This window comes from Halanaerobium saccharolyticum (assembly GCF_003259895.1).
GTDB lineage: Bacteria > Bacillota > Halanaerobiia > Halanaerobiales > Halanaerobiaceae > Halanaerobium > Halanaerobium saccharolyticum_A.
The window spans coordinates 16,348-72,880 of sequence record NZ_QLME01000013.1; the positions used below are offsets into that span (position 1 = coordinate 16,348).

The 56,533-nt window shown below is 36.2% G+C and carries 72 protein-coding genes and 1 other annotated feature; of the genes, 71 read left to right on the top strand and 1 reads right to left on the bottom strand.

The window, feature by feature from the left end; translation table 11 throughout:
• From tuf (C7958_RS09280) to C7958_RS15645, 56 genes are all read left to right on the top strand, one after another.
• A partial coding sequence (gene tuf, locus C7958_RS09280) for an elongation factor Tu (protein WP_111572402.1) occupies positions 1-1,125 on the top strand: 1,125 nt, incomplete at its 5' end.
• A 237-nt stretch (positions 1,126-1,362) separates the two neighbouring features.
• Entirely contained in the window at positions 1,363-1,512 is a 150-nt protein-coding gene (gene rpmG / locus C7958_RS09285) for a 50S ribosomal protein L33 (RefSeq protein ID WP_111572403.1), read from the top strand.
• A 36-nt stretch (positions 1,513-1,548) separates the two neighbouring features.
• A complete protein-coding gene (secE, locus tag C7958_RS09290; protein ID WP_111572404.1) occupies positions 1,549-1,752 on the top strand; it encodes a preprotein translocase subunit SecE in 204 nt (67 codons plus the stop codon).
• Positions 1,753-1,788: 36 nt separating this feature from the next.
• Complete coding sequence (gene nusG, locus C7958_RS09295; protein WP_111572405.1) at positions 1,789-2,358, top strand: transcription termination/antitermination protein NusG; 570 nt, start codon at positions 1,789-1,791, stop codon at positions 2,356-2,358.
• Positions 2,359-2,405: 47 nt separating this feature from the next.
• A complete protein-coding gene (gene rplK, locus C7958_RS09300) occupies positions 2,406-2,828 on the top strand; it encodes a 50S ribosomal protein L11 (RefSeq protein WP_111572406.1) in 423 nt (140 codons plus the stop codon).
• Positions 2,829-2,937: 109 nt separating this feature from the next.
• Positions 2,938-3,642 (top strand): 50S ribosomal protein L1, encoded by a 705-nt coding sequence (gene rplA, locus C7958_RS09305; protein WP_111572407.1) that lies wholly within the window; start codon positions 2,938-2,940, stop codon positions 3,640-3,642.
• Positions 3,643-3,684: 42 nt separating this feature from the next.
• Positions 3,685-3,816 (top strand) — a sequence feature (ribosomal protein L10 leader region).
• A 41-nt stretch (positions 3,817-3,857) separates the two neighbouring features.
• Positions 3,858-4,373 (top strand): 50S ribosomal protein L10, encoded by a 516-nt coding sequence (rplJ, locus tag C7958_RS09310; RefSeq protein ID WP_111572408.1) that lies wholly within the window; start codon positions 3,858-3,860, stop codon positions 4,371-4,373.
• Positions 4,374-4,395: 22 nt separating this feature from the next.
• Positions 4,396-4,761 carry a 50S ribosomal protein L7/L12 gene (gene rplL / locus C7958_RS09315; RefSeq protein WP_111572409.1) on the top strand — a complete coding sequence of 122 codons (366 nt, stop codon included), beginning with the start codon at positions 4,396-4,398 and terminating at the stop codon, positions 4,759-4,761.
• A 362-nt stretch (positions 4,762-5,123) separates the two neighbouring features.
• Entirely contained in the window at positions 5,124-8,378 is a 3,255-nt protein-coding gene (rpoB, locus tag C7958_RS09320) for a DNA-directed RNA polymerase subunit beta (protein WP_111572410.1), read from the top strand.
• A 26-nt stretch (positions 8,379-8,404) separates the two neighbouring features.
• Complete coding sequence (rpoC, locus tag C7958_RS09325) at positions 8,405-11,884, top strand: DNA-directed RNA polymerase subunit beta' (RefSeq protein ID WP_111572411.1); 3,480 nt, start codon at positions 8,405-8,407, stop codon at positions 11,882-11,884.
• A 215-nt stretch (positions 11,885-12,099) separates the two neighbouring features.
• Positions 12,100-12,342: a ribosomal L7Ae/L30e/S12e/Gadd45 family protein gene (locus C7958_RS09330; RefSeq protein ID WP_111572412.1), complete on the top strand. Its 243-nt coding sequence runs from the start codon at positions 12,100-12,102 to the stop codon at positions 12,340-12,342.
• 20 nt (positions 12,343-12,362) lie between these two features.
• Positions 12,363-12,734 (top strand): 30S ribosomal protein S12, encoded by a 372-nt coding sequence (gene rpsL / locus C7958_RS09335; RefSeq protein WP_005488205.1) that lies wholly within the window; start codon positions 12,363-12,365, stop codon positions 12,732-12,734.
• A 14-nt stretch (positions 12,735-12,748) separates the two neighbouring features.
• Positions 12,749-13,216, top strand: a complete 468-nt coding sequence (rpsG, locus tag C7958_RS09340; RefSeq protein WP_111572413.1) for a 30S ribosomal protein S7 — start codon at positions 12,749-12,751, stop codon at positions 13,214-13,216.
• 45 nt (positions 13,217-13,261) lie between these two features.
• On the top strand, positions 13,262-15,328 hold the full coding sequence (gene fusA / locus C7958_RS09345) for an elongation factor G (RefSeq protein ID WP_111572414.1): 2,067 nt from the start codon (positions 13,262-13,264) through the stop codon (positions 15,326-15,328).
• Positions 15,329-15,353: 25 nt separating this feature from the next.
• On the top strand, positions 15,354-16,547 hold the full coding sequence (gene tuf / locus C7958_RS09350; protein WP_111572415.1) for an elongation factor Tu: 1,194 nt from the start codon (positions 15,354-15,356) through the stop codon (positions 16,545-16,547).
• A gap of 83 nt (positions 16,548-16,630) precedes the next feature.
• Positions 16,631-16,942, top strand: a complete 312-nt coding sequence (gene rpsJ, locus C7958_RS09355; RefSeq protein ID WP_014553831.1) for a 30S ribosomal protein S10 — start codon at positions 16,631-16,633, stop codon at positions 16,940-16,942.
• Between the two features lie 21 nt (positions 16,943-16,963).
• On the top strand, positions 16,964-17,584 hold the full coding sequence (gene rplC / locus C7958_RS09360) for a 50S ribosomal protein L3 (RefSeq protein ID WP_111572416.1): 621 nt from the start codon (positions 16,964-16,966) through the stop codon (positions 17,582-17,584).
• A 25-nt stretch (positions 17,585-17,609) separates the two neighbouring features.
• Positions 17,610-18,239, top strand: a complete 630-nt coding sequence (gene rplD / locus C7958_RS09365) for a 50S ribosomal protein L4 (protein WP_111572417.1) — start codon at positions 17,610-17,612, stop codon at positions 18,237-18,239.
• Positions 18,236-18,526 carry a 50S ribosomal protein L23 gene (gene rplW / locus C7958_RS09370; protein WP_111572418.1) on the top strand — a complete coding sequence of 97 codons (291 nt, stop codon included), beginning with the start codon at positions 18,236-18,238 and terminating at the stop codon, positions 18,524-18,526. The genes rplD and rplW overlap by 4 nt, the downstream gene beginning before the upstream one ends.
• Before the next feature lie 28 nt (positions 18,527-18,554).
• Positions 18,555-19,391, top strand: a complete 837-nt coding sequence (rplB, locus tag C7958_RS09375; protein ID WP_111572419.1) for a 50S ribosomal protein L2 — start codon at positions 18,555-18,557, stop codon at positions 19,389-19,391.
• 18 nt (positions 19,392-19,409) lie between these two features.
• Positions 19,410-19,694, top strand: a complete 285-nt coding sequence (gene rpsS, locus C7958_RS09380; protein ID WP_111572420.1) for a 30S ribosomal protein S19 — start codon at positions 19,410-19,412, stop codon at positions 19,692-19,694.
• Between the two features lie 31 nt (positions 19,695-19,725).
• Positions 19,726-20,067, top strand: coding sequence for a 50S ribosomal protein L22 (gene rplV / locus C7958_RS09385; protein ID WP_111572421.1), 342 nt, complete (start codon positions 19,726-19,728; stop codon positions 20,065-20,067).
• Between the two features lie 3 nt (positions 20,068-20,070).
• The gene (gene rpsC, locus C7958_RS09390) at positions 20,071-20,715 is read left to right on the top strand and encodes a 30S ribosomal protein S3 (protein WP_111572422.1); all 645 of its coding nucleotides are present in this window, start codon (positions 20,071-20,073) and stop codon (positions 20,713-20,715) included.
• 29 nt (positions 20,716-20,744) lie between these two features.
• Positions 20,745-21,179 carry a 50S ribosomal protein L16 gene (gene rplP / locus C7958_RS09395; RefSeq protein WP_111572423.1) on the top strand — a complete coding sequence of 145 codons (435 nt, stop codon included), beginning with the start codon at positions 20,745-20,747 and terminating at the stop codon, positions 21,177-21,179.
• The gene (rpmC, locus tag C7958_RS09400) at positions 21,169-21,372 is read left to right on the top strand and encodes a 50S ribosomal protein L29 (protein ID WP_111572424.1); all 204 of its coding nucleotides are present in this window, start codon (positions 21,169-21,171) and stop codon (positions 21,370-21,372) included. Before rplP ends, rpmC begins: the two co-directional genes overlap by 11 nt.
• A gap of 22 nt (positions 21,373-21,394) precedes the next feature.
• Positions 21,395-21,649 (top strand): 30S ribosomal protein S17, encoded by a 255-nt coding sequence (gene rpsQ / locus C7958_RS09405; protein WP_111572425.1) that lies wholly within the window; start codon positions 21,395-21,397, stop codon positions 21,647-21,649.
• A 29-nt stretch (positions 21,650-21,678) separates the two neighbouring features.
• The gene (gene rplN, locus C7958_RS09410) at positions 21,679-22,047 is read left to right on the top strand and encodes a 50S ribosomal protein L14 (RefSeq protein ID WP_111572426.1); all 369 of its coding nucleotides are present in this window, start codon (positions 21,679-21,681) and stop codon (positions 22,045-22,047) included.
• 15 nt (positions 22,048-22,062) lie between these two features.
• Positions 22,063-22,377, top strand: a complete 315-nt coding sequence (gene rplX, locus C7958_RS09415; RefSeq protein WP_111572427.1) for a 50S ribosomal protein L24 — start codon at positions 22,063-22,065, stop codon at positions 22,375-22,377.
• A gap of 22 nt (positions 22,378-22,399) precedes the next feature.
• Positions 22,400-22,939 carry a 50S ribosomal protein L5 gene (gene rplE, locus C7958_RS09420; protein ID WP_111572428.1) on the top strand — a complete coding sequence of 180 codons (540 nt, stop codon included), beginning with the start codon at positions 22,400-22,402 and terminating at the stop codon, positions 22,937-22,939.
• A gap of 28 nt (positions 22,940-22,967) precedes the next feature.
• Positions 22,968-23,153, top strand: coding sequence for a type Z 30S ribosomal protein S14 (locus tag C7958_RS09425; RefSeq protein ID WP_005487017.1), 186 nt, complete (start codon positions 22,968-22,970; stop codon positions 23,151-23,153).
• Between the two features lie 20 nt (positions 23,154-23,173).
• Positions 23,174-23,572, top strand: coding sequence for a 30S ribosomal protein S8 (rpsH, locus tag C7958_RS09430; RefSeq protein WP_111572429.1), 399 nt, complete (start codon positions 23,174-23,176; stop codon positions 23,570-23,572).
• A 56-nt stretch (positions 23,573-23,628) separates the two neighbouring features.
• Positions 23,629-24,162: a 50S ribosomal protein L6 gene (gene rplF / locus C7958_RS09435; protein ID WP_111572430.1), complete on the top strand. Its 534-nt coding sequence runs from the start codon at positions 23,629-23,631 to the stop codon at positions 24,160-24,162.
• Between the two features lie 18 nt (positions 24,163-24,180).
• A complete protein-coding gene (gene rplR / locus C7958_RS09440) occupies positions 24,181-24,537 on the top strand; it encodes a 50S ribosomal protein L18 (RefSeq protein ID WP_111572431.1) in 357 nt (118 codons plus the stop codon).
• A 16-nt stretch (positions 24,538-24,553) separates the two neighbouring features.
• The gene (rpsE, locus tag C7958_RS09445; RefSeq protein WP_111572432.1) at positions 24,554-25,054 is read left to right on the top strand and encodes a 30S ribosomal protein S5; all 501 of its coding nucleotides are present in this window, start codon (positions 24,554-24,556) and stop codon (positions 25,052-25,054) included.
• A 19-nt stretch (positions 25,055-25,073) separates the two neighbouring features.
• The gene (rplO, locus tag C7958_RS09450; protein ID WP_111572433.1) at positions 25,074-25,517 is read left to right on the top strand and encodes a 50S ribosomal protein L15; all 444 of its coding nucleotides are present in this window, start codon (positions 25,074-25,076) and stop codon (positions 25,515-25,517) included.
• A gap of 1 nt (position 25,518) precedes the next feature.
• Entirely contained in the window at positions 25,519-26,787 is a 1,269-nt protein-coding gene (secY, locus tag C7958_RS09455; protein WP_111572434.1) for a preprotein translocase subunit SecY, read from the top strand.
• A gap of 15 nt (positions 26,788-26,802) precedes the next feature.
• Complete coding sequence (locus C7958_RS09460) at positions 26,803-27,453, top strand: adenylate kinase (protein WP_111572435.1); 651 nt, start codon at positions 26,803-26,805, stop codon at positions 27,451-27,453.
• Positions 27,453-28,202, top strand: coding sequence for a type I methionyl aminopeptidase (gene map, locus C7958_RS09465; protein WP_111572436.1), 750 nt, complete (start codon positions 27,453-27,455; stop codon positions 28,200-28,202). Before C7958_RS09460 ends, map begins: the two co-directional genes overlap by 1 nt.
• Positions 28,203-28,282: 80 nt before the next feature.
• Positions 28,283-28,567 (top strand): KOW domain-containing RNA-binding protein, encoded by a 285-nt coding sequence (locus tag C7958_RS09470; protein WP_111572437.1) that lies wholly within the window; start codon positions 28,283-28,285, stop codon positions 28,565-28,567.
• Positions 28,568-28,570: 3 nt separating this feature from the next.
• A complete protein-coding gene (gene infA / locus C7958_RS09475) occupies positions 28,571-28,795 on the top strand; it encodes a translation initiation factor IF-1 (RefSeq protein WP_005487029.1) in 225 nt (74 codons plus the stop codon).
• Between the two features lie 23 nt (positions 28,796-28,818).
• Positions 28,819-28,932, top strand: a complete 114-nt coding sequence (gene rpmJ, locus C7958_RS09480) for a 50S ribosomal protein L36 (protein ID WP_005487032.1) — start codon at positions 28,819-28,821, stop codon at positions 28,930-28,932.
• Positions 28,933-28,952: 20 nt separating this feature from the next.
• The gene (gene rpsM / locus C7958_RS09485; RefSeq protein WP_111572438.1) at positions 28,953-29,336 is read left to right on the top strand and encodes a 30S ribosomal protein S13; all 384 of its coding nucleotides are present in this window, start codon (positions 28,953-28,955) and stop codon (positions 29,334-29,336) included.
• A 19-nt stretch (positions 29,337-29,355) separates the two neighbouring features.
• Positions 29,356-29,751: a 30S ribosomal protein S11 gene (gene rpsK / locus C7958_RS09490; protein WP_111572439.1), complete on the top strand. Its 396-nt coding sequence runs from the start codon at positions 29,356-29,358 to the stop codon at positions 29,749-29,751.
• Between the two features lie 28 nt (positions 29,752-29,779).
• Positions 29,780-30,406 carry a 30S ribosomal protein S4 gene (gene rpsD / locus C7958_RS09495; protein ID WP_111572440.1) on the top strand — a complete coding sequence of 209 codons (627 nt, stop codon included), beginning with the start codon at positions 29,780-29,782 and terminating at the stop codon, positions 30,404-30,406.
• Positions 30,407-30,458: 52 nt separating this feature from the next.
• Positions 30,459-31,406 carry a DNA-directed RNA polymerase subunit alpha gene (locus C7958_RS09500; RefSeq protein WP_111572441.1) on the top strand — a complete coding sequence of 316 codons (948 nt, stop codon included), beginning with the start codon at positions 30,459-30,461 and terminating at the stop codon, positions 31,404-31,406.
• Between the two features lie 13 nt (positions 31,407-31,419).
• Positions 31,420-31,761, top strand: a complete 342-nt coding sequence (gene rplQ, locus C7958_RS09505; RefSeq protein WP_005487040.1) for a 50S ribosomal protein L17 — start codon at positions 31,420-31,422, stop codon at positions 31,759-31,761.
• Positions 31,762-31,781: 20 nt separating this feature from the next.
• Positions 31,782-32,603 (top strand): energy-coupling factor transporter ATPase, encoded by an 822-nt coding sequence (locus tag C7958_RS09510; RefSeq protein ID WP_111572442.1) that lies wholly within the window; start codon positions 31,782-31,784, stop codon positions 32,601-32,603.
• Positions 32,597-33,445 carry an energy-coupling factor transporter ATPase gene (locus C7958_RS09515; protein ID WP_111572443.1) on the top strand — a complete coding sequence of 283 codons (849 nt, stop codon included), beginning with the start codon at positions 32,597-32,599 and terminating at the stop codon, positions 33,443-33,445. The genes C7958_RS09510 and C7958_RS09515 overlap by 7 nt, the downstream gene beginning before the upstream one ends.
• 1 nt (position 33,446) lies before the next feature.
• Entirely contained in the window at positions 33,447-34,238 is a 792-nt protein-coding gene (locus tag C7958_RS09520) for an energy-coupling factor transporter transmembrane component T family protein (RefSeq protein ID WP_111572444.1), read from the top strand.
• Positions 34,239-34,250: 12 nt separating this feature from the next.
• Positions 34,251-34,997, top strand: coding sequence for a tRNA pseudouridine(38-40) synthase TruA (gene truA / locus C7958_RS09525; RefSeq protein WP_111572445.1), 747 nt, complete (start codon positions 34,251-34,253; stop codon positions 34,995-34,997).
• Between the two features lie 134 nt (positions 34,998-35,131).
• Positions 35,132-35,560 (top strand): 50S ribosomal protein L13, encoded by a 429-nt coding sequence (gene rplM, locus C7958_RS09530; RefSeq protein WP_111572446.1) that lies wholly within the window; start codon positions 35,132-35,134, stop codon positions 35,558-35,560.
• Between the two features lie 23 nt (positions 35,561-35,583).
• Positions 35,584-35,979 carry a 30S ribosomal protein S9 gene (gene rpsI / locus C7958_RS09535; RefSeq protein ID WP_073159789.1) on the top strand — a complete coding sequence of 132 codons (396 nt, stop codon included), beginning with the start codon at positions 35,584-35,586 and terminating at the stop codon, positions 35,977-35,979.
• 364 nt (positions 35,980-36,343) lie between these two features.
• Entirely contained in the window at positions 36,344-37,183 is an 840-nt protein-coding gene (gene amrB, locus C7958_RS09540; protein WP_111572447.1) for an AmmeMemoRadiSam system protein B, read from the top strand.
• Between the two features lie 29 nt (positions 37,184-37,212).
• Positions 37,213-37,740 (top strand): AmmeMemoRadiSam system protein A, encoded by a 528-nt coding sequence (gene amrA / locus C7958_RS09545; RefSeq protein ID WP_111572448.1) that lies wholly within the window; start codon positions 37,213-37,215, stop codon positions 37,738-37,740.
• Entirely contained in the window at positions 37,733-38,728 is a 996-nt protein-coding gene (gene amrS / locus C7958_RS09550) for an AmmeMemoRadiSam system radical SAM enzyme (RefSeq protein WP_111572449.1), read from the top strand. The genes amrA and amrS overlap by 8 nt, the downstream gene beginning before the upstream one ends.
• Positions 38,729-38,852: 124 nt before the next feature.
• Complete coding sequence (locus C7958_RS15645) at positions 38,853-39,014, top strand: hypothetical protein (protein ID WP_166668512.1); 162 nt, start codon at positions 38,853-38,855, stop codon at positions 39,012-39,014.
• A gap of 62 nt (positions 39,015-39,076) precedes the next feature.
• Here the strand turns inward: C7958_RS15645 and C7958_RS09555 are convergent, their stop codons facing one another.
• Positions 39,077-39,802, bottom strand: a complete 726-nt coding sequence (locus C7958_RS09555) for a hypothetical protein (protein ID WP_111572450.1) — start codon at positions 39,800-39,802, stop codon at positions 39,077-39,079.
• A gap of 124 nt (positions 39,803-39,926) precedes the next feature.
• Here C7958_RS09555 and cdaA point away from each other — a divergent pair, with 124 nt between their 5' ends.
• From cdaA to C7958_RS09625, 15 genes are all read left to right on the top strand, one after another.
• Entirely contained in the window at positions 39,927-40,712 is a 786-nt protein-coding gene (gene cdaA / locus C7958_RS09560) for a diadenylate cyclase CdaA (protein ID WP_258394138.1), read from the top strand.
• A complete protein-coding gene (locus C7958_RS09565; RefSeq protein ID WP_111572452.1) occupies positions 40,712-41,101 on the top strand; it encodes a hypothetical protein in 390 nt (129 codons plus the stop codon). Before cdaA ends, C7958_RS09565 begins: the two co-directional genes overlap by 1 nt.
• Positions 41,102-41,195: 94 nt before the next feature.
• Positions 41,196-42,548, top strand: a complete 1,353-nt coding sequence (gene glmM / locus C7958_RS09570; protein ID WP_111572453.1) for a phosphoglucosamine mutase — start codon at positions 41,196-41,198, stop codon at positions 42,546-42,548.
• 362 nt (positions 42,549-42,910) lie between these two features.
• On the top strand, positions 42,911-44,734 hold the full coding sequence (gene glmS / locus C7958_RS09575; RefSeq protein WP_111572454.1) for a glutamine--fructose-6-phosphate transaminase (isomerizing): 1,824 nt from the start codon (positions 42,911-42,913) through the stop codon (positions 44,732-44,734).
• Positions 44,735-44,981: 247 nt separating this feature from the next.
• The gene (locus C7958_RS09580; protein WP_111572455.1) at positions 44,982-46,370 is read left to right on the top strand and encodes a PTS mannitol transporter subunit IICB; all 1,389 of its coding nucleotides are present in this window, start codon (positions 44,982-44,984) and stop codon (positions 46,368-46,370) included.
• A 117-nt stretch (positions 46,371-46,487) separates the two neighbouring features.
• The gene (locus C7958_RS09585; protein WP_111572456.1) at positions 46,488-48,629 is read left to right on the top strand and encodes a BglG family transcription antiterminator; all 2,142 of its coding nucleotides are present in this window, start codon (positions 46,488-46,490) and stop codon (positions 48,627-48,629) included.
• Positions 48,630-48,683: 54 nt separating this feature from the next.
• Positions 48,684-49,139, top strand: coding sequence for a PTS sugar transporter subunit IIA (locus C7958_RS09590; RefSeq protein WP_111572457.1), 456 nt, complete (start codon positions 48,684-48,686; stop codon positions 49,137-49,139).
• Positions 49,140-49,167: 28 nt separating this feature from the next.
• The gene (locus C7958_RS09595) at positions 49,168-50,319 is read left to right on the top strand and encodes a mannitol-1-phosphate 5-dehydrogenase (RefSeq protein ID WP_111572458.1); all 1,152 of its coding nucleotides are present in this window, start codon (positions 49,168-49,170) and stop codon (positions 50,317-50,319) included.
• Positions 50,320-50,566: 247 nt separating this feature from the next.
• Positions 50,567-50,944 carry a holo-ACP synthase gene (gene acpS, locus C7958_RS09600; protein ID WP_111572459.1) on the top strand — a complete coding sequence of 126 codons (378 nt, stop codon included), beginning with the start codon at positions 50,567-50,569 and terminating at the stop codon, positions 50,942-50,944.
• A 4-nt stretch (positions 50,945-50,948) separates the two neighbouring features.
• Positions 50,949-52,553 (top strand): NAD(P)H-hydrate dehydratase, encoded by a 1,605-nt coding sequence (locus C7958_RS09605; protein WP_111572460.1) that lies wholly within the window; start codon positions 50,949-50,951, stop codon positions 52,551-52,553.
• 11 nt (positions 52,554-52,564) lie between these two features.
• A complete protein-coding gene (gene dcd, locus C7958_RS09610) occupies positions 52,565-53,107 on the top strand; it encodes a dCTP deaminase (protein ID WP_111572461.1) in 543 nt (180 codons plus the stop codon).
• 16 nt (positions 53,108-53,123) lie between these two features.
• A complete protein-coding gene (locus C7958_RS09615; protein WP_111572481.1) occupies positions 53,124-55,373 on the top strand; it encodes an IGHMBP2 family helicase in 2,250 nt (749 codons plus the stop codon).
• Between the two features lie 196 nt (positions 55,374-55,569).
• Complete coding sequence (locus C7958_RS15650) at positions 55,570-55,716, top strand: hypothetical protein (protein WP_166668511.1); 147 nt, start codon at positions 55,570-55,572, stop codon at positions 55,714-55,716.
• A gap of 95 nt (positions 55,717-55,811) precedes the next feature.
• On the top strand, positions 55,812-56,117 hold the full coding sequence (locus C7958_RS09620) for a CopG family transcriptional regulator (protein ID WP_258394139.1): 306 nt from the start codon (positions 55,812-55,814) through the stop codon (positions 56,115-56,117).
• Positions 56,098-56,448 carry a type II toxin-antitoxin system PemK/MazF family toxin gene (locus tag C7958_RS09625; RefSeq protein WP_111572463.1) on the top strand — a complete coding sequence of 117 codons (351 nt, stop codon included), beginning with the start codon at positions 56,098-56,100 and terminating at the stop codon, positions 56,446-56,448. The genes C7958_RS09620 and C7958_RS09625 overlap by 20 nt, the downstream gene beginning before the upstream one ends.
• Positions 56,449-56,533: the final 85 nt, after the last annotated feature.

Sequence of the window (56,533 nt, forward strand, 5' to 3'; positions counted from 1 at the left end):
GGAAAAACAACACTAACAGCAGCAATCACAAATGTGTTAGCAAACTATGGTGGAGCAGAAGTAAGAGCATTTGATACAATTGATAATGCCCCAGAAGAAAAAGAAAGAGGAATCACAATTGCGACATCTCACGTAGAGTATGAAACAGAGTCAAGACACTATGCTCACGTAGACTGTCCTGGACACGCTGACTATGTAAAGAATATGATTACAGGTGCAGCGCAGATGGATGGAGCAATCCTGGTAGTATCTGCAGCAGATGGACCAATGCCGCAGACAAGAGAACACATTCTTTTAGCAAGACAGGTTGGTGTACCATCAATCGTAGTCTTTTTAAACAAAGCAGATATGGTAGACGACGAAGAGTTAATCGAACTTGTAGAAATGGAAGTAAGAGAACTCTTAGACGAATACGAATTCCCAGGGGACGATATTCCGGTAATAGTAGGATCAGCCCTTAAAGCTGCCGAAAACGGAGATCCAGAAGGAGAATGGGGTAAAAAGATTATTGAGCTTATGGATGCAGTAGATAGCTATATTCCAGAGCCAGAAAGAGATACAGAAAAGCCATTCTTAATGCCTGTAGAGGATGTATTCTCAATAACAGGACGAGGAACAGTAGCAACAGGAAGAATCGAGAGAGGAACTCTACATCCATCAGATGAGGTAGAGGTTGTAGGAATCAAAGATACAACAACAACAGTAGTAACAGGAGTAGAAATGTTCCGTAAGATGTTAGACGAAGCAGTAGCAGGAGATAACATTGGAGCATTATTAAGAGGTGTAAAGAGAGAAGACATCGAAAGAGGTCAGGTACTGGCAAAGCCAGGAAGCATTACACCACACACAAAGTTCTACGCTGAGGTATATGTACTAAGTAAAGATGAGGGTGGAAGACACACACCATTCTTTGATGGATATAGACCACAATTTTACTTCCGTACAACAGACGTAACAGGAGACATCAGTTTACCAGAAGGAGTAGATATGGTAATGCCTGGAGATAACATTGAGATGACAGGAGAGTTAATTACTCCAATAGCTATGGAAGAAGGACTACGTTTTGCAATCCGTGAAGGTGGTCACACAGTAGGAGCTGGAGTTGTAACTGAAATTATTGAGTAATTAGCTGCTTAACATTCTAAGTTATTAAAACTTAAATTTAATTCCATAGGCATGTGCAGAATGAACTGCACATGCTTTTTTTCTAAAAAACATTGACATTGCACTTTAAATATGGTAAATTAATTAAGGTTAAGAATCAGAAAAAAATAAAGTAAATTAGAGAGGTAATTTAAGTTATGATCTCTTTAAATATAATTTTTCAAGCAGGAACTGTTTGATTGAGGAGGTGGATTTACGGTGAGAGATATTATTACACTTGAATGTACAGAATGCAAAAACCGCAATTATTCTACCAAAAAAAATAAAAAGAATACTCGTGATAGGCTGGAATTGAAAAAATATTGTAAGTTTTGCAAGGAGCACACCCTCCATCGTGAAACAAAGTAGAATCATTAATACTTTAGCTGAGGAAGTGATTTAAAGATGGCAAAAGAACTAGGGTTTTTTGGTAAAATATCTAAATTTTTAAAATCAGTAAAGTCTGAATTAAAGAAAGTAAACTGGCCAAACAAAGAAGAAATTACATCAAATACACTAGTTGTAATTGTAACTGTAATTGCTTTAATATCATTTATTGGTATCATAGATTTTGCGCTGGCTAATATAATTACTCCATTAATTTCGTAATTGAGGAGGTGAGGATTCTCTAGAGAATCCTTAAATATGAGTGAAGAAAGCAAGTTAAACGAAGAGTTAGAAAAAGGAAAAGAAGATATACCCTGGTATGTAGTTCATACATATTCGGGACATGAAAGAAAAGTTAAGGCAAATCTTGAAAAAAGAATAGCCAGTACAGGTATGGAAGACAGTATTTTTAGAATTCTAGTTCCAACTGAAGAAAAAATAGAAAAGAAAAAAGGGAAAGATGAAGTAGTTAAAAAGCGGATTTTCCCCGGTTATATCTTATTACAGATGGATATGAATGATAAATCATGGTATGTTGTTAAAAATACGCCTGGTGTAATAGGTTTCGTCAGTGGTGGGACTAAGCCCCTCCCTGTTGAAAAAGCTGAAGTCGATGCTATTTTGAGCAGCATGGGAGAAAAAGCTAAAAAAGTTTCTGTTGATTTTGAGGTTGGAGATCAGGTGACTGTAAAAGATGGTCCATTTGAAGATTTTGATGGAGTAATCAAAGAGATTCATCCGGAACAGGGTAAGGCAAAAATTCTTGTTTCGATGTTTGGGAGAGAAACTCCAGTTGAATTGTCATTTGATCAATTTGATAAACACTAGTGAAGATTTTTAAATAGATAATCATTTTGAAGAAAGGGGTGTTTTAAATGGCTAAACAGGTTATGACAGTTATTAAATTACAGATTCCTGGAGGACAGGCTAACCCTGCCCCACCAGTAGGTCCTGCACTGGGACAGCATGGTGTTAATATTATGGAGTTCTGTAAATCTTTTAATGCTAAAACTCAGGATAATCAGGGAACATTAATCCCGGTAGAAATTACAGTATATCAGGATCGTTCTTTTGATTTTATTACTAAAACTCCACCAGCTGCTGTATTATTAAAGCAGGCTGCAGGAATTGATACTGCTTCTGGAGAACCTAATATAGATAAGGTTGCTACAGTTAGCAAAGATGCTGTACAGAAGATTGCAGAAACTAAAATGCAGGATTTAAATGCTGGTAGTATGGAAGCTGCAATGAGTATGATCGAAGGTACTGCAAGAAGTATGGGAATTCTGGTAGAGTAAATTAAATAGACATAATTCTATTTGATTAGAAGCTTAAAAATAAGTGTTATTGATAGACGTAATTCAGTGGGAGGAAAGATTCCGCTAATACCACAAAGGAGGAATAATAATGGCAAAAAGCAGACGTTATGCAGAAACTGTAGAAAAATATGATCGGGAAAAATTATTTGATCCCAAAGAAGCTTTTGGATTAGTTAAAGAACTTGCAACTGCAAACTTTGATGAAACAATCGAGCTTTCAGCAAGACTGGGAGTAGATCCCAAACATGCTGATCAAAATATTAGAGGGACTGTTGTTTTACCGGAAGGTACAGGTCAGGAAGTTACTTTAATTGTATTTGCTAAAGGTGAAAAAGCCAAAGAAGCTGAGGAAGCCGGAGCAGATTTTGTCGGTGGTGAAGAACTGGCAGAAAAAATTGAGGGTGGCTGGTTAGATTTTGATTTAGCTATTGCTACACCTGATATGATGAGTGTTGTTGGCCGCCTGGGTAGAGTTTTAGGACCAAAGGGTTTAATGCCTAATCCTAAAGCGGGTACTGTAACTTTTGAATTAGAAAAGGCAGTAGCTGAGTTTAAAGCAGGTAAGCTGGAATATCGTGTTGATAAGACTGGTATTGTTCATTTACCAATTGGTAAAGCTTCTTTTACTAAAGAAGAGCTTTTGAACAATTATCATAAAATCATGGATACTCTTGCAAAAGAACGTCCAGCAGCATCTAAGGGTAAATTCTTTAGATCTTTAGCTATCTCACCAACAATGGGTCCTGGAGTTAAAGTTGATCCAGCAGCTACAATGGAATTTATTGGTCGCTAAAAAAAGTTTGACCTGTTAAGTTTTTTGTGTTATATTTATTTAGACAAGAAAATAACCTTACCGAAGACAGCAGGGGCGCAATGCTTAAATTTTCCTGCCGAGGGCAACTTTCTGCAAATGTAATTTTGCATTTATACCTCCTGACTGTCTACAGGAGGTTTTTTCAATTTAGAAAAGATTTATTGTGGAGCTCATATTTTGAGGGGGGTGAAAATGTGGCAAGACCAGAAAAAGAAGCGGTTGTTAAAGAACTTACTGGTAAATTTAGTAGTGCAAAATCACTTGTAATTACTGATTATCTGGGATTAAATGTTGCCGAAATGACAGAATTAAGAAGCAAGTTAAGAGATGCGGGAGTAGAATTTAAAGTTGTAAAAAATACTCTGGCTACTATTGCTGCTAATGATGTTGAAATGGAAGAAATGACAGAATATTTTTCAGGACCTACAGCTATTGCATTTGGTGAAGATGACGCTGTTTCTCCTGCAAAAATTTTAGTTGAATTTGCTAAAGATCATGAAGTTTTAGAAATTAAAGCTGGTCTTTTAAATGGTGAAATTATTAGTAAAGAGAAAGTGGAATCTCTGGCAGAAATTCCATCCAGAGAAGAATTACTTGCGAAAGCTTTTGCAAGTATGAAAGCACCCCTATCTGGATTGGTCAATGTACTGCAGGGTAATATTCGCGGCTTAGTACAGGTATTAAATCAAATCAAAGAAGAGAAAGCTTAAAAAAATAAGGAGGATTATTATAATGAATAAAGAGGAAATTATTAGTGCAATTGAGGAAATGAGTGTTTTAGAATTATCTGAACTGGTTGAAGAATTAGAAGAAAAGTTTGGTGTAAGTGCAGCTGCACCTGTTGCTGTAGCTGGTGGAGCAGCTGGTGGCGCTGAAGAAGAAGAAAAATCCGAATTTGATGTTTTCTTAGCTGAGGTTGGCGGCAAGAAAATTAAAGTTATCAAAGCCGTTCGTGAATTAACAGGTTTAGGTTTAAAAGAAGCTAAGGCTGTTGTTGATGACGCTCCTGGTAATGTTAAAGAAGCTCTAAGCAAAGAAGATGCAGAAGAAATGAAAGAAAAGTTAGAAGAAGCTGGAGCAACTGTAGAACTTAAGTAATCCAGTCTTAATATAGCAATTATGATAATAGTCCTGCTGTATAAATTTATATACAGTGGGACTATTTTTTCATCATAAAGTATGGAATTCTCTCTTTTATATACATTTATTGATTATTTTCATTATTTATATAAAAAAATACTTTTATGGTATAGTTTAGTTTTTAATATTATAAATTCTTGTATTAATCATGAAGGTAATGAGTAATGTAAAAAGATTGTAAATGAGAGAATTTCATTTAAAATCCTCTTGACAAGAGAATTTTCCTGTGCTATCATTATTAGATGTCTATAAGGTAAATAAGAATATGATTATTATGGGACAGTTTCAGCTAATTATTAGAATTTCCTGGGGGTGCAATGATGTCAACGGCAAGGGAAAGACGAAGTTTTAGTAAAATTGATGACGCGATGGACTTGCCAGATTTGATTTATACACAATTAAACTCTTATCAATGGTTTTTAGAAGAGGGATTGCATGAGGTTTTTAACGAAATTTCTCCAATCGAAGATTTTTCTGAAAATCTGGTACTAGAATTTGTAGATTATTATTTAGAAGATCCTGAATATACTGTGCAGGAATGCAGAGATAGAGATGACACTTATTCGGCTTCTTTGCAGGTTAAGGTACGTTTAATTAACAAAGAAACTGGTGAGGTCAAAGAGCAGGAAGTATTTATGGGTGATTTTCCACTAATGACTGATAAGGCGACATTTATTATTAATGGTGCCGAAAGAGTTGTTGTTAATCAGCTGGTTAGATCATCTGGTGTTTATTTTAGTGATGAAAGAACAAAAGATGGGCGCCGTTTAATTACAGGTAGTATTATACCTAATCGTGGTGCCTGGATAGAATTTGAATATGACAAAAAGAGAATAATATCTGTGAGAGTTGATAGAACAAGAAAGCTTCCATCAACTGTTTTGCTGCGCGCACTTGGTTTTGGTACAGATGCAGAAATCACTGATGAGTTTGGTGACTCAGAAGTACTGCATGATACTCTGGAAAGAGATAGTACAGAATCAAAAGAGGAAGCATTAATAGAATTATATAAGCGCCTTCGTCCGGGGGAACCACCGACAGTAGAAAGTGCTACTAATCTTTTAGATTCATTATTTTTTGATCATAAAAGATATGATATGGCAGCAGTTGGACGCTATAAATTAAATAAAAAGTTAGAGTTAGATGTTGATAAAGATCGTAAATATCTGCATATTGATGATATTGCAGCAACAGTAAAATATATGATTAAACTGGTTTATAATGATCCAGAAGCCTACATTGATGATATTGATCATCTGGGTAACCGCCGCTTGAAAACTGTAGGTGAATTATTACAGAATCAGTTTAGAATTGGACTTTCCAGAATGGAAAGAGTTGTTAGAGAGAGAATGACTATCCAGGATGTAGATGTAGTTACTCCACAGGCTTTAATTAATACGAGACCTGTTGTAGCTTCCATCCAGGAATTCTTTGGTAGTTCTCAGCTTTCTCAGTTTATGGATCAGACAAATCCAATGTCAGAGTTAACTCATAAAAGAAGATTATCTGCATTAGGACCTGGTGGTTTAAGTAGAGAAAGAGCTGGTTTTGATGTGCGTGATGTTCATCACTCTCATTATGGCCGTATCTGTCCTATTGAAACTCCAGAAGGACCAAATATTGGTCTGATTGGTACAATGGGAACTTATGCTAAAACAAATGAGTTTGGGTTTTTGATGACTCCTTATCGAAGGGTGGTTGACTCACAGGTTACAGACGATATTGATTATTTAACTGCTGATGAGGAAGATAAACATATAATTGCTCAGGCAAATGCTGAGATTGATGAAGAAGGTAACTTTACTAGTGAATTTGTAATTGCCCGTAAGAGAGGCGATATTCTGGAGGTTCATCCAGAAGATTTAGATTATATGGATGTATCAACCAAGCAGATGGTTGGTGTATCTGCAGCGATGATTCCTTTCTTAGAAAATGATGATGCTAACCGGGCTTTAATGGGAGCCAACATGCAGCGTCAGGCTGTTCCGCTGATGATAACTGATGCGCCAATGGTAGCTACCGGTATGGAATATAAGGCAGCTAAAGATTCCGGTGCAGTTATTGTTGCCGAAAAAGATGGTAAAGTTGTCAGTGTTACTTCTCAAAAGATAATGGTTAAAAATGATGACGGTTTAATTGACAGTTATAAACTAATGAAATATAAAAGATCCAATCAGGGTAGCTGTATGAATCAGAAGCCGATTGTTGCTAAAGGTGATGAGATTGAAGCAGGAGATATTATTGCTGATGGTCCTTCAACCGAGAAAGGCGAAATGGCTCTGGGTCGTAACTCTTTAATTGCTTTTATGCCCTGGGAAGGATATAACTATGAGGATGCTATTTTGATCAGTGAGAATCTGGTTAAAGAAGATGCATTCACAACAATTCATATAGAAGAACATGAAGCAGAGGCCAGAGATACAAAACTTGGTCCTGAAGAAATTACTCGTGATATTCCAAATGTAGGAGAAAGCTCACTCAAAAATCTGGATGAACGCGGAATTATTCGTGTTGGGGCAGAGGTTGAAGAAGGAGATATCTTAGTTGGTAAAGTGACTCCAAAGGGAGAAACTGAATTGTCAGCTGAAGAAAGACTCTTAAGAGCTATTTTTGGTGAAAAAGCACGAGAAGTAAGAGATACATCTCTTAAAGTTCCTCATGGAGAAGTAGGTATTGTAGTAGATGTTAAAGTCTTTTCTCGAGAACAGGGAGATGACCTGAAGCCCGGCGTTAACCGTCTGGTTAGAGTTTATGTTGCTACTAAAAGAAAGATTTCCGTTGGAGATAAGCTTGCCGGTCGTCATGGTAATAAAGGTGTTATTTCCAGAATTTTACCGGAAGAAGATATGCCTTTCTTACCTAATGGTGAACCTGTAGAGGTTGTACTTAATCCACTGGGTGTACCATCACGGATGAACATCGGACAGGTATTGGAGACTCACCTTGGTATGGCTGCCAGAGCACTGGGGATTTATACAGAAACACCAGTCTTTAATGGTGCTTTAGAGGAAGAAGTTGAAGATGTACTGGAAGAAGCAGGACTTAACAGAGATGGTAAAACAGTTCTTTATGATGGTAGAACTGGAGAGAGATTTGAAGAAAGAGTTACGGTTGGAGTTATGTATATTTTAAAACTTCACCATTTGGTTGATGATAAATTGCATGCTCGTTCAACAGGGCCTTATTCTCTTGTTACACAGCAGCCGCTGGGAGGTAAAGCTCAGTTTGGTGGCCAGCGATTTGGTGAGATGGAAGTTTGGGCACTCGAGGCTTATGGTGCTGCTTACACCTTACAGGAAATGCTGACAGTTAAATCTGATGATGTTGTAGGAAGAGTTAAAGCCTATGAAGCTATAGTTAAAGGTGAAAATGTTCCTGATCCTGGTATTCCAGAATCATTTAAAGTATTGATTAAAGAGATGCAGAGTCTTGGACTTGATGCAAGAATCTTTACTTCTGATGAAGAGGAATTACAGGTTGCTGAAAATGAGGATGAAATGATGGAAACAGCACAAAAACTTGGTTTAGATACAGACTTAAAATTAAGTCGTGATAATGATAATGATGACGAATAATTCCAATATAGAAAGGGGAGAGACCCTTGTTAAATGTGAATAATTTCGATTCAATGAGGATCGGAGTTGCTTCTGCAGAGCAGATACGTGATTGGTCCCGTGGAGAGGTTAAAAAACCGGAAACAATTAATTACAGAACTTTAAAACCTGAAAAAGATGGTTTATTCTGTGAGAAAATTTTCGGGCCGACTAAGGACTATGAATGTCACTGTGGAAAGTATAAGCGAGTCCGTTATAAAGGTGTTGTGTGTGACCGCTGTGGAGTAGAGGTAACCAGATCCAAAGTGAGAAGAGAAAGAATGGGGCACATTGAACTGGCTGCACCATGCACACACATTTGGTATTTCAAAGGTATCCCCAGTCGTCTGGGTTTAATAATGGATATGTCACCAAGAGCACTGGAAAAAGTAATCTACTTTGTTCATTATATTGTAACTGATCCTGGTGATACACCATTAAGTGAAAAGCAGCTGCTGCCGGAAAGTGAATACCGGGAAGCTAAAAATAAATACGGTAATACTTTTAAAGCTGCCATGGGAGCAGAGGCTATTCAGGAACTGCTGGGAAGAATCGATGTTGAAGCTGAAGTTGAAGAACTTAAAAAGGAAGTTAAAGAAGCAACTGGACAGCGGCGCAAAAGAGCTGTGCGTAGGCTGGAAGTTATGGATGGACTTTTAGATTCAGGTTTAAATCCTGCTAATCTTGTTCTGAGTGCAATTCCAGTTATTCCACCTGACTTAAGACCAATGGTTCAACTTGATGGAGGTCGTTTTGCTACTTCCGATTTAAATGATTTGTATAGAAGAGTAATTAACCGTAATAATAGATTGAAGAGGCTGCTTGATCTTGGAGCACCCGAAATCATTATTCGAAATGAGAAGAGAATGCTGCAGGAATCAGTAGATGCTTTAATTGATAATGGTCGTCGTGGAAGACCGGTTACCGGGGCTGGAAATAGACCACTTAAATCTTTAAGTGATATGCTTAAAGGTAAACAGGGGCGATTCCGCCAGAACTTACTGGGTAAGCGTGTTGATTATTCCGGTCGTTCGGTTATTGTTGTTGGTCCAGATCTTAAAATGCATCAGTGTGGTCTGCCCAAAAAAATGGCTTTAGAGCTATTTAAACCTTTTGTAATGAGAGGTCTGGTTGAAGAAGGGCATGCACATAATATTAAAAATGCTAAGAGAATGGTTGAAGACGTTGACGAAGCAGTCTGGGGTATTTTAGAAGAAGCGATTAAAGATCATCCGGTACTTCTAAACCGTGCTCCTACACTGCACAGACTTGGTATTCAGGCTTTTGAGCCAGTATTAGTTGAAGGAAAGGCTATTAAATTACACCCATTAGTTTGTCCAGCTTACAATGCTGACTTTGATGGTGACCAGATGGCCGTACACTTACCTTTATCTGTAGAAGCTCAGGCCGAATCCAGACTGTTAATGTTAGCAACTACCAATATTTTGAATCCGTCTGATGGTGCTCCAATAACTATACCAACTCAGGATATGGTATTAGGAGTCTTCTACTTAACAACTATTAAAGATGATCGAAAAGGAGCTGGCAAAATATTTGCCAATGCAGATGAAGCAATTAAAGCTTATGATACTGATCGGGTTCACCTGCAGGCACCTGTTAAAGTTAGATTAGATGGAGAAATTATAGAAACATCAATTGGTAGAGTTATTTTCAACGAATCTCTACCAGAAGAGGTCGAATTTGTCAATCAGAGAATAGGAAAAAGTGACTTAGGTGATTTAATTACTGATCTTTACGAAGAAGTTGGTAATGATAAGACTGCCGAAACACTGGACAAAATTAAAGAGATGGGTTATGATTATGCAACTCGTTCTGGTATTTCTATTGCAGTTAGTGATGCGGAAATACCTCCATCTAAGCCTGAGATTGTTTCTAAGGCAGAAGATGAAGTTCACCAGATTGAAAATCACTATCGTCGTGGTGCTATTACAGAGGACGAGAGATATCATAAAGTTGTTGATATCTGGAATCAGGCAAAAGATGATGTTACAGATGCACTTTTAGCCAACCTTGATGAAAGCAATAATATTTACATCATGGCTATTTCTGGTGCTCGTGGTAATACATCTCAGATTTCTCAGCTTGCAGGTATGCGTGGTTTGATGGCAGATCCATCAGGTAGAATTATTGATGTTCCAATTCGTTCCAGTTTCCGGGAAGGGCTGGATGTTCTGGAATATTTCTTATCTACTCACGGTGCCCGTAAAGGTCTTGCTGATACTGCTCTGAGAACCGCTGACTCTGGTTATCTAACCAGACGTCTGGTCGATGTATCACAGGATGTTATTGTTAGAGAAGATGACTGTGGTACTGACCACGGAATTGAAGTTGAGGCAATCGGGCCTAAAGGCAAAAATGCTGTGGAACCTTTATCAGAACGCTGTCTTGGTCGTTATACCGCTGAAGAAATCGTAGATCCAGAAAGTGGAGATGTGATTGTTGAAGCCAATACTCTAATTAACAAAAAGAAAATGAGTGAGATTGAAGCAGCTGGTATTGATCAGGTCAAGATTAGATCAGTTCTAACCTGTGAAGCTCAGCATGGTGTCTGCCGTAAATGTTATGGACGCAACCTTGCTACTGGTAAACCAGTTGATATTGGTGAGTCAATCGGTATTGTTGCTGCTCAGTCTATCGGTGAACCTGGTACCCAGCTTACAATGCGTACCTTCCACACTGGTGGTGTTGCTGGTGATGATATTACCCAGGGTCTACCGAGAGTTGAAGAGCTTTTTGAAGGTAGAACTCCAAAAGGTCAGGCAATCATGACCGAAAGAGAAGGTTATGTAACGATTGTGGAAAAGAAAAATTCCAAACGAGTAGTAGTCGAAAATGAAGACGGTAAAAAGAAAACCTATAAGATCCCTTATGGATCTAAAATGATTGTAAAAGATGATGATTATGTAACAGCTGGAGACAAGTTGACAGAAGGTCCTCTTGATCCAAATGTACTGCTGAAAGTAAAAGGAGAAAAAGCTGTTCAAAATTATCTTTTGGAAGAGGTTCAGAATGTTTATCGTTCCCAGGGTGTTGAAATTAATGATAAGCACATCGAAGTAATAGTTCGCCAGATGATGAAAAAATTAAAAATTGTAAAACCTGGTGATACTGAATTGCTCCCTGGAAGTTTAGTAAATAGATATGATTACCGTAAAGCTAATGAGGAAGCTGCTGCTAATAATGAAGAACCTGCAGTTGCTAATCCAGAATTACTCGGGATTACAAAAGCTTCACTTGCTACAGATTCATTCTTATCTGCTGCTTCATTCCAGGAAACAACAAGAGTGCTGACAGAGGCTTCTCTGGATGGAAAAGTTGATCCATTATTAGGTCTTAAAGAAAATGTGATAATTGGACAGCTAATTCCAGCGGGTACAGGAATGAAATATTATAGAGATATTGATGTAGTAAAAGAAGATGGAACTAAGTTTGGTGACTTAACTGAAGATTTAACTGAAGTTGAATAAAGTTATCAAAATATAGAAGCTAAATATCTTAATAAACTAAAAGAGTTTCTCCTTTATTGGCAGGTGAATTTGGATTGGGAATCTATTTATTAGTCCTTAATTTACATTATCAATAAAAGGAGAAACTCTTTTTAATTTTTGCTTGACATGGACAGTTAAAGCTGTTAAAATATTTAAGTGTGCTCAACAAAGTTTGATTTGGAGGTTTGGTTAAAATGCTAAGCAATAAATGCAGTGCTGACTTACTTGTAGGCAGCAAGCAGACTCTAAAAGCTATAGCAAATAATCAGGTGGAAAAGATATTTTTAGCTAAAGATATTGACCAGCCTTTAAAAAAAGAAATACTTAAGGCTGTTAATGATAATAATATTCCTTTTGAGATTGTAGAAAGCAAAAATGAATTGGGCAGAATTTGTGGGATCGATGTTTCTGCAGCTTCTGCAGCACTATTGAAATAATTGGAAGGAGGTGGGATTGCATGCCGACAATTAGTCAGTTGATCCGTAAAGGACGAGAAAAGACTAAAAAGAAGACTTCCGCTCCTGCTTTGGAGGGTTCTCCACAGAAAAGGGGTGTCTGTACTAGAGTATATACTGCTACTCCTAAAAAGCCTAACTCGGCTTTAAGAAAAGTAGCTCGTGTTCGTTTAACTAATGGAAAAGAGGTAACAGCCTATATTCCAGGAATTGGACATAACTTACAGGAACACTCTGTTGTATTAGTAAGAGGTGGAAGAGTTAAGGATTTACCAGGTGTTAGATATCATATTGTTAGAGGAGCACTCGATACAGCTGGTGTAGAAGATAGAAAACAGGGACGTTCCAAGTATGGTGTAAAAAAACCTAAGTAAAAGGAGGGATTTTAGTGCGCAAAAATAGAGCAGAAAAAAGAGATGTTCTGCCTGATCCGGTATATGATAATGTTGTTGTCAGCAGAATTATTAATAAATTAATGTTAGATGGCAAAAAGGGACTGGCGGAAAAAGCATTTTACAGTGCTCTCGATATCATCTCCGAAAATACTGGTGAAGATGGTTTGACAGTAGTTAATGAAGCACTGGAAAACATCAAACCCGCTCTTGAAGTTAAATCAAGACGTGTTGGTGGTTCAAACTATCAGGTGCCGGTAGAAGTTGATGAAGGTAGAAAAAGAACTTTAGCATTACGCTGGTTAGTAACCGCAGCTAGAGCTCGTAACGAAAGAACTATGAGAGAAAGAATTGCTGGAGAAATCACGGACGCATATAACAATACAGGCGGCGCAGTTAGAAAGAAAGAAGAAGTCCATCGCATGGCTGAAGCCAACAGAGCTTTTGCACATTACAGATGGTAATTTAGTTGCGTGATGTATATAATTTTTATATAAGGGGGGAGAATAGTGGCCCGACAATTTCCACTAGAGAAAACACGTAACATTGGTATTATGGCACATATTGACGCAGGTAAGACAACTACAACAGAAAGAATTTTATACTATACAGGTCGAGTTCATAAAATGGGTGAAACTCATGATGGTGCATCTGTTATGGACTGGATGGAGCAGGAACAGGAAAGAGGAATCACAATCACCTCTGCTGCTACTACCTGTCAGTGGCGTGAGAATAGGATTAATATTATAGATACGCCCGGACACGTGGACTTTACAGTTGAGGTAGAAAGATCCTTGAGAGTTTTAGATGGAGCAATTGCTTTATTCTGTTCTGTAGGTGGGGTTGAACCACAATCTGAAACTGTATGGAGACAGGCTGATAAATATGGAGTTCCCAGAATTGCATTTGTTAACAAAATGGATAGAACGGGAGCAGATTTTTTCAGAGCTGTAGATATGATGAAGGATAGACTTGGTGCTAATGCAGTGCCTATTCAACTTCCAATTGGAAGTGAAGATAGATTTGATGGTGTTGTTGATTTAGTAGAAATGGACGCTATTGTTTATGAAGATGAACTTGGTGTCAATTTTGATAGAGTTGAAATACCAGAAGATATGCAGGAAAAGGCAGCAGAGTACAGAGAGATTTTAATGGAAGTTCTGGCTGAAGAAGATGACGAATTCATGATGAAATACCTAGAAGGTGAAGTAAGTACTGATGATATTAAAAAACTACTACGTCAGGCAGTACTTAATGTTAATGTAATCCCGGTATTATGTGGATCTGCTTTTAAAAACAAAGGTGTACAGATGCTGTTGGATGCAGTGCTTGACTACTTACCTTCTCCAACTGATGTACCACCTATAGAAGGTTTTAACCCTGAGACAGAAGAAACTGAAACTAGAGAAGCATCAGATGATGCTCCATTCTCCGGTCTGGCATTTAAAATTATGTCTGACCCTTATGTTGGGAAATTAGCTTTCTTTAGATCTTATTCTGGAAGCTTAGAAGCTGGTTCTTATGTTTATAATGCAACAGCAGATATTCGCGAAAGAGTTGGACGTATCCTACAGATGCATGCTAACCGACGTGAAGAAAGAGATGAAATCTTTGCTGGTGACCTTGGAGCTTTAGTTGGTCTTAAAAACACAAGTACAGGTGACACAATTTGTGACCAGGACAATCCAATTGTTTTAGAAGCAATGGAATTCCCTGAACCAGTTATTGGTGTTGCTATTGAACCTAAGAGTAAGGCAGACCAGGACAAACTTGGTGAAGCTTTACAGAGATTAGCAGAAGAGGATCCGACATTTAGAGTTCACACTGATGAGGAAACTGGCCAGACAATTATTGAAGGTATGGGAGAATTACACCTTGAAGTTATTGTTGACCGCCTCTTAAGAGAATTTAAAGTTGATGCTAACATTGGTAAACCTAAGGTAGCTTACCGTGAAACAATTACTAAGAAAGTTACTGATATACAGGGTAAATTCATCCGCCAGTCTGGTGGTCGTGGACAGTATGGTCATGTTGTGATTGACCTTGAACCACAACCTGCAGGCGAAGGGTTTGAATTTGATGATAAAATCACAGGTGGTTCAATTCCACGTGAATACATTCCTTCTGTAGAAGATGGAATTAGAGAAGCTATGGAAAATGGTATTATTGCCGGTTATCCAGTTGTAGATGTTAAGGTAACTCTGAATGATGGTAGTTATCACGATGTTGACTCATCTGAAATGGCATTTAAAATCGCTGGTTCCATGGGCTTTAGAGAAGGTGCTAAAAAAGCAGGACCTGCAATTTTAGAACCTATAATGAGTGTTGAAGTTGTTACTCCTGAAGAATATATGGGAGACGTTATGGGTGACCTTAATGGACGTCGTGGAAAAGTTGAAGGCATGGAGCCTAGAGGTAATGCTCAGGTAGTTAGTGCTCATGTACCGCTTTCTGAGATGTTTGGTTATTCAACTGACCTTCGTTCCAAAACTCAGGGTAGAGCAACTTATACAATGCAGTTCTCTCATTATGAAAAGGCACCAAAAAGTATCACTGAAGAAATTATTGGAGAATAGATAAATTTATAAGGAGGAATAGAAAATGGCAAAAGCAAAATTTGAAAGAAACAAACCACATGTTAACATAGGAACAATAGGACATGTTGACCATGGGAAAACAACACTAACAGCAGCAATCACAAATGTGTTAGCAAACTATGGTGGAGCAGAAGTAAGAGCATTTGATACAATTGATAATGCCCCAGAAGAAAAAGAAAGAGGAATCACAATTGCGACATCTCACGTAGAGTATGAAACAGAGTCAAGACACTATGCTCACGTAGACTGTCCTGGACACGCTGACTATGTAAAGAATATGATTACAGGTGCAGCGCAGATGGATGGAGCAATCCTGGTAGTATCTGCAGCAGATGGACCAATGCCGCAGACAAGAGAACACATTCTTTTAGCAAGACAGGTTGGTGTACCATCAATCGTAGTCTTTTTAAACAAAGCAGATATGGTAGACGACGAAGAGTTAATCGAACTTGTAGAAATGGAAGTAAGAGAACTCTTAGATGAATACGAATTCCCAGGGGACGATATTCCGGTAATAGTAGGATCAGCCCTTAAAGCTGCCGAAAACGGAGATCCAGAAGGAGAATGGGGTAAAAAGATTATTGAGCTTATGGATGCAGTAGATAGCTATATTCCAGAGCCAGAAAGAGATACAGAAAAGCCATTCTTAATGCCTGTAGAGGATGTATTCTCAATAACAGGACGAGGAACAGTAGCAACAGGAAGAATTGAGAGAGGAACTCTACATCCATCAGATGAGGTAGAGGTTGTAGGAATCAAAGATACAACAACAACAGTAGTAACAGGAGTAGAAATGTTCCGTAAGATGTTAGACGAAGCAGTAGCAGGAGATAACATTGGAGCATTATTAAGAGGTGTAAAGAGAGAAGACATCGAAAGAGGTCAGGTACTGGCAAAGCCAGGAAGCATTACACCACACACAAAGTTCTACGCTGAGGTATATGTACTAAGTAAAGATGAGGGTGGAAGACACACACCATTCTTTGATGGATATAGACCACAATTTTACTTCCGTACAACAGACGTAACAGGAGACATCAGTTTACCAGAAGGAGTAGATATGGTAATGCCTGGAGATAACATTGAGATGACAGGAGAGTTAATTACTCCAATAGCTATGGAAGAAGGACTACGTTTTGCAATCCGTGAAGGTGGTCACACAGTAGGAGCTGGAGTTGTAACTGAAATTATTGAGTAATTAAAAAAGCAGAGGAGGCAGCCTCCTCGCTTTTTCTATGCTCCTAACTGAGCTTAAATCGTAAAGATTAAGGAGGTAAGCAAATGGCAAAACACGAAAAAATTAGGATTCGCCTTAAAGCTTTTGAACATGAGCTCCTGGATCAATCAGCAGAAAAAATTGTTGCAACTGCTGAGAGAACTGGTGCAGATGTATCTGGTCCAGTACCTCTACCAACAGAGAAAGAGGTATTTACAGTACTTCGCTCACCTCATGTTCATAAAGATGCAAGAGAACAATTTGAAATGAGAACACATAAAAGATTGATCGATATTCTCGATCCTACATCAAAAACTGTAGACTCACTGATGAGGCTTGATTTGCCCGCAGGAGTAAATATAGAAATTAAACTTTAATGTCAGGAGGTGTATTAGGCCATGGCGAAAGCTATATTAGGAAAAAAGCTGGGTATGACTCAGTATTTTAAAGATAATGGAGAGCTGGTACCTGTAACTGTAGTTGAGGCCGGTCCCTGTGTTGTAACACAGATTAAGACTACAGAAAAAGATGGATATAATTCAGTGCAGCTTGGATTTGGAGAAGTAAAAAAGCACAGACTTAACAAACCGGAACTTGGTCAATTTGAAAGTCGTGATATTGAACCAAAAAAACATTTAAGAGAATTTAAAGGTTTAGATATGGAACTAAGTGAAGGCAGTGAAATTAAAGCTGATCTCTTTGAAGCAGGAGAAAAAGTTAATGTTAGTGGTATTTCCAAAGGTAAAGGGTTTGCTGGTAATATTAAAAGATGGAATCATCACAGTGGACCAATGTCACACGGTTCTCACTTCCATCGTGCACCAGGTTCAATCGGTGCTGTTGATGCAAGAAGAGTATACAAAGGCTTTAAAATGCCCGGAAGAATGGGTCATGATAGAGTAACTGAAAGAAACTTAGAAATAGTAAAAGTTGACGTAGAGCGTAATGTTTTATTAATTTCTGGTCCAGTACCAGGTGCTAAAAAAGCAGTGCTCGAAATCAAATCTGTTAACAACTAAATAAGTTGAGAAAGGAGGATTTTTGATGCCGCAGGTAACAAAATTCAATCAGAGTGGAAAAGAACTCGAAAAAGTAGAATTAAATGATTCTGTTTTTAATGATAAAATAAATAAACATGTTGTACATCAGGTAGTTAATGCACAATTAGCTGCTAGAAGAGGCGGAAACGCTTCTACTAAAACAAGGGGAAATGTTCGCGGTGGTGGCCGCAAACCCTGGAGACAAAAAGGTACTGGACGTGCTCGTCACGGAAGTATTCGCTCTCCATTATGGGTAGGTGGAGGAATCACATTTGGACCTTCTCCTCGCAGTTATGATAAAAAGTTGACTAAAAAGATGAGAAGATTAGCGCTTAGATCTGTCTTAACCGATAAGGTAGAGAGAGATGAGTTAATTTTAGTTGACAAGATTGAGCTTGACCAACCAAAAACAAAAGCAGTAATTAATATTTTAGCTGATTTAAACTTAGAAGATAAAAAAGTTGTTTTAGTAATGCCCGAAAAGGATGACAACTTATATCTATCAGCCAGAAATATTCCGAATGTCAAAACACTGCTTGCCGGTTCAATAAATGCATATGATCTTTTAGATAATGAAATGCTTGTCTTTATCGAAGAAGCGGTTAAAATGGTTGAGGAGGTGCTGGGCGAATGAAAGAAGCAAGAGATATTATCATAGCACCTATTATTTCTGAAAACACAATGGAACAGATGCAGGAGGCTGATACTTATACATTTAAGGTAGCCAAAAATGCAAATAAAGTTGAGATTAGAAACGCAGTAGAAGAAATTTTCTCTGTAAATGTAGTAAATGTTAATACAATGAATGTTAGAGGTAAAAAAAGAAGACTCGGCTTCCATGTTGGTAAAAAACCTGACTGGAAAAAAGCTTTAGTTAAGCTGGCTGAGGGCGATGAAATAGAAATTTACGAAGGCCTCTAAAAAATAATTAATAAAGGAGGGAAAAAAGATGGCGATTAAAAGTTTTAAACCAACCACACCTTCAAGGCGTTATATGACTGTTGCCAGTTTTGATGAAATTACAACCGATACGCCAGAAAAGAGTCTGCTGGCTCCAATCAAAAGGAAGGGCGGCCGTAACGCAAATGGTAGAATTACCAGCCGTCATCAGGGTGGTGGACACAAGCGCCGCTATCGTATAATAGATTTTAAGCGGGACAAAGATGGAATTCCTGCTAAAGTAAAAACTATAGAATATGATCCAAATCGTTCTGCAAGAATCGCTCTGCTGCAGTATGCAGATGGAGAAAAAAGATACATTCTGGCACCAGATAAAGTAGAAGTTGGTGATACCTTAGATACTGGTGTTGAAGCTGATATTACTGCTGGAAATGCACTTAAATTAAAAGATATTCCTGTTGGTACGATTGTACACAATGTTGAAATGCAGGCAGGAAAAGGTGGACAGATTGCACGCTCTGCTGGAACAATGGCTCAGATTCTTGCTAAAGAAGGTAAGTTTGTCCATTTAAAAATGCCTTCTGGTGAAGTTAGGTTAATTCATAATGTATGTAAAGCTACTGTTGGACAGGTTGGTAATATTGATCACGAAAATATTACTATCGGTAAAGCCGGACGCAGCCGCTGGAAAGGTAAAAGACCTCATGTACGCGGTGTAGTTATGAATCCTCATGACCATCCACACGGTGGTGGAGAAGGTAAATCACCTGCTGGTAGACATCCTGTAACTCCGTGGGGTAAACCTACTATGGGTAAGAAGACACGTAAACCAAAGCGCTCAGATAAGTATATTATTCGTTCACGTCACGCTAAGAAGCGCAAATAGTAGAAAGGAGGATTATTGATGGCTAGATCTATAAAAAAGGGACCTTTCGTCTCAGAGAAACTAATTGCCAAAATCAGAGAAATGAATGAGAGTGGAAAAAAGCAGGTTGTTAAAACCTGGTCAAGAAGCTCAACCATTTTCCCTGAAATGGTTGGACATACAATTGCTGTCCATGATGGTCGTAAGCATGTGCCAGTATATATATCTGAAGAAATGGTAGGACATAAACTAGGAGAATTTGCTCCAACCAGAATCTTTAGAGGTCACAGCCGCCATACAGAACGTTCAACAGCACTTAAATAGGAAATATTGTAGATAGTAAGGGGGTTTTAAAATGGAAGCAAAAGCAGTTGCAAAGCACCTGCGTATTACTGCCCGTAAAGCACGTCTGGTAACAGACTTAATTAAGGGTAAAGATGTTAATACTGCAGTTGCAATTTTAAAAAGCACACCGAAAAAAGCTGCTAAAATGGTAGAAAAAGTATTAAATTCAGCTGCAGCAAATGCTGAAAATAATCATGATATGTTTGTAGATGATCTTTATGTTAAGAGAGCTTTTGTTGATGAGGGTCCTACTATGAAAAGATGGAAACCTCGTGCACAGGGATCGGCAAGTCCTATTAATAAAAGAACAAGCCACATCACAGTCGTGTTAAGCGATACAAAGGAGGTATAAAATTTGGGTAATAAAATAAATCCACATGGTCTCCGAGTTGGAGTTATAAGAGATTGGGAAGCAAAATGGTATGCAGATAAAAAAGATTATTCCAGGCTTTTAAATGAAGACCGTGAGATTAGAAGTCATGTTAAGGAGAAAATGTTTGAAGCTGGTATTTCTAGAGTTGTAATCGAAAGAGCTGCTAATAGATTAAAATTAGATGTACACACTGCCAGACCAGGAATGGTTATTGGACGTGGTGGTTCTGAAGTTGAAGCATTAAGAAATGAAGTTGAAGCATTAACTGGAAAAACTGTACAGATTAATGTTGTAGAAGTTAAAGATCCAGAAATGAATGCTCAATTAGTTGCTGAAAATATTGCTTCTCAGTTAGTTAGAAGAATTTCTTTTCGTAGAGCAATGAAGCAGGCAATGAACCGTGCAATGCGTATGGGAGCTGAAGGTTTTAAAGTTCAGAGCAGTGGACGTCTTGGTGGAGCAGAAATGGCCAGACGTGAAGGCTACAGTGAAGGTAGTGTTCCGATGCATACATTGAGAGCTGATATTGATTATGGATTTGCAGAAGCAGACACAACATATGGAACAATTGGAGTTAAAGTTTGGATCAATAAGGGAGAAATACTTCCAGAAATAGATGATGAATAGATAGATTATGTAGGAAAGGAGGCTCTTTGATGTTAGTACCTAAAAGAGTAAAACATCGTAAGCAAATGAGAGGAAGAATGAGAGGTAAAGCTAATCGGGGAAATAAAATCACTTTTGGTGAATATGGTCTACAGGCCTTAGAACCCGTATGGATTACCAATAGACAGATAGAGGCTGCTCGTGTTGCCCTTACTAGAAGCATTAAGCGTGGAGGTAAAGTTTGGATTAAGATTTTCCCGGACAAGCCTGTAACTGCAAAACCTGCTGAAACCAGAATGGGTAGTGGTAAAGGAGCACCAGAGAAATGGGTGGCTGTTGTAAAACCAGGTAGAATTATGTTTGAGCTGGCTGGTGTACCAGAAGAGGTTGCCAGAGAAGCGATGCGCCTTGCATCTCACAAACTGCCTATTAAAACTAAATTTGTAGCAAGAGAGGGAATGGATGGTGAGGCCGATGAGAGCTGATGAATTAAGAAATTTAACAGAAGCAGAGTTAGAACAGAAAGCCCGGGAATTTAAAGAAGAGTTATTTAACCTTCGCTTTCAACATGCAACAGCACAGTTGGATAATCCCATGAGGATTAAAGAGGTTAAGAGAATTATTGCCCGAATTAAAACTATTCTGCGGGAAAGAGAACTGGGTATAAAAAGGGCATAATTTTTTTGAAAGGAGGTTACTTATGGAAAGAAATAGTCGTAAAGAGAGAAAAGGTGTTGTAGTAAGTGATAAACAGGATAAAACTATTACTGTCGCTGTAGAGCGCAGAACTCAGCATCCTAAATATAAAAGAGTTGTTAAGAAAACTAAAAAGTATGCAGCTCATGATGAAGAGAATGTTTGTAATGAAGGTGACATTGTAAGGATTATGGAAACACGTCCATTAAGCAAGACTAAGAGATGGCGTTTATTAGATATTATTGAAAAAGCAAAATAAGTCCTGGAAGTAGAAAGGAGGGCCTGAAAATGATACAATCTGAAAGCCGTTTAAAGGTAGCGGATAATTCAGGTGCCCGCGAACTTTTATGTATTAAGGTACTTGGAGGCTCCAAGAAAAAATATGCTAAAGTTGGAGACACTATAGTAGTCAGCGTTAAAGAGGCTATTCCTGATGGAATGGTTAAAAAAGGTGAGGTTGCTAAAGCAGTAGTTGTTAGAACCAAGAAAGCCTTAAAGCGCAAAGACGGCACCTATATTAGATTTGATGAAAATGCAGCAGTAATTATAGATGATAATAATAATCCTAAAGGTACACGTATTTTTGGTCCTGTGACCCGTGAACTGAGGGAAAAGAATTATATGAAAATTATCTCCCTTGCACCGGAGGTATTATAGAAGGAGGGGATTCGATTGAGAATTAAAAAAGGTGACACTGTGGAAGTTATATCCGGAAAAGATAAAGGCAAACGCGGTGAGATTTTAAAGGTAATTCCTAAAAAAGATCGCGTAATCGTGGAAGGTGTGAATATTGTAAACCGTCACGTAAGTCCTACACAGGATATGCCGCAGGGTGGAATTATCGAAAATGAAGCACCAATTCATGCTTCAAATGTTCAACTCGTCTGCCCTCGTTGTGACGAAAAGACCAGGGTTGGCGCAGAACGTTTAGAGGATGGAACAAAAGTTAGAAAATGCAAAAAATGTGACGAAGTAGTTGATAAATAAATAAGTGAAAGGAGGTCCAGAAATGTCAGTATTAGCTCAAGAATATAAGGAAGAAATTCTACCTCAACTGGTGGAGAAATTTGATTACAATAATGTAATGGAAGCTCCTAAATTAGAAAAAATAATTGTTAATGTTGGGTTAGGAGAAGCTAAAGAAGATACTAAACTTCTGGATACTGTTGTTGATGAGATCGCAAGAATAACTGGGCAGAGCCCTACTGTAACTCGGGCAAAAAAATCAATTGCTAATTTTAAAATTAGAGAAGGTATGCCAGTTGGAATAAAGGTTACTCTTCGCGGTGAGCAGATGTTTGAGTTTTTATATAAATTGATTAATGTTTCAATGCCGCGTATCCGAGATTTTAGAGGTGTATCTCCTAAATCATTTGACGGTCGCGGTAATTACAGCCTGGGAATAAGCGAACATACTGTTTTCCCGGAAATAAACATTGATGAAGTTGATAATATTCACGGTTTAGAAGTTACGATTGTGACTTCTGCAGAAACAGATGAAGAAGCATTTGAATTATTATCAATAATGGGAATGCCATTTAAGAAGTAAAGACCTATAAATTGAAGGAGGGTTTAGTTTGGCGCGTAAAGCTCTAATCGAAAAGGCCAATAAAGAGCCTAAATATGAGACAAGAAAAGTGAATCGCTGCAGCAGATGTGGACGTTCACGTGGATATATGAGAAAGTTTGATTTATGCAGAATTTGTTTCAGAGAATTAGCTCACAAAGGCGAAATTCCTGGAGTTAAAAAAGCAAGCTGGTAAAACTGGAAGGAGGTTTGTAAATGAATTTAACAGATCCAATAGCAGATATGCTGACCCGGATTCGCAATGCTAATAGTATTGGGAAAGATAGAGTTGATATTCCCGCTTCTAAGGTTAAAACCAGCATTGGTGAACTATTGAAAGATGAAGGTTTCATTAATGATGTAAAATTAGTTGAGAGAAAACCTCAGAACATGATTCGGGTTTATTTAAAATATGGTGATAATGACGAAAAAGTTATAAGCGGAATTAAAAGAATCAGTAAACCTGGTTTAAGAGTATATGTTGGCAGTGATGAAGTGCCTCAGGTACTTGGAGGTTTAGGAATCGCTGTGATTTCTACTTCCCAGGGTGTTATGAGCGACAAAGAAGCAAGAGAAAAAGGTATTGGTGGAGAAGTTCTCTGCTACGTCTGGTAGAGATGGCTTCTGCTTGAGAGAACTTTTCTAAGATAAAATATACGGAGGTGAAATTTATGTCACGTATTGGTGTACTACCTATAGAAATACCGGAAAAAGTTGAAGTAACTGTTGATGGTCAGAGCGTTAAGGTTAAAGGACCATTAGGTGAATTAGAAAGGACATTTAAAGCTGGTATTGATATCAAAGTTGATGATGATCAAGTTGTTGTTGAACGCAATGGTGATGATATCGAAGCTCGTTCTATGCACGGTTTAGTTAGAAGTTTAATCGAAGGTATGGTTGAGGGTGTTAGCAAGGGCTTTGAAAAGAAATTAGAAATGGTAGGTGTAGGATATAATGCTCAGGTTCAGGGTGATAAGCTTAAACTTGAGGTTGGGTATTCTCATCCGGTAATTATTGAAGCTGAAGGTGATATTTCATTTGAAGTTGAGAAAAACACGAATATCACAGTTAAAGGAATAGATAAGCAGCGTGTTGGTGATACAGCCGCAAAGATTCGTGAAGTAAGAAAACCAGAACCTTACAAAGGTAAAGGAATTAAATATGTTGGAGAGCATATTAGACGTAAGGTTGGTAAAACTGGTTAATAGAAAGGAGTGAATATGATGGGTAAAAGAGAAGCAAGAAAAAAACGCCATCAGAGAATTAGAAATAAAGTTGTGGGGACACCTACTCGTCCAAGAATGAATGTAACCCGCAGTTTGAAGCATGTATATGTACAAATTATAGATGATTTATCTGGAGAAACAATTGCTTCTGCCTCTACACTTGACCCAGCTCTACGCGATTCAATTGAAGTAGCAAGTAATAAAGATGCTGCCAAAATGGTAGGAGAGTTAGCTGCCAGTAGAGCACTGGAAAAAGGAATAGATACAGTAGTATTTGATAGAAGTGGATATAAATATCACGGCCGAGTTAAAGCTCTGGCTGATGCTGCCCGCGAGGAAGGGCTAAAGTTTTAAATAAGGAGGTAAATTAATGAGTAAAATTAACGCTGATAAACTCGACCTTGAGGAGCGCGTTGTTAATATTAATCGTGTTGCCAAGGTTGTAAAAGGTGGCCGTAGGTTTAGCTTTAGTGCCCTGGTAGTTGTAGGGGACGGAGAAGGCCATGTTGGTGCAGGTATTGGTAAAGCAAACGAAGTGCCTGAAGCCATCAGAAAAGGTATTGATGCAGCTAAAAAAGAATTAATCGAAGTTCCAATTGTAGGTACTACAATTCCCCATGAGAAAACCGGAGTTTTTGGTGCTGGTAGAGTATTACTTAAACCGGCTGCTCCTGGTACTGGTGTAATTGCTGGTGGTCCTGTACGTGCGGTAATCGAGCTTGCAGGCATTAGTGATATTTTAACTAAATCTCTTGGAACATCTAATCCGATTAATATGATCAATGCTACAATTACTGGTCTTAAAGAGCTTAAAAGTGCAGAACAAGTTGCCAAATTAAGAGGTAAATCTGTAGAAGAATTAATTGGATAATTATCAAGGAGGTGTAAGTATGAAATTAAACAATCTTAAACCTGCTGCTGGATATAAAAAAGATCGTAAAAGAGTTGGTCGTGGTACTGGCTCTGGTCGCGGTTATACTTCCGGTAGAGGTGCAAATGGACAGAATTCTCGTGCAGGAGGAGAAGTACGCCCTACATTTGAAGGGGGACAGACTCCTCTATTTAGACGTCTTCCCAAAAGAGGATTTAACAATAAATTTAAAAAAGAATTTAATGAAGTAAATGTATACCAGCTAAATAGATTCTCAGCTGATGAAACTGTAACACCTGATGTTTTATTAGAAAAGGGAATTATTGATGGTATTGCTAAAAATGGTGTAAAAATACTGGGTAAAGGTGAAGTTGATGTTGCCCTTAATGTTAAAGTGCAGGCTTTTACTGCTTCTGCCAGAAAGAAAATAGAAGCTGCTGGCGGAAAGTCAGAGGTGATTTAAGTTGATTAAGGCTCTCGGTAATGTTTTTAAAGTAAAAGAACTTAGAAATAAAGTTTTATTTATGCTTGCTATGATGGCAGTTTACCGTCTGGGTGCACATATTCCAGTCCCTGGAGTAGATGTTGCATTACTTCAGGAAAGGTTGTTTGGTGGTAACTTTGGCGGGGCACTAGACTTTTTAGATTTATTTGCAGGTGGTGCTTTAAGTAACTTTACAATTTTTGCGATGAGCATTACTCCCTACATTACTGCTTCAATTATTTTACAGCTCTTAACTGTAGTTGTACCTAAATTAGAAGAGCTTTCTAAACAGGGTAATGAGGGCCGCAAAAAAATCGCTCAATATACCAGATATGGTACAATAGTTCTGGCTGTAATTCAGGCAGTGGGTATTACAATGTATATTCAGCGTTTTGGTGCCGTACCTAATGCAACAGTATTTGATGTTGCTTTAATTATTGTAAGTTTAACTGCAGGTACAGCGTTTTTAATGTGGTTGGGTGAGCAGATTACAGATAAAGGAATCGGAAATGGTATTTCTATTATCATTTTCACATCTATTATTTCCCGTTTTCCATCAGATATGTATAACACATATGAGTTATTACAGGCGGGCACAATATCAATTTTAAATGTGCTTATTTTTGCTGTGCTGGCTGTTATAATTATTGCGGGTATTATCTTTGTCCAGCAGGGAGAAAGAAGAATTCCGGTTCAATATTCAAAGAGAATTGTGGGTCGTAGAGTTTACGGAGGTAGAAGTACTCATATTCCAATGAAGATCAATCAGGCTGGTGTTATTCCGGTTATTTTTGCTTCATCAGTACTTTTATTCCCGGGAATTATCGCTCAGGTTTTACCTTATGACTGGGCTACAGGCCTTGCAAATGCAATCAGTCCTGGTTCAGGACTTTATATGGTATTATATGGTCTGATGATTTTATTCTTTACTTATTTCTATACTGCAATTACCTTTAATCCAGAAGAGGTAGCAGATAATATGAAGAAATATGGTGGGTTTATTCCTGGAATTCGTCCTGGAAGACCAACTATCAATTATTTAGATAGAGTTTTGATGAGGGTCACACTTGCAGGAGCTGTATTCTTAACTATAGTTGCTTTACTTCCTTTTGCTATGCAGCCGCTGACCGGTGTAACAATTAGTTTTGGAGGTACATCTCTAATTATTATGGTTGGTGTTGCTTTAAAAACTATGGAACAGATCGAATCCCATCTCCTGATGAGACACTATGAAGGTTTCATGAAATAAAAAGGAGGAAATATAATGGATATGATTTTGCTGGGTTTACCTGGTGTTGGAAAAGGTACTCAGGCTAAGAAATTAGAAGAAAGTCTAGAAATTCCTCATATTGCTACCGGTGATATATTCAGAAAAGCAATCAAAAATGAGACTCCTTTGGGTAAAAAGGCTAAATCATTTATTGATGCTGGCGAACTGGTACCAGATGAAGTAACAATCGGGATTGTTAAAGAAAGATTAACTAAGCCTGATTGTGAAAACGGGTTTATTCTGGATGGTTTTCCCCGTACAATTGCACAGGCAGAAGCTCTGGATGAAATTCTAGTTGAGCAGAATAGAGAACTTGATTTAGTAATTTATCTGCAGGCTGAAATTGATATTTTAGTTAAAAGACTGGCCGGACGTAGAGTTTGTGTTGATTGTGGTGCAGTTTATCATGTTGAAAATGATCCACCTGAAGTTGAAGGTGTATGTGATAAATGTGGTGGGAAATTAATTCAGCGCAGTGATGATCAGGAAAAAACTGTAAAGAAAAGAATTGAAGTAAATAAAGAGAAAACTGCTAAACTTGCAGATTATTATCAAAATAAAGGAATACTGCATGAGGTGGAAAGCACCGGTGGAATTGATAAGGTGCAGCAGCGTCTCATGGAATTAATTGAGGCGAATAAATAATGATTATCTTGAAGTCGAGGCGTGAAATTGATATAATGCGGGAAGCAAATCAGATAGTAGCAGAAACTCATGCTTATCTATCTGAAAATATTAAACCTGGTATTTCCACTGCTGAACTTGATCAGCTTGCTGATCAATTTATCCGCAGCAGAGGTGCAGTGCCATCATTTAAAGGCTATCAGGGATTTCCGGCCTCAGTTTGTATCTCAATTAATGAAGAAGTTGTACATGGTATTCCTGCTGATCACCGTTATTTAGAAGCTGGTGATATTGTAAGTATTGACATTGGGACTTTTTACGAAGGTTTTAATGGTGATGCTGCCAGAACACATGCAGTTGGATCAATTTCTGATAAGGCCAGCAAATTATTAAAAGTAACAGAAGAATCTCTTCTTAAAGGAATAGAAAAAGCAATTATCGGCAACAGGTTATTTGATATTTCTCATGCTGTACAGAAATATGTTGAGGAAAATGGGTTTTCTGTGGTTCGTGATTATGTAGGTCACGGTATAGGTCGTGATATGCATGAAGATCCACAGATACCTAATTTTGGACCGGCAGGGAAAGGACCAAAATTAAAAAAGGGAATGACCCTTGCTATAGAACCAATGGTAAACATTGGTGGTTATGAAGTTGAAACTTTAGAAGATGATTGGACAGTAGTAACTAAGGATCGGAGTTTATCTGCTCATTTTGAGCATACTATTGCAATAACTAAAGATGGAGTAGAAATATTAAGTAAAATCTAAGTTTTATTGCAGAGCTCATCTTATCTATGGTATAATGTACAGTACGTGTTAAAAGCGGATAAAAGAAATGAGTGATAGTTTTGGAGACTGCTTTAAAAGTTGGCGAAATTGTTAAGTCGACTGCCGGCAGAGATAAAGATACTTATTATCTGGTAATAGATAATGAGTCAAGGAGAAAAATCAAAGTTGTCGATGGTGTAAAAAGGAAATTTAATAATCCCAAATATAAAAACAGCAGACATTTAGAAAGTACAGGTCAAATTGCAGCAGAGTTTTTAAAGAATTTGAAGAATCAGAAACGAGTTCGCAGTGAAGATGTTCGCTTAATTTTAAAGGATTATCTCACCAAAGAGGAGGTAAAATAATTTATGGCTAAAGAAGATCCTATTGAAGTCCAGGGGACAGTAGTTGAACCCCTGCCAAATGCAATGTTTAGAGTCGAATTAGAAAATGGGCACAAAGTTCTGGCACATGTTTCAGGAAAAATGAGGATGAATTTTATACGAATCTTACCTGGTGATAAGGTAACAGTAGAACTTTCTCCCTATGACTTGAGTCGTGGCCGGATTACTTATCGACATAAAGCGAAATAAATTACCACAAGGGGTGATTGTTAATGAAAGTAAGACCATCAGTTAAGCCGATTTGTGATAAATGTAAAGTTATCAGACGCAATGGTAAAGTAATGGTTATTTGTGAAAATCCCAAGCATAAACAGCGTCAGGGATAAAAAATACTGGAGGTGAAATCATGGCTAGAATTGAAGGTGTTGATCTTCCTAGAAATAAAAGGGTAGAGATTGGATTGACATATATTTATGGTATTGGAAAAACTACTTCTCAAAAAATTCTTGAAAGCACAGGTGTTGATCCTGATACAAGAATTAAAGATTTGACTGAAGCTGAAATTTCAGATTTAAGAAGTGAAATTGATAACAATTATATTGTTGAAGGTGAATTAAGAAGAGAAAGAAGAGCTGATATTAAGAGATTAAAAGATATTGGCTGTTACCGTGGTCTTCGTCACCGTAGAGGTTTACCTGTACGAGGACAGAGAACTAAAACAAATGCACGTACCCGTAAGGGACCTAAAAAGACTGTTGGAATCAAATCCCGTTCAGTTACTCCAAAATAGTAAGGAGGGAATTTAATTAATGGCTAAAAATAAGAAAAAAGCACGCAGAAGAAAAAAAGTGAAACGTAATATTGAAAAAGGTCAGGCTCATATTAAATCTACCTTTAATAATACAATCATCTCAATTACAGATGAAGAAGGTAAGGTTGTGGCCTGGTCAAGTGCTGGAAAAGTTGGTTATAAGGGTTCAAGAAAAAGTACTCCTTTTGCTGCTCAGTTAGCTGCAGAAAATGCTGCTGATGAAGCAAAAGAGATGGGAATGAAGGATATTGAAATCTTTGTTAAAGGACCAGGTTCTGGAAGAGAATCTGCAATTAGAACTCTGCAGTCTGCAGGACTGAATATTACTTTAATCAAAGATATTACTCCTATTCCACATAATGGATGTAGACCCCCAAAAAGAAGACGAATATAATTATATAATAGAAAGTTGAGGTGTAAAAATGGCAAGATATACAGGACCAGTATGTAAATTATGCAGGCGTGAAGGTGAAAAATTATATTTAAAAGGCGCCCGCTGTTATAGTAAAAAATGTTCTTTTGATCGCAGACCATATGTTCCAGGTGAACATGGTCAGGGACGTCAAAAAGTTTCAGAATACGGATCTCAAATGAGAGAAAAGCAAAAAGTTAGAAGAATTTATGGAATTATGGAAAAGCAGTTCCGTAACTATTTTGAGACTGCAGAAAATATCCAGGGTGTAACAGGTGTAAACTTTTTACAGCTTCTAGAAAGAAGATTGGATAATGTTGTTTACAGAATGGGTTTTGCTCGCTCCAGAAGTGAAGCAAGACAATTTGTAAGACATGGACACATTAAAGTGAATGGACGCAAGGTTGACATTCCTTCTTATCAAATAGATGTGGATGATGTAGTTAGTGTTAAAGATTCCAGCCGCAAAGCCAATCGCTTTAAAGAGATCTTTGAATATAATTCGGATTTTTCTACCCAGGAATGGCTTAATTCTGATCTAGAAAAAGCTGAAGGTACAATTGTTGCATTACCAGAGAGGGAAGATATCGATTATCCGGTAGAAGAACACCTGATTGTCGAGTATTATTCACGGTAAATGAATACCCTCAGTCATAAAATTGTTAATTTAAGGAGGGTAAGCTGATAAGATGATAGAAATCGAAAAACCACGTGTGGAAAGACTGGAAAGTGATGTAAACTATGGTCGTTATGAAATTTCTCCTTTAGAAAGAGGATATGGTACTACTCTTGGTAATTCTTTACGTCGAATTTTGCTTTCTTCTCTACCTGGAGCTGCACTTACTTCAGTTAAAGTAGAGGGAGTAAAACATGAGTTTTCATCTATTCCAGGAGTAGTTGAAGATATGACTGATTTAATTTTGAATCTAAAAGAGGTAGTTGTTAAGCATTCTGGTGAAGAACAGACAACTATTAGATTAGAAGCAGAAGGAGAAGGAGAAGTTACTGCTGGTGACTTTGTTTCTTCAGGTGATGTGCAGATTGTCAATAAAGATCATCATATTGCTACACTAGCTGAAGATGGAAGATTAGTTTTAGAAGCAACTGTTGATAAGGGAAGAGGCTATCACACTGCTGAAGAAAACAAAGACTTATTTGATAACAATGTAATTGGCCTAATTCCAATAGATTCTTCTTATAGTCCTATTGAAAGAGCCAATTTTAATATCGAAAATACCAGAGTTGGTCAGGTAACTGATTTTGATCGTTTAGTATTAGAAGTTAATACTAATGGTAGTATTAATCCTGATGATGCTATCAGTCTTGCTGCTAAAATCATGGTAGAACATCTTGAATTATTCATCAATTTAACTGATGAAATTGAAGATGTAGAAATTATGGTAGAAGTAGAAGAAGAAGAAAAGGATAAAATTCTGGATACAACAATTGAAGAACTGGAACTTTCTGTTCGTTCTTCTAATTGTCTAAAACGGGCTGGAATCAATACAGTTGAAGAATTAGTTGATAAAACTGAAGATGACTTAATGAAAGTCCGAAATCTGGGTAAGAAATCCTTACAGGAAATCAAAGATAAATTAGATGAACTTGAGTTAGATTTAAAAGAGAATGAAATTTAAGGAGGGATTTTAGGTGGCTAAGCGTAAATTACAGAAAAGATCTTCTCACCGTCAGGCGATGTTTAGAAATATGGCGACATCACTGTTTCGTGAAGGAAGAATCGAAACTACACTACCTAAGGCTAAAGAATTAAGATCTTATGCTGAGAAACTTATTACTACTGCGAAGACCAATGATTTAGCTTCAAGACGCAAGGTAATGAGTAAAATCAAAGATAAAGAAGTAGTTACTAAATTATTTGATGAAATAGCACCTCAGTATTCAGAAAGACCTGGTGGTTATACAAGAATTTTAAAGATGTATCCCCGCAGAGGAGATGCAGCTAAGCAAGCGATTATTGAACTCGTAGAATAATACTGAATGTAGGTGTTAATATGAGCCTGATAGAAATAAGTGGGGTAGATTTTCTTTATGAAAATGACAACAGTGATCGACCGGCTTTGCAGAATATTGATCTGCAGATAGAAGCCGGTGATTTTGCTGTTATTATTGGTTCAAATGGTTCAGGCAAATCTACCCTGGCAAAGTTATTAAATGTACTCTTAACTCCTTCTAAAGGAGAGATTTTTGTTGCTGGTTTAAATACTAATAATCCGGATAATACCTGGAAGATAAGACAGCGGGTTGGAATGGTTTTTCAAAATCCAGACAATCAGCTTGTTGCTTCGATGGTTGAGGATGATGTAGCATTTGGACCGGAAAATTTAGGTATCCCTACCCAGGAAATCAGAAAAAGAGTTGATAAAGCTCTAGAAATGGTTGGGATGGCAGGATTTCAAAAATTTGCTCCTCATAAATTATCTGGAGGTCAAAAACAGAGAGTTGCTATTGCCGGGGTTATTGCCATGGAACCGGACTGTATAGTTTTAGATGAACCTACTGCAATGCTTGATCCACAGGGAAGAAAAGAAGTAATGGAAACAGTTCAATACCTAAATAAAGAAAAAGGAATTACTGTTGTTCACATTACTCACTTTATGGAGGAAGCGGTAAATGCAGATCAGGTCATTGTGATGAATCAAGGTCAGATTTTGCATAAAGGGAGTCCGAAATCCATTTTTAGATTAGTTGAGCAGTTAAAGGATGTTAATTTAGATATACCTGTTGCAGTTGAAGTTGCAGAATATCTGCGTCAGGAAAATATCGATATTCCTGATATTTTAAGTATAGATGAGTTGGTGGATGCATTATGTTAATAGAATTAAATGAGGTAAGCCATGTCTATCAGGATGAAAATAATGTTAAGGCATTAAAAAATATTAATTTAGAGATCAGCAGGGGAGAATTTATTGGAATTGTAGGACATACAGGTTCTGGTAAATCTACTTTAGTTCAGCTATTTAATGGTCTAATTATTCCAAGCTCTGGTACTGTTAAGGTTAATGGTAAAAATATTACAAATGAAAAAAGTAATTTAAAAGAAACCAGACGTCATGTTGGTTTGGTTTTTCAGTATCCTGAACATCAATTATTTGAAGAAACTGTTTATCAGGATATAGCCTTTGGTCCCAAGAATCTGGGTCTAAAAAAAGATGAGATTCGAGAAAGAGTCGAAGAAGTGATGGGCTTAGTTGGTCTTGATTATGAGGAATTTAAAGATAGATCTCCATTTAATTTAAGTGGTGGTCAGCAGCGTAAGGTTGCTATTGCCGGAGTTTTAGCTCTAAAACCTGAAGTCTTAGTACTGGATGAACCAAGTGCTGGACTTGACCCACAGGGTAGAAAGCAGCTTGCAGAACTGCTTAAATATCTTTATCAGGAGCTAAATATTACGGTTATTTTGATCTCACACCGAATGGAAGAGATTGCTGAACTTGCAAGCAGAGTTATTGTAATGCATCAGGGAGAAATTGTAATTGATGATAATCCTATTGAGGTTTTCTCAAGGGAGCAGAAATTACACAAATTGTCACTAGATCTTCCCCAGATTACCGAAATTCTGCATCGTTTAGAAGAAAGAGGATTGAAAGTAAATACTAATTTATTTTCTATATCTGAGGCATCAGCAGAAATAATTAAAGCATTGAGGAGCCACTAATATGCTAAAAGATATAACAATTGGTCAGTATATAGCTCGCGATTCTATTATTCACGCTCTGGATGCCCGGATTAAAATTATGATTACTACAATCCTGATAATTGCTTTATTTACAATTGATACATTTACTGGCTTTGGATTTTTTGCTGCCTTTGTTCTGGTAGTTGTTTTATTATCCAAAATCTCAGTCAAAAAAGTTCTCAAAGGATTAAAACCGATTTTAATTTTAGTTTTGTTTACTCTCTTTATTCATATCTTTTTGACTAAGGGAGGAGAAGTTTTATGGTCCTGGAGATTTATTTCTATTGAATCTGAAGGAGTATATACAGGATTTTTTATGGTAAGTAGAATTTTTATTTTAATTTTATTTACTTCGCTCTTAACCTTAACTACTTCTCCACTGCAGTTAACAGATGGTATTGAATATATTTTATCCCCTTTAAAGAGGTTTGGGGTGCCGGCAAGTGAGCTGTCAATGATGATGACAATTGCTTTAAGGTTTATTCCAACATTACTGGAAGAGGCTGATAAAATTATGAAAGCTCAGCAGGCTAGAGGTGCTGATTTTGAATCTGGTAATTTAATTCAGAGAGCTAAAAGTTTAATTCCTTTACTGGTTCCTTTATTTATAAGTGCTTTTAGAAGAGCAGATGATCTGGCTTTAGCAATGGAGTCCAGGTGTTATCGTGGTGGTGAAGGAAGAACAAGGCTGCATGAATTAGAGTTTAGATATTATGATTTTATTGCTTTAATTATTATAATTATACTGGCAGTCGCCGTATCATTTTATTAGGTGAGATTTAAAATGAGACAAAACTACAAAATTATAGTTGAATATGATGGAACTAATTATAGTGGCTGGCAGATTCAGAAAAATACCAGTCAAACAATACAGCAAAAAATAGAGCAAACCCTTACTAAAATTAATAAGAATAGGGTACAGATTACAGGTGCTGGAAGGACAGATGCTGGGGTTCACGCGGCTGGTCAGACAGCAAATTTCTTTCTGGATGTTGAGATTCCGCTTGCCAAGATTCCAATTGCTTTAAATACTGAACTACCTGATGATATCATCTGTAAAAAAGCGGAAAAAGTGGATCAGGATTTTCACGCTCGTTATGATGCACGGGGCAAAAAATATAGATATAGAATTTTGAACAGTAATTTTAATTCAGTTTTTGTCCGCAATTTTGTTTATAATGTTTATAAAAAACTTGATTTAGAACTTATGCAGAAGGCTACAAATATTTTTGAAGGCTGTCATGATTTTGCTTCATTTTGTGCTGCTGGTTCTTCTGTAGAATCTACAGTTAGAGAAATATATTCTTTAGACATTTATCCAGCAGAAGATGCTGAAATCTGGATCGATGTTGTTGGTAATGGTTTTTTATATAATATGATAAGAATTTTAGCCGGTACACTTATTGAAGCCGGTCTTGGAAAAAGAACTCTGTCTGAATTGAAATATATTTTGCAGAGTTGTGATCGAAATAATGCTGGTTTTACTGCTCCGGCTCAGGGTTTAACTTTAATCAAAGTACTTTATGATTAATTTATTTTCGTTTAACTTGACAAAAGCAGAAGATTGTATTAAAATTACTATGAATTATTCTGTTCAACAACTAGCCCCGTTGAGAATAATTTCATGTAATTATAGAGATAATTTTTAACTAAGGAGGTATAGTTATGTCAACATATATGGCAAATAATGAAACTGTAGAGCGCAACTGGTATGTAGTTGATGCTGCAGATAAAACTTTAGGAAGACTTGCATCTGAAATCGCTCAGTATATTAGAGGAAAGCACAAGCCGACTTTTACTCCTCATGTAGATATGGGAGATTATGTAATAGTTGTTAATGCTGAAAAAATTAAATTAACAGGGAAAAAGTGGGATGACAAGAAACATTACAGTCACACAAATTATCCTGGTGGTATTAATGAAATTACTTATAGAGAACTACGTGCTAAGAATCCTGAATTTATTATCGAAAAAGCTGTTAAAGGTATGTTACCACATAATAAATTAGGTAGAAAAATGATAAAAAAATTAAAAGTATATAGTGGAGCAAATCATCCACATCAGGCTCAACAGCCGGAACAATTAGAACTTTAATTCTGAGAGGAGGAATTTAATAGATGGCTTCTGAAGTACAATATAGAGGTACAGGTCGTAGAAAAACTTCTACAGCTCGTGTTCGCCTGCTGCCTGGAGACGGAAAATTTTTAGTAAATGACAAAGAAATTGATAACTATTTTAATAGAAAATCTTTAATTAAAGATATTATGTCACCTTTAGAATTAGTTAATGCTGATGGAACTTTTGATGTATTAGTAAATGTTAGAGGTGGTGGACTTTCTGGTCAGGCTGGAGCAGTTCGTCATGGAATTGCTAGAGCATTACTGGAAGTTGACAAAGATTACCGTGGACCACTTAAAAAAGCTGGTTACTTAACCAGAGACTCCCGTATGGTTGAAAGAAAGAAATACGGACGCAAAAAAGCGAGAAAAAGTCCACAGTTCTCAAAAAGATAATATTATTTTTGATTTTATTCAGGCAGAGCTCAGGCTCTGCTTTTTTCTTTTTTATAATTATATTCTCCTATTATTTTAAGTCTGCACAATGAAATATCGCTCCAGTAAAACTTTATAACAATAACTAGTATTCGTAAAATTAATTTACTTTGCTTTAATTATAAAAAATAAAAAAGCCGGCCTTCTTGTATTAGTATGTTAGATAACAAGCTAAAAATTGGCCTTCTAATTGGGTGTTTTTTTATCATCTAATTTATAGTATAATAAAAACGAAGGAGAAATTAATTTTGTGCTTTTTTATTGATCGAGAAAATAAAGTTAGTCAAGATTTGTTTTGATTTAAATTAAGCTGGAGGTGGAATTTATGGGAGTTAAATGTGCTGCTTTACTGCCACACCCGCCGATTGTGATTGAAGAAATTGGTGATCGGGAATTGAAAAAGGCAGAAAAGACTGTTCAGGGTTTTAAAAAGACAGCTGAAGAGATTGCTGAATTTAAAGATGAACTTGACCTATTGATTTTTATTACTCCTCATGGACCAGTTTTTAGATCTACTGCTTCTATTATTGTTAAAGAAGATCTTAAAGGAAACTTTAGTGATTTTGGGCATTCAAAACTTAAATTTAGCGAAAAATCTGACACTAAATTTGCTGAAAAACTAATTTCCAATGTTAAAGAAAAGAATTTATCCCTGCAGCCTCTGCGAAAAAAAGATTTAAGGGATTATGGAGTTGATCAGGAACTTGATCATGGAATTATGGTGCCTTTAAACTATTTAGAAAAGGCAGGAGTTAAATTACCTATTCTACCAATTTCGATAGGTTTTATTACCTATCAGGAGCTGTATAAGATTGGTCAGGAAATTGCCAGAACGGCTTCAGAACTTGATTATAAGATTGCAGTGATAGCAAGTGGAGATCTTTCACATCGATTAAAAAAAGGAGCACCTGCAGGCTTCAATCCAGACGCTCATCTCTTTGATGAGAAGTTAATGCAGTATTTTAAAGACCAGGATTTCGAGTCAATTTTGAATTTTGATCAGGATTTAATCGAAAAGGCTGGCGAGTGTGGTTTAAGACCAATTATAACAATGCTGGGGACCCTGGACAGTTTAGAAGTTGATGTTAAAGTTAACTCTTATGAGGGACCTTTTGGTGTCGGTTATGGTACAGTTTTTATTAATCCTAAAACAGATAAAAAATAAACTAGAGAAGATAATTGGGAGTGATTATAATGGATGAAGAAAAATATATTACTAATTTAGCCAGAAAGACAGTGGAAGAATATATTGTTTCTGGCAAAGAAGCTGAAGTTGAGGAAGAGCAGCTGCCGGATATTTTAAAAAAGAAAGCAGGAGTTTTTGTTTGTTTAAGAAAAAAAGGTAACTTAAGAGGCTGTATGGGAACATTTAGACCTGTTCAGAAAAATGCAGCTTATGAAATCATTAGTAATGCTATGACAGCTGCAGAAAATGATCCTCGTTTTCCGGAAGTGGTAAAGGAAGAGCTGAATGAGATTCAAATTTCGGTTGATATTTTGTCGGAACCGGAAGAAGTTAGTGATAAATCGAAGCTTGATCCAAAAAAATATGGAATTTTGGTAAAAGGAGGTCATCAAACAGGTCTGCTGCTGCCGGATTTAGAGGGGATTGATACAGCTGAAAAGCAGCTAAATATTGCTAAGAAAAAAGCTGGTTTAAGGGAAGATGCTGAAGTAGAAATTTACCGTTTTAAAGTAAGGAGGTTTGAGGAAAATGAATGATCAACATCCTGCTAAATTTTATCATTTAGAGGAAGAAGAGTTAATAGGATGTGAGCTTTGTCCTCATAACTGTGTAATTTCTAATAACAAAACGGGAATTTGTATGGTTAGAAAAAATATTGAAGGAGAGTTGTATACTTTAAATTACGGCAAAGTTTCTTCTCTGGGTGTTGATCCCGTTGAAAAAAAACCTCTTTATCATTTTCATCCAGAGGCCCAGGTTCTTTCATTTGGCAGCTGGGGCTGCAATATGAGCTGTGGATTCTGTCAAAACTGGAGAATTAGTCAGCAAAAGCCGCAGTTGCGAGATTTTCAACCAGCAGAGGTTGTAGAAACAGCTTTGGCTAAAAATATTAATCTGCTTGCATACACTTATTCTGAGCCGACAATTTTCTATGAATATATGTTTGAGACTGCTGAGATTGCTCACCAGAAGGGGTTAAAAAATATAATGGTCAGCAATGGTTTTATTAATCAAAAACCTTTAGAAGAGCTGATACCATTATTAGATGCTGCTAATATCGACTTAAAGGCGTTTAATAATGATTTTTATCAGCAGCACTGTCACGGTGGACTGGAAGCTGTAAAAAAGACAATAAAAAAGCTGGCTGAAGAAAAAATCCATCTGGAAGTAACAAATTTAATTATCACTGATTTAAATGATGATCTGGAAGAATTAAAAAATCTTTTCCAATGGCTGGCTGGTGTTAATAGTAAAATTCCACTTCATTTAAGCAGATATCACCCTGCCTATAAGCTAGATAATCCGCCAACAGATTTAGAATTGATGAAAAATGCTTATCAGGAAGCAGAAAAATATCTGGATCATGTTTATTTAGGTAATGCAATTATTGAAAATACAGCTGATACTTTTTGTCCAGATTGTGGAGCCAGGCTGATTAAGCGGAGAAGCTATAATGTAGAAAACAGACTGCAGAATAATAGATGCCCAGACTGTGGAGAGAATATTTATGGTGAGTTTGTATAACTGCCAAATTATCAAATAATTTTTAATTTTATATTTTTAAAAATTAACTTGACAGCTATTATAAGTACTGCTATACTCTAAATAAGCTCATATAATACTATAACACTATAAGGAGGGCTTAATAATGAGAAATAAAAATGTAGAATGTAATGTTTGTGGAAGTCAGAATTGGTCTGGTGCACTCTATTGTGAAAAGTGTAGTGGAGACTTATATCATAATCATAATGATGAAAAGATGGCAGCAAAGATTAACCAGGTAAATGGTATCTTTAAGCTGTGGGTGTAAAGTAAATAAGAATTTAAAAAGGTCGGCCTCTGGCCGGCCTTTTATGTTATTAGAGAAGTTTTTTAAATTATTACAAAATCAAATCCGTAAATAAAAACTATGTAGAGTGTCAGAAAATAGCTGTAAAAAATAATTGGCGTAAATAGATTATGACCACTTATAATATAAAGATAATTACTGATAACTACCGAAATGAAAATTATTAAAATAAAGGCAGGATTAAATTCTAGAAATAAGACTGAAGCAAATAAACCACTGAAGATAACTGCTAAAAACCCTGGTAAATATAGGTCAAATAGTGAAAAAATTATTTTATTGAATAAAAATTGTTCTACACTGGCTGTAAAAATAAGTATAATGAAAATCATAACCACCAGTGGTAGATCACTATAAATTACTCTAAAAATATTTTCTCCCAGCTGCAGAGGGAAAAAGCTGCTTTCAATTTGGGGTTTATAATTAAGATTAATCAAAATAACACCGACTGTTAATAGTAAAAAGATAAAAAATAGTGCTTTTAAATTTACTTTTTCTTTTTTATACTTAAAGCCGAGATCAGCAAAGCTAAAATCATAAAGTAAATTAAAATAACTGTAAATAATAAATAAAAAAACAATATGGGAGAGAACATTAATTGCAAAAGCTAAGATTTCATTAATATAAATTAGTGAGGTAAAATCTTTTTCTATAATATAATAGCTGCTTAAAGTAATAAAATACCAGGCGACAATAATTATTAAAAAGTCTTTATAATTCAGTCGCTTATCGGAAAAGATATTGTTTTTCAAACTATCACCTCCTCTCTCTTATTTCTATTAAAATCAGATGATTCCTTTAAAAAATTTTTTTTTTGATGGATTTTAAAAATAAGCAGGTTTTAGACTGTTGTTTGCCGAATATTTATAGTAAGAGGTGATAAAATTGTCCTGGCAGGTTATAACAAGTTTATTGGATATTTTTATAATTGCGTTCATTATTTATTATTTACTTAATATTATCTCAGGCACGAGGGCAGTCCAGCTGATTAAAGGACTGGGTTTGATTTTTTTAGTTGCCCTCCTGGCACAACTTTTAGAATTAAATACTGTTAACTGGTTTTTAGATAGCTTTCTAACTATTATTATGGTAGCACTACCGATTGTTTTTCAGCCTGAATTGAGGCGAGCTTTAGAACAGATAGGTAGAGGAGGTTTTCTTAAAGAACAGTTCTGGCAGAACTGGGGGCCAAAGGAGATTAACGAGATTGTGCTGGCCACAGCAGATATGTCAGAAAAGAGAATTGGAGCTTTAATTGTTATTTCGCGTAAAGTGGGATTGAAAAATTATATTGAAACCGGAATAGAGCTTGGTGCTTCAATTAGTAAACAGCTTCTAGTCAGTATTTTTCAGCATGACTCTCCTCTTCATGATGGTGCTTTAATAATTGAGAATGGTAAGATTCAGGCAGCCAGCTGTTTTTTAAATCTTTCTACCCGCTCTGACATTAACCCCAGATTGGGAACAAGACACAGAGCAGCAATTGGCATTACGGAGGAGTCCGATGCTCTGGCTTTAGTAGTATCCGAAGAAACAGGGGTAATTTCGATTGCTGAGGACGGACAGTTGAGCCGCCACCTTGATAAAGCAGAACTGAGAGAAGCATTGACCCATGGTTTTGAAAAATCTAAAGAAAAATCATTTATGAGGAGGCATTTCTAATGTTTTCTCTAACCGAAAATCAAAAAAAAATAGTTTTAGCGTTCGTAATTGCTGTTTTGCTCTGGGGTTATGCAAGTAACCAGACTGCAAATATTTTTAATTATGGAGAAGAACAGGCGGCATCATTTTTAGTGAACATTGAAGTTAGAAATTTAGCTGATGAATATCAGATAGAATCAATGTCAGTTGAGAGAGCTGTAGTCAGGATTGATTATGTCTCATATTTTTCTCAGCTTAATCGAAATGATATTACTGCTTATGTTGATTTGCGTAATGTTGATCCAGGTGATAATATGAAAATAATCGAAGTTGATTTACCTAATTCAGCCAGGCTGATGGGGGTGGATCCTGGATATTTACTGGTTAATATTAGTAGAAAAGATGAATGATTAAAATCAAGTTTATATTTAAACCAGATTATAAGGTATGAAAATCTAAAGACTGATTGCTTGAGACTAATATTAATAATTTGAGGTGGAAAATTTGGAGAAGAAATTGTTTGGAACTGATGGTGTTCGCGGTGTTGCCAATCATGAGTTAAAAGGTGAACTGGCATTTAAATTGGGTAGAATTGGCGGCTATTATTTGACGAAAAATTCGGAGCAGGAGAGACCAGTGGTTATTATTGGTAAGGATACTCGACTTTCTGGTGATATGCTGGAGGCTGCTTTGATGGCCGGTTTGACTTCAGTTGGAATTGATGTTTACAGACTGGGAATTATTCCGACTCCTGGTGTCTGTTTTTTGAGTAGATCAAAAGAGGTAGCTGGAGGAGTTATGATTTCTGCTTCTCATAATCCAACTGCTGATAATGGGATTAAATTTTTTGATCAGAATGGAATTAAGCTCAGTGATCAGGCGGAATTAGAAATTGAAGAGCTGATTTTTAATGATCATTCAGAAGAATTACCCTATCCAATTGATAATGAGATTGGCCTGATTGAAGAAAAGTATGACTGGATTGAGGAATATATTAATTTTGTAATTAAGAGTACTGATCAAAAACTTGATGGATTGAAAGTAGTAATCGACTGTGCCAATGGTGCTGCTTATCAGGCTTCACCATCTGTTTTTGAATCACTTGGAGCAGAAGTAATTGTAATTAATAATCATCCAAATGGCGCAGAGATCAATGTTAATTGTGGTTCCACAGCACCTGAACTGGCAGCAGAAAAAGTAATTAAGACAGACGCTGATTTAGGGGTTGCCCATGATGGTGATGCTGATAGAGTGATTTTAATTGACGAAAAGGGCGAGATTGTAGAAGGTGACAACATTATGGCTGTTGCTGCCAGAGAAATGATTGCTCAGGATAAATTAAATAAAAATACAGTTGTCACAACTAAGTACAGTAATCTGGGATTAAAAGAAAGCCTGGCAGAAGTAGGTGCTGAGCTGGTAATTACCAAAAATGGAGACCGTTATGTTCTGGCAGAAATGCTGAAAAATAATTATAGGCTGGGTGGAGAAAAATCTGGTCATATTATTTTTAGTGAATACAACACAACTGGTGATGGAATTTTAACTGCAGTTAAAATTGCTGCTATCATAAAAAAGAAAGGTCAATCTTTATCTCAATTGAAGGAAGTTATGAGTTACTGGCCACAATTGTTGGCTAATGTAAAAGTCAGTCAGAAAGACGGCTGGGATCAAAATACCAGGATTGAAGCTGAAATTAAAGCTGCAGAAAATGAGATTGGAACTTCAGGTCGAGTTTTTGTCCGTGCTTCTGGAACCGAGCCTCTGATCAGAGTAATGTTAGAGGGTAAGGAAGAAGAACTTTTAAATAAATGGGAAAGGAAATTAACTAAATTAATTAGTGAAGAATTGAACTAAATCATTTGCTATTTATAGTAATTTATAATAAAATGAGAGCTGTATTTGCTGCTATTTAGTTAAAAATGCTATGTGATTAAGTATTTTAAAAACAGATAAAGGAGGTGAGTATAAAAAAGATGAGGATAAAGCGCCAGAACCTGATTGCAACGGGATTTTAATCAGGTGGACGAGGAAGAAGGTTATCGAATCTTCGGCGGATGCCTTCAGGTAGAGGTTGTCTACCTAAAGTTTATTTCTTAAAATCAGCAGGTAATTGTTGAGACAGAGGAAATAAACAGCAGCTGACAGTTAAATATTGTGTTAATAAGTATTAAAAATAATTGATTTAAAAGATACGAATATAATGGAGGTTAAAATATATGTGTGGAATTGTTGGTTATATTGGAAAAAAAGATGCAGCACCGATTTTACTGGAAGGATTAAAAAAGTTAGAATATAGAGGTTATGACTCAGCCGGGATTGCTGTCCAGGAAAAACAGGGGATAGCATTAGTTAAAAAGAAAGGTAAGTTAAACAGTCTGGAAGAAATACTTAAGCAGAAATCTCCTCGAGGAAATGTAGGGATTGGTCATACTCGCTGGGCAACTCATGGAAAACCTTCAACACCTAATTCTCATCCCCATCAAAGTTCAGAAGGAGAATTTGTGGTTGTTCATAATGGAATTATTGAAAATTACCTGGAATTGAAAAATCAATTAAAAAAAGAAGGTTATGTTTTTGATTCGGAAACTGATACGGAAGTTATCCCTAATTTAATCTCAAAATTCTATCAGGGAAATATAGAAGAAGCGGTCCGGAAGGCAGTTGATTTACTGGAAGGTTCCTATGCAATAGCTGTTCTATCAAAAAAAGAGAAAGAAAAAATTGTTGCGGTCCGGAAAGACAGTCCTCTAATTATTGGTTTAGGAGAAGATGAGTATTTTATCGGTTCTGATATTCCCGCTATTCTGGATCATACCAGAAATGTTTATATTTTAGATGATAACGAAATGGCTGTACTTGAACATCAGGGTGTAAAAACTTATACGGTGGAAGGTGAAGAACTGGATAAAGAAATATTTAATGTTGACTGGGAAGCTTCCATGGCTGAAAAAGGTGGATATGATCATTTTATGTTAAAAGAAATCCATGAGCAGCCAGAAACAGTAAAGAATTGTATAAATGGCCGCTTAACAGAAACGGATGTTAAATTTGAAGGCTTTACTATGGATCAGGAAGAATTAAATAAATATAATAAAATATATATTGTGGCCTGTGGAACTGCTTATAATTCTGGTTTAGTTGGTAAATATGCTATCGAAAAGCTGGCCCGGGTTCCAGTTGAGGTTGCAATAGCTTCTGAGTTTAGATACCGCGATCCCATTGTAGATGAGAACACTCTGGTAATTGTAGTTAGTCAGTCTGGAGAAACAGCCGATACTCTGGCTGCTGTTAGAGAATCTAAAGCTAAAGGAGCCCGGATTATTGGGATCTGTAATGTGGTTGGAAGTACGATTGCCCGCGAATCAGATGATGTTATTTATATTCATGCGGGTCCAGAAATTGCTGTAGCTTCTACCAAGGCTTATATCGGAATGATTACAGTCCAATATTTGCTGGCGATTTATTTTGCCAGAATTAAAGGGTTATTAGCCGATGATAAAAGCAGAGAAATTATCAGCAGTTTTAAACAAATACCTGAACAGATAAAAGAAGTTCTGGAAAAAAATGAAGCAGAAATCAAAGCTCAAATTGATAATTATGCCGACCGCGAAAATATATTTTATATTGGCCGCGGCCTGGATAATGCTGTGGTAGAAGAAGCTTCACTTAAACTTAAGGAAATTTCTTATATTCATGCAGAGTCTTATCCAGCTGGTGAATTAAAGCATGGAACTCTGGCGCTAGTTGAAGAGGGAGTGCCGGTAATTGCTGTAGCTACTCAGACTGATGTTATTGATAAAACTTTAAGTAATATCAAAGAAGTTAAAGCAAGAGATGGAGTTGTAACTGCTGTAGTAACTGAGGGTGTAAAAGATCTGGATGATATTGACTTCAGATTTGAAATTCCTGCCACTAACGAATTGTTGGCAGGCATTCTTTCTACAGTTCCTCTGCAGCTGCTGGCATATTATATAGCAGTTGAGAGAGAATGTGCGATAGATCAGCCCCGTAATCTGGCTAAAAGTGTAACTGTAGAATAGTAACAAGACTTATATATTCAAATAAGGAATCTTTAATTAACCGGAGCTCTGGTTTAGGTTTTAGCCTGAATTAGAGTGCCGGTTATTTCTGTTTAAAGCACATTATTAAAAAATGGCGGTAATCTATACAGCCAGAATCTTAAATTGATATCCTTGTATTTTTCAATTAGCAGTAGTATCATTAACTTAAGTTAGAAGGTTCTAATAATAAATTTAAATTATTTATACTAAAACAGGGAGTGAGATTATGAGAGAAAAAATTCAGAGTTTTGGTCGATTTTTGAGTGGGATGATCATGCCCAATATCGGTGCTTTTATTGCCTGGGGTTTGATTACAGCCTTATTTATCCCCGATGGCTGGGTACCAAACGAAGGCTTTGCATCTTTAGTTGGACCAATGATCACTTATTTATTACCTCTGCTGATTGGTTATACAGGTGGTAAACTTGTCAGTGGAAGAAGAGGTGGAGTTGTTGGTGCAGTAGCTACAATGGGGGTTATTGTTGGTGCTGAGATTCCAATGTTTTTAGGTGCCATGGTTATGGGTCCTATTGGTGGTTGGACAATTAAGAAGTTTGATCAGGCTATAGAAGGTAAAGTTAAATCAGGATTTGAAATGTTAGTTAATAATTTCTCTTCTGGAATTATTGGAATGTTATTAACTTTGCTTGCTTATGTTGTAATTGGACCATTTGTTTCTGGTTTAAATAACTTTTTGAGATTAGGAGTAGAGTGGATAGTAAGTGCTGGATTGTTACCTCTGGCATCCCTGCTTATTGAACCAGGTAAAGTATTATTCTTAAATAATGCCATTAATCACGGTGTTTTAAGCCCGATAGGAGTTCAGCAGGTAGAAGAAATGGGTAAATCAATTATGTTCTTACTGGAAACAAATCCTGGCCCAGGACTGGGACTTTTACTGGCCTACTGGGCAGCTGGTAAAGGTAATGCGAAATTAACTGCACCTGGTGCAGCAATAATTCATTTCTTTGGCGGAATTCACGAAATATATTTCCCATATGTTTTAATGAAGCCAACTATGATTTTAGCTGTAATAGCAGGTGGTATGACTGGAGTTTTTACTTTTGTAGTAACCGGAGCTGGACTTGTAGCAACTCCTTCTCCAGGTAGTATTTTTGCTGAACTGGCAATGACACCTCCTGGAAGTTTTATTCCGGTATTGTCAGGTATCTTTTTATCTACTCTTGTTTCCTTTGGTGTGGGCTGGGTAATCTTAAAAACAACCTCTCATCCTGAAGAAACAGGTGACCTGGGAGCAGCTACATCTCAGATGGAAGATTTGAAAGGGAAAAAATCTTCTGTATCCGATCAAATTAGTGGAAGCACAGAAGAAATTAGTAAAATCATTGTGGCCTGTGACGCTGGTATGGGTTCCAGTGCTATGGCAGCAACTCAATTAAGAAATAAAATTCAGGATGCGGGACTTGATATTAAAGTTGACAATTCTTCTATTGACGAAATTCCTAAAGATAGTGATATTGTCCTGCTTCATGGTTCTTTATTAGAAAGAGCCAAAAAACGAGTTCCTGATAGTGAATTTTTAGTTATCGAGAACTTTATGGGCAGTCCAGTTTATGATGAACTGGTAGAAAGATTAAAAAAGAATCAAAAGTAAAATGACAGACAAATAAAGTGGCAGCTGCCACTTTATTTGTTTTTAATTAATTTCTATTTAATCAATATCTATTTTAATAGCTCAAATTTAATGTTTTGATCGAGGAAGAGGTAAAAAATGAAAATTGATAACTTAACTTCTCGGGAAAAAAAGATAATAAAAATTTTAATTAATAGAAATGAATATCTAACTGTAAAAGATCTTGCAGATCAACTCGGAGTGAGTGAGAGAACCATTTCAAGAGAGATGGCGTCTTTAAAAAAGTCATTTAAAGATTCAGATTTAAATATTATTTCTAAACCGAGTGTGGGAACTACAGTTACAGGGGACGAAGAAATTCTTAAGCAGTATCAGAAAAAGTTAAGTGAAAAAGATTCGCTTTCGGAATATTCTCCTGTAGGAAGAAAAAGATATATAATAAAGCAGTTTATTTTTTCAGATCGTTTTCAAAAATTAACAGCTCTGGCCCATCAGCTGGCTGTGACAGAAGCTACAATTAGTTATGATCTTAATAAAGTGGCAGAGTGGTTTGAAAAAAGAGGGCTTGAGCTCAATAGAAAACAGGGGATAGGAGTTTTTCTGGAGGGTTCAGAAGAAAACTTTAGACGCGCAGTAATTGATTTTTTATATGAAGATTTTGGTGAAGAAAAAGTATTAGATATAATCAGGAATAATGTTGATAGTAACCTCAATGAAAATAGAAATGAAACAGAAATTTCAAAAACTAAACTTGATATTTTAAATTTTATTAGTTATGAGACTTCCAATAAAATTGAAAAAAGTATTAATCAAATTTTAAAACAAAATGATTTTCAAATGGTTAACAGTTCTTATATTGGTTTATTAATTCATCTGGCACTGGCCATAAAAAGGCTGGAAAATAATGAAGAAATTTCTATAGAAACCGAAAAACTGGAGACGTTAAAAAGGACTAAAGAATATAAGCTGGCGGAAAAAATTGCAGCTAGATTGGAAAAAATTTTTGAGCTGACAATTCCTGAAGACGAAAAAGCTTTTATTACTATGCATTTAAAAGGTGCAAAAATAAGAAAAAATGTCGAAATGATAGAAGAGCCGCTGGCAGATGAAGAACTGGAAGCGATAAAATTGGCCAGAACGCTGGTAAGAGAGGTAGAAAACAAATTAAATGTTAAATTAGCTGATGATTATAATTTGATTTCTGGTTTAACTACCCATCTAGAACCGGCAGTTTCCAGACTGAAAATGGGAATGAAGATTAGAAACCCTATTTTAAAAGATTTAAAACGGGAGTATAATGATATTTTTAAGATTACTAAAGAAGCAGCAGAAGTGTTGGCTGAAGAACTTGCCTGTGAAATTCCGGATTCTGAAATTGGGTATTTAACAATGCATATTGCTTCGGCATTAGAAAATGCTGATTTTTATTTCTCCAGAATAAATACTTTAGTGGTTTGTTCCAGTGGAATTGGAAGTTCCCGGATACTGGCTGCCCGTCTCAAAAAAACACTTTCTAATCTAGAAATTGTAGCTGAAACCTCTGCTTTAAATATTGAAGAGTATTTGGAGAATAACCAGGTTGATCTTATTATTTCTACTGTAGCTCTGGATAAATATTCCGAGAAAACAGCGGTTGTCTCTCCAGTTTTAGTTAAGGAAGATATTAGAAAAATTAACAATAAGATTAAACAAATAAATATCAGTAAAGCACAGGAGAAAAAAACAAAAAATATTACAGCTGCTGAAGATGGTTCTTTTGAAGAAAACCTGGAATTAGTATCCAGATTATCTAATGATATACTTAAGTTAATTAGAGAATTTAAAATAATTGAATTTGACAAATTAAATAATTATCAAGAAATTTTTCGAAAAATATGCAGTGGTAATTATTTACCTGAAAATTTTGATAAGCCAAAGGTTTATCAGGCTCTTGTAGAAAGAGAGAAAAAAGGAGCTACTATTATTCCAGAAATGAAGCTTGCTCTTCTGCATGGCCGGAGTGAAGGAGTAGATTATCCGTTTATTTCTTTAGTCAAATTAAAGGAGACTCTGAAAGTTAAAAATATTAAAAATGAGGAAAATATAGATCGAATTATTGTGCTGCTGGCTCCTGAAAAAATGCTTAAAGAAGAAATTAATCTTCTGAGTAAATTTAGCTCGTCAATAATTGAAAATGAAAACTTTAGTCAAATAATTCGTCGTGGTTCACGTGAGGAATTTCTTAAATATTTTAAAGAATTAATGTCAACTTATTTTAATGATTTTATGCTCACCCAGTAAATTATTCAAAGTACAATAAAATTCAACTTAATTTAAGAAAGAGAGGGATATAAGATGGGATTTTCAGATTTTTTTAAGAAAAAGGAAAATAAGATAATGAATGAGGATTTAATTAGATTGGGAGTAAAGGTCGCTAACAAGGAAGAAGCTGTAAAAATAGCAGGTGAATTACTCTATGATAATGGTTATGTGGAAGAAGATTATCTGGAGGCAATGCAGGAAAGAGAAAAAGATGTCTCTACTTTTATGGGTAATGGAGTAGCAATTCCTCATGGAACTAACAAAGCAAAAAAATATATCAAAAAAACAGGGCTTTCATTTGTTCAAATTCCTGAAGGTGTTGATTTTGGAGACGGCAACACAGCCCATATAGTAATTGGAATAGCTGGGAAAGGCGATGAGCATCTACAGATATTACAAAATCTAGCAACTATACTTCAGGATGAGGAAAAAACCGAGGCTTTAACAAAGACTGATGATAAAAAAATTGTGCTGAAAGAGTTACTTTAAGTCTAAAAATTTAGAAGAAGGTGAGAGAATGAAAAAAGCTTTGCATTTTGGAGCTGGAAATATTGGTCGGGGTTTTATTGGACTTTTATTGAATTTATCAGAATATGAAGTAGTTTTTGCAGATATTGATCAGGAAATTATTGCTGAATTAAATGAATATAAATCTTACAGAGTCTCTGAAGTAGGAGACGAAAAAGAAAAACACTATCAGGTTGATAATGTGAGAGGAATTTTGAGCAATAAAACTTATCAGGTTGCTGAAGAAATCAAAGATGCTGATCTGATTACTACAGCAGTTGGAGTCAACAATCTCAAGTATCTGGCTGAGGTTATTGCAGAAGGTATTAAATTGAGAATAGCTGAAGCTCCAAACAAAAAATTGAATATTATAGCCTGTGAAAATGCAGTTAGAGCCACCAGTAAGCTTAAAAAAGAGGTCTATAAATTTTTCACTCAGGAAGAAGAAGAAAAGGCAGAAAAACAGGTGGGCTTTGTAGATTCAGCTGTTGATAGAATTGTACCTCCTCAGGAGAATGAAGACAGGCTGGAAGTCAAGGTAGAACCTTTTAAGGAGTGGATTGTAGATAAAACTCAATTTAAAGGTAAAATACCTATTATAGAAGGTATGACACCGAGTGATAATTTATTAGCTTTTGTAGAAAGAAAGATCTATACTTTGAATACAGGTCATGCTGCCACAGCCTATCTGGGTTTTTATTACAATTATCAGTATATTCATCAGGCAATAAAAGATGAGAAAATTTATGATACTGTTAAATCAGCTCTGGAAGAATCTGGTCAAAGTCTAGTTAAGCTGTATGATTTTGATTCTAAAGAGCATGAGCAGTATATTGAAAAAATATTAAAAAGATTTATGAATCCTGCTTTAAAAGATTCTGTGGAAAGAGTTGGTAGAGAACCAATGCGTAAGCTTTCTGAGGAAGATAGACTGGTTACACCAGCTTTAAGAGCTGTAGAAAATGATATATCACCCACAGGCTTGAGTAAAAGTATTGCTGCTGCTCTATTATTTGATGTGGAAGCAGATGAACAATCCCAGAAAATGCAAAAGCTTATTCAAGAAAAAGGTGTAGAACAGGCTTTAGAGGAAATAACTACAATTAAGAGTGAGAGTAAACTGGGAAGAAAAATATTGGCTAAATATAAAGAAATGAAATAACAGAGTGAAATAAGAATATAACAAAGATAATTTAAGGCCCATAAATTAAGTGAGAGTCTGCTTAATTTAAATGGGTTTTTTTCTTTTTGGGGCTAATTTATTTTTAAAACCCACTTGCTCCAATAAATAGCTTCATAGTCTAAAATAAGTTTTGGAGATTAAGTATTTTGCATTTAGGAGAGAATTTTAATATAATTATGATAGATAGCTTATTTAAAGTAGTAATTTATAGTAGAAAGGAAATCTTATGATAATTGGTACGGGAATAGATATTGTAAAAAACAGCCGCATAGAAAGATTGATTGAAAAATATGGCACAAGATTTTTAAAAAAAGTATATTTAGATAATGAAATTGAATATTGTAAGAGCAAAGTGAACTCTACTCCTTCTTTTGCTGCTCGTTTTGCTGCCAAAGAGGCAGTGCTTAAAGCTCTAGGTACAGGGATGCGCAAAAACAGCTGGCATGATATCGAGATATTTAATAATCAGCTGGGCAAACCAGAAGTGAGATTATTTAAGAGAACTGCTGTCAGGGCAGAAGAGTTAGGAGTAAAAAATATTTTTTTAAGTATTTCTCACGAAAAAAAATACAGTGTAGCACAAATCATTTTGGAAGGAGCTTAAAAGAATGTATGTTTTGACTCCAGAATCAATGGGAAAGTGTGATCAGGAAACTATAGAGGCTGGGATTCCAGAAATTTTACTGATGGAAGCTGCAGCCCGGGAAACTGCTGAATTTGCAGATAGAATTATAAAAGAGAAATTATTAAATAATGTTAATTACTATCAAAAATCTGAAAAGAAAAAAATTAAAAATTTTAAAATTACAATTCTGGTTGGTAAAGGCAATAACGGAGGAGATGGACTGGCAGCAGCTCGAATTCTGACCAGTAAAGGTTATCAGGTTGAGATAATTCTTGCTGCAGCTGGGGATGAACTCTCCGGGGTGAATAAGAAAAATTATGAGCTCTGTCTTTATCATAATCTTGAATACTATCAATATGACGAGCTAAATTCCAGGAGATTATTGAGTAAATTAAAGCACAGTAATTTTATAATAGATGCTCTGCTGGGTACAGGTATTACAGGTGAAGTAAGAGGTAACATTAAAGAAATAATTCCCTTAATTAATCAGGTGGTTAAAGAATATGGGAAAAAGGTTCTGGCTGTGGATATTCCTTCTGGAATCAATGGAAAAGATGGAAGTGTAGCCGGTCGAGCCGTCAAAGCTGACTATACGGTAACTATGGCTGCCTATAAACGGGGACTGCTCTTATACCCGGGCAGTGATTATGCCGGTAGAGTTGAAGTAGTAGATATTGGAATTAAAGAGGATGTAATTGCTAAAAACAGTAAAGATCTAAAGCTATTTACCCAAAGCGATGCTCAGATTTTACTGCCGCTCAGAAAAAATGATGGACATAAGGGTACTTTTGGCAAAATCGCTTTTCTGGCTGGATCAAGAGGGATGGGAGGAGCGCCTTTGTTAAGTACGGAAGCAGCTTTACGCAGTGGTTCCGGTCTGGTTTATCTTCTGACAGCCGCTGAGGTTGAAGCAGTAGTTGCCAACCAGTTAAAGGAGCTTCTAAGCATTCCTCTGGCTTCCAGTGATGGAATTATAGCCGAAAAGTCACTTGAAAAGATTTTAGATTTTAGTTCAAAGGTAGATCTGCTGGCAGCTGGTCCAGGTCTTGGTAATAATGAGGCCACTCAGAAAGTTATCAGGGGTATTCTAGAAAATCTGAGTCTGCCGCTGGTGCTTGATGCTGACGCTCTTAATTCAATTAAAAATTTAGATTTATTAAAAAAATACGGCGGGGAAATATTAATTACTCCTCATCCTGGAGAAATGGCCAGGCTGCTTGACAAATCAATTACGGAAATTAATCAAAATAGAATTGAAATTGCTAGAGACTTTGCGAAAAAATATAAGGTGAATGTTATTCTTAAAGGAGCTGCAACAGTTACTGCAGCAGCTGATGGCAGGGTTTATCTTAATCATACAGGTACCAATGGGATGGCTACTGCCGGTAGTGGTGATGTTTTAACAGGTATTGTTTCTGCCCTTATAGGTCAGGGTATGCCTATGTTTGATGCTGCAGCACTGGCTGTTTATGTACATGGTAGAAGTGGAGAGCTGGCAGCAGAGCAAAAAAGTGATTTTGGCTTAAAATCAGGTGATATAATAGATTTTTTGCCAGAAGTATGGAAACTTTTAAAAATTAAATATTAAGGAGTCAAATAATGATACTATCAGACAATACAATTAAAAAAATGTTAGCAAATAAAGAACTTATTATAGATCCTATTGATGAAATGCAGATTCAGCCAGCTTCTGTGGATATGAGGCTTGGGGATGATTTTTTGAAAGTAGATGAAAATTCTCTACCTTTAATGACTTTAAATGATCAGGTACATTACGAAGAAGTAAAAGGCTCAGAAATTATTATTCCACCGCATTCATTCTTACTTGCTACAACAAAGGAATATATTAAACTACCGGATAATTTAACTGCCTTTGTTGAAGGAAGAAGTTCTATTGGGAGAATGGGGCTTTTTATTCAAAATGCGGGCTGGGTTGACCCTGGATTTGAAGGTCAGATTACTCTGGAACTTTATAATGCAAATCGACTTCCTATTAAACTGGAAGCGGATCGCAGAATCTGTCAGCTTGTATTTGCTTCTATGGATAATGAAGCAGATAATCCATATCGTGGTAAATATCAGGGACAAAAAAATACAGTTGGCACCAGAGTTTTTAAAGATCCAGAAAATAAAAAGAGATAAACCTGGAGGTGTAGTTATGGTAACATTAGTTATTTCGAATATAGATAATAGTATTGGTCCTGGTGATATTGTAGGTGCTTTTATTAATGAGGCCGGAACAGCAAGTGATGATATTGGTAAAATTAATATAGATAAAAGAAATAATAAAGCTGAAGTAGAAGTAAACTGGGATTCTGCTTCCCAAATCATAAAAGCTATGGATAATAATCAGATTGGGGGAGTTAAGGTTCAGGTCAGCGCTAAAAATCAGGATGATTTAATTGATAAAGAAATTATAAATTATTATAATAAATTTCATAAATTAGTTGATTTAGAAAGAGAAGAAGAAATAGATAGACATAAACTGGAAATAAAATATTTATCAGCTAGAGAAAGACAGGCAAAAGGTAGAACATTATTAGATCTACATGGAAAGGATAATGGAACCACTTTCGGCCACCGCCCTCTGGTGAAATTAACTTCTAAATATCAAGGAGAAAGGCTGGCTGAGACTCAAATCACTCCTGGAGATTTAGTAATGATCAGTCTAAATAAGCCTTTACATCCGGATAACCCTACCGGCACAGTGGTAGAAAAAACATCTTATTCGATTACGGTGGCTTTTGAGAGTCACCCACCTGAATTTATTTATAATAAAGGAGTAAGGCTTGATTTGTTTGTTAATGATACAACTTTCCAGAGAATGTTTACTGCTCTGGAAAAAATAAAACATCCCGAAAACGAGCTGCAGGAAAGAAAAAGAGATATCCTGCTGGATAGGAAAATGCCGACATTTGCTGCTAGAGAAGAATTGGAACTTGAGTTTCTCAACCAGTCGCAGAAAGATGCTGTAGAAAATGCACTGGCTGCAGAAGACATCTATTTAATTCAGGGACCTCCTGGAACTGGTAAAACTGTAACAGCAGTGGAACTGATAGCAAAAGCTGTCGAACAGGGAGCTAAGGTTCTGGCAGCAGCAGATTCGAATACAGCAGTTGATAATTTGTTGGAGCTGCTGGCGGAAAAAGATCTTAATGTAATTAGAATTGGACATCCAATCCGGGTTACTAAAAAGTTAAGAGAACACACTTTAGATGAGGTAGTTTTAGAGCACCAGGATTATTTAGAAGCAGAAAAATTAAGAGATGAAGTTTCTGATTTAATTAATAAACAGGAATCCTATATTTATCCCGGTGGAAAATACAGAAGAGGTTTATCGGATCAGGAAATTAAAAATTATGCCGAAAAAGATTTAGAACATCATGTTAGAGGTATCAGCCCTGAGGTTATTGATGAAATGGCAAGCTGGTTGGAGCTTCAGGAAAAAATAGACAGGTATTTTAAAGAAATAGAACGGCTTGAAAATAAAGCCGTAGAAGAACTGCTGGACGAAGCTGATGTTATTTGTACTACTAATATTACAGCCGGCTCTGAGCTGTTAGAAAACAGAGAATTTGATTTAAGTGTAATAGATGAGGCTACTCAGGCGACACAACCAGCAGCTTTAATCCCTTATCTAAAAGCAAAAAAATCAATTTTAATCGGCGATCATAAACAGCTGCCTCCGACTGTAGTCAACCAGGAAGCAGCGGAAAAAGGTTTAAGTGTCTCTTTATTTGAAAAATTAATCGAAAACTATCAGAAGCAGCTCAGTTCCCTGCTGGAAATTCAGTATAGAATGAATAGAGAAATTATGGGTTTTTCCAGTATTTATTTTTACAATAACAGCCTTAAAGCAGCCGCTTCTGTAGCAGAACAAAAAATAGGTGATCTGGGAGTTAAAACAACGGGTGAAGATTGTTTTACAGATAAATCATTAAAGTCAGGGTATCCTCTGGTCTTTTTAGATACCAGAGAAATGAAGTCAGCTGAAAGATCGTTTGAAGGCTCAAATTCTTATGATAATCCTGTGGAATCAGAAATTGTACTTGATATCCTTGATCGAGCTCTTAAATCCTCTCTCTCAGAGGATGATATTGCTGTAATAGCTGCTTATAAAGATCAGGTTGATTTAATAAATCAGCACAATAAATTTAAAAATGTTGAAATTGATACAGTTGACGCTTTTCAGGGAAGGGAAAAAGAAATGATTATTTTTTCTGCTGTTCGCAGCAATCAGGAAAATAATATTGGTTTTTTAAGAGATTTACGACGCCTTAATGTTGCTTTAACCAGAGCTAAAAGAAAAATGATTTTTATTGGTGACAGCAGCACAATCTGTGAGCATGATGCATATAATAAACTGCTTAAATATATCAAAAAAAGTGGGCTTTATTATAAACTATAGTTATCTCCAAAATAATCATTAAATATCCAGATATTATATTTCTCTGGAGACCTTTTACAGAGATATAAAAAAATTGATTGATCCCAGTAATATCAGTAATTTTAAGGGATATTTTTATTGACACTATTTAAAATTTAAGATATAATTAGATTGACTAAAGGTGTTTTGAAATCATTTTAGAATGAGGTGGTTAATAGTGGAGAGGCTGCGCCGTAAGAAAAACTTTAGTAAAAGTGAAAAAGAAGAGATTGCCAGAGCAATGGTTAAGGGCTATGAAAAATTGGCTGCAGTAAATGAAGATCTTATTCGAAATGTTTCTCTACTTAAGGATGGGGCTAATTAGTCTCATCTTTTTTCTTCATTTTTCGAAAATCTAGCTGTCATAATTGATTATTATCAATTAAATGATATAATAAAAACAGCTGAAAAGCAGTGGAGGTGTGTCTGTTGTCAGAAAGCAGAAAATTAAAGATTGAACTTCCAGTATATGTTGTGGAAGAAATTGAACATTATTGTAAAAATAATAATCAGAAGCGAAATGCATTTCTCAATCAGGCAGTTAAGTATTATTTAAAAGAATTGAAAAAAGAAGAGGTTCGAAATCATCTTCGCGATGGTTATAAAAAAATGGCCGGTCTTAATCAACAATTAGCTGATGAGGGTTTATCAAGTGAGTGTCATTCATACTTATGCTATGAACAAAGACTGGTGGAGTGTGAAAAAATTGAAAGTAAAAAGGGGTGACGTTTTTTACGCTAATTTAAATCCAGTTGTAGGTTCTGAGCAGGGCGGAGTTAGACCAGTCTTAATTATCCAGAATGATATTGGGAATAAGTACAGTCCTACTGTAATTGTAGCTGCGATTACTTCTCGAATTAACAAAGCTAAGCTGCCAACTCATGTTGAGATTCCAGCTGACTACAACAATTTGGATAAAGATTCTGTTATATTATTAGAACAGATCAGAACTTTAGATAAGAAGAGATTACAGCGCCACATAGCCCATCTTGGTGAAGATGTAATCGAAGATGTTAATCAATCACTGGAAATAAGTCTTGGCTTAATAGATTTATAATATATATATTTTAAGCTTTTCTTCTTGACAGTGTGAAAAAAATATCATATACTTTTGATGGGTATTTTTTTATTGTTTAAAGTGA

Excerpts from the sequence above, each read along its gene's own strand:
- secE (WP_111572404.1), top strand. The coding sequence starts at position 1,549 with ATGGCAAAAGAACTAGGGTTTTTTGGTAAAATATCTAAATTTTTAAAA.
- nusG (WP_111572405.1), top strand. The coding sequence starts at position 1,789 with ATGAGTGAAGAAAGCAAGTTAAACGAAGAGTTAGAAAAAGGAAAAGAA.
- rplK (WP_111572406.1), top strand. The coding sequence starts at position 2,406 with ATGGCTAAACAGGTTATGACAGTTATTAAATTACAGATTCCTGGAGGA.
- rplA (WP_111572407.1), top strand. The coding sequence starts at position 2,938 with ATGGCAAAAAGCAGACGTTATGCAGAAACTGTAGAAAAATATGATCGG.
- rplL (WP_111572409.1), top strand. The coding sequence starts at position 4,396 with ATGAATAAAGAGGAAATTATTAGTGCAATTGAGGAAATGAGTGTTTTA.
- rpoB (WP_111572410.1), top strand. The coding sequence starts at position 5,124 with ATGTCAACGGCAAGGGAAAGACGAAGTTTTAGTAAAATTGATGACGCG.
- C7958_RS09330 (WP_111572412.1), top strand. The coding sequence starts at position 12,100 with ATGCTAAGCAATAAATGCAGTGCTGACTTACTTGTAGGCAGCAAGCAG.
- rpsL (WP_005488205.1), top strand. The coding sequence starts at position 12,363 with ATGCCGACAATTAGTCAGTTGATCCGTAAAGGACGAGAAAAGACTAAA.
- tuf (WP_111572415.1), top strand. The coding sequence starts at position 15,354 with ATGGCAAAAGCAAAATTTGAAAGAAACAAACCACATGTTAACATAGGA.
- rpsJ (WP_014553831.1), top strand. The coding sequence starts at position 16,631 with ATGGCAAAACACGAAAAAATTAGGATTCGCCTTAAAGCTTTTGAACAT.
- rplC (WP_111572416.1), top strand. The coding sequence starts at position 16,964 with ATGGCGAAAGCTATATTAGGAAAAAAGCTGGGTATGACTCAGTATTTT.
- rplD (WP_111572417.1), top strand. The coding sequence starts at position 17,610 with ATGCCGCAGGTAACAAAATTCAATCAGAGTGGAAAAGAACTCGAAAAA.
- rplW (WP_111572418.1), top strand. The coding sequence starts at position 18,236 with ATGAAAGAAGCAAGAGATATTATCATAGCACCTATTATTTCTGAAAAC.
- rplB (WP_111572419.1), top strand. The coding sequence starts at position 18,555 with ATGGCGATTAAAAGTTTTAAACCAACCACACCTTCAAGGCGTTATATG.
- rpsS (WP_111572420.1), top strand. The coding sequence starts at position 19,410 with ATGGCTAGATCTATAAAAAAGGGACCTTTCGTCTCAGAGAAACTAATT.
- rplV (WP_111572421.1), top strand. The coding sequence starts at position 19,726 with ATGGAAGCAAAAGCAGTTGCAAAGCACCTGCGTATTACTGCCCGTAAA.
- rplP (WP_111572423.1), top strand. The coding sequence starts at position 20,745 with ATGTTAGTACCTAAAAGAGTAAAACATCGTAAGCAAATGAGAGGAAGA.
- rpmC (WP_111572424.1), top strand. The coding sequence starts at position 21,169 with ATGAGAGCTGATGAATTAAGAAATTTAACAGAAGCAGAGTTAGAACAG.
- rpsQ (WP_111572425.1), top strand. The coding sequence starts at position 21,395 with ATGGAAAGAAATAGTCGTAAAGAGAGAAAAGGTGTTGTAGTAAGTGAT.
- rplN (WP_111572426.1), top strand. The coding sequence starts at position 21,679 with ATGATACAATCTGAAAGCCGTTTAAAGGTAGCGGATAATTCAGGTGCC.
- rplE (WP_111572428.1), top strand. The coding sequence starts at position 22,400 with ATGTCAGTATTAGCTCAAGAATATAAGGAAGAAATTCTACCTCAACTG.
- rpsH (WP_111572429.1), top strand. The coding sequence starts at position 23,174 with ATGAATTTAACAGATCCAATAGCAGATATGCTGACCCGGATTCGCAAT.
- rplF (WP_111572430.1), top strand. The coding sequence starts at position 23,629 with ATGTCACGTATTGGTGTACTACCTATAGAAATACCGGAAAAAGTTGAA.
- rplR (WP_111572431.1), top strand. The coding sequence starts at position 24,181 with ATGGGTAAAAGAGAAGCAAGAAAAAAACGCCATCAGAGAATTAGAAAT.
- rpsE (WP_111572432.1), top strand. The coding sequence starts at position 24,554 with ATGAGTAAAATTAACGCTGATAAACTCGACCTTGAGGAGCGCGTTGTT.
- rplO (WP_111572433.1), top strand. The coding sequence starts at position 25,074 with ATGAAATTAAACAATCTTAAACCTGCTGCTGGATATAAAAAAGATCGT.
- C7958_RS09460 (WP_111572435.1), top strand. The coding sequence starts at position 26,803 with ATGGATATGATTTTGCTGGGTTTACCTGGTGTTGGAAAAGGTACTCAG.
- map (WP_111572436.1), top strand. The coding sequence starts at position 27,453 with ATGATTATCTTGAAGTCGAGGCGTGAAATTGATATAATGCGGGAAGCA.
- infA (WP_005487029.1), top strand. The coding sequence starts at position 28,571 with ATGGCTAAAGAAGATCCTATTGAAGTCCAGGGGACAGTAGTTGAACCC.
- rpmJ (WP_005487032.1), top strand. The coding sequence starts at position 28,819 with ATGAAAGTAAGACCATCAGTTAAGCCGATTTGTGATAAATGTAAAGTT.
- rpsM (WP_111572438.1), top strand. The coding sequence starts at position 28,953 with ATGGCTAGAATTGAAGGTGTTGATCTTCCTAGAAATAAAAGGGTAGAG.
- rpsK (WP_111572439.1), top strand. The coding sequence starts at position 29,356 with ATGGCTAAAAATAAGAAAAAAGCACGCAGAAGAAAAAAAGTGAAACGT.
- rpsD (WP_111572440.1), top strand. The coding sequence starts at position 29,780 with ATGGCAAGATATACAGGACCAGTATGTAAATTATGCAGGCGTGAAGGT.
- C7958_RS09500 (WP_111572441.1), top strand. The coding sequence starts at position 30,459 with ATGATAGAAATCGAAAAACCACGTGTGGAAAGACTGGAAAGTGATGTA.
- C7958_RS09510 (WP_111572442.1), top strand. The coding sequence starts at position 31,782 with ATGAGCCTGATAGAAATAAGTGGGGTAGATTTTCTTTATGAAAATGAC.
- C7958_RS09515 (WP_111572443.1), top strand. The coding sequence starts at position 32,597 with ATGTTAATAGAATTAAATGAGGTAAGCCATGTCTATCAGGATGAAAAT.
- C7958_RS09520 (WP_111572444.1), top strand. The coding sequence starts at position 33,447 with ATGCTAAAAGATATAACAATTGGTCAGTATATAGCTCGCGATTCTATT.
- truA (WP_111572445.1), top strand. The coding sequence starts at position 34,251 with ATGAGACAAAACTACAAAATTATAGTTGAATATGATGGAACTAATTAT.
- rplM (WP_111572446.1), top strand. The coding sequence starts at position 35,132 with ATGTCAACATATATGGCAAATAATGAAACTGTAGAGCGCAACTGGTAT.
- rpsI (WP_073159789.1), top strand. The coding sequence starts at position 35,584 with ATGGCTTCTGAAGTACAATATAGAGGTACAGGTCGTAGAAAAACTTCT.
- amrB (WP_111572447.1), top strand. The coding sequence starts at position 36,344 with ATGGGAGTTAAATGTGCTGCTTTACTGCCACACCCGCCGATTGTGATT.
- amrA (WP_111572448.1), top strand. The coding sequence starts at position 37,213 with ATGGATGAAGAAAAATATATTACTAATTTAGCCAGAAAGACAGTGGAA.
- amrS (WP_111572449.1), top strand. The coding sequence starts at position 37,733 with ATGAATGATCAACATCCTGCTAAATTTTATCATTTAGAGGAAGAAGAG.
- C7958_RS15645 (WP_166668512.1), top strand. The coding sequence starts at position 38,853 with ATGAGAAATAAAAATGTAGAATGTAATGTTTGTGGAAGTCAGAATTGG.
- C7958_RS09565 (WP_111572452.1), top strand. The coding sequence starts at position 40,712 with ATGTTTTCTCTAACCGAAAATCAAAAAAAAATAGTTTTAGCGTTCGTA.
- glmS (WP_111572454.1), top strand. The coding sequence starts at position 42,911 with ATGTGTGGAATTGTTGGTTATATTGGAAAAAAAGATGCAGCACCGATT.
- C7958_RS09580 (WP_111572455.1), top strand. The coding sequence starts at position 44,982 with ATGAGAGAAAAAATTCAGAGTTTTGGTCGATTTTTGAGTGGGATGATC.
- C7958_RS09585 (WP_111572456.1), top strand. The coding sequence starts at position 46,488 with ATGAAAATTGATAACTTAACTTCTCGGGAAAAAAAGATAATAAAAATT.
- C7958_RS09590 (WP_111572457.1), top strand. The coding sequence starts at position 48,684 with ATGGGATTTTCAGATTTTTTTAAGAAAAAGGAAAATAAGATAATGAAT.
- C7958_RS09595 (WP_111572458.1), top strand. The coding sequence starts at position 49,168 with ATGAAAAAAGCTTTGCATTTTGGAGCTGGAAATATTGGTCGGGGTTTT.
- acpS (WP_111572459.1), top strand. The coding sequence starts at position 50,567 with ATGATAATTGGTACGGGAATAGATATTGTAAAAAACAGCCGCATAGAA.
- C7958_RS09605 (WP_111572460.1), top strand. The coding sequence starts at position 50,949 with ATGTATGTTTTGACTCCAGAATCAATGGGAAAGTGTGATCAGGAAACT.
- dcd (WP_111572461.1), top strand. The coding sequence starts at position 52,565 with ATGATACTATCAGACAATACAATTAAAAAAATGTTAGCAAATAAAGAA.
- C7958_RS09615 (WP_111572481.1), top strand. The coding sequence starts at position 53,124 with ATGGTAACATTAGTTATTTCGAATATAGATAATAGTATTGGTCCTGGT.